The sequence below is a fragment of the Bacillus sp. 1NLA3E genome (genome assembly GCF_000242895.2).
GTDB lineage: Bacteria > Bacillota > Bacilli > Bacillales > Cytobacillaceae > Bacillus_BU.
This window is the reverse complement of record NC_021171.1, coordinates 346,029-403,699: the sequence shown is the minus strand read 5'-3', so window position 1 is coordinate 403,699 and position 57,671 is coordinate 346,029. Positions and strand designations below refer to the sequence as shown.

Below are 57,671 nucleotides of genomic sequence, written 5' to 3'. Positions count from 1 at the left end.
CAATTACAGATCCAAGCCCCATCATGACAAGGTGAAACACTGATATGCCCTTTTCCATGGCATTTCCCCCTATTTTTTATTTATTAATAGTATTTGTTTTTCTTTGGAAGTTTATGAGGACAAATTGGATTTCTGGAGAGATTACACGTTTTTTGAGGAATCGAGGGTTTGGCTTGGAATAGCATTATTTTAAAAAAATGTTACATCTTCGTTCATACTTTGTTCATTTTTATCATTTATGATGAGAACATGTTAAAAAAACCTCCCTGGTTTTTTTTCTTTTTATCCGGTCCTTGTGATCGGATTTTTTTTTTTTGCTGTGTTAAATTTGAATGTTGATTTCCGCTCCATTTTATATGTGAGTAAAATCAACATTGAGCTTTAACACAGCCTTATTTTAAAAAATAAATAAGCGAAAACCACCGCCTCCATTTACATCCCTCTATATAAATTTATAGAATTTTTACACTATTCAAGCCTTTACTTAATATTTATTTTCTATGATGTACATGTACTTGAATATGTAAAAAAACGGAGGTAATAAAATGCAAAAACGCAAAATAATGGCCCCATTGTTAAGTTTGGCAATTCTTGTCCCTACCGCGGTGAATGTTTATGCCCAAAAACCTGTTTCGGTAGAAAAGGTTGATTTTATCGGCATGGATACTCCTAAAACAGCGGATGAACTTTCAAAATTGTATAGTAAGGCATCTGCAGTCATTACATATAATAATGGAACGAAAAAAACAGTTCCGCTCGAATATAAGACATTGTTTCAACCCGGGGATGTTATTAATGGAAAAACCGCTGGGACCACCTATGATGCTAATGGGAATGAGATATTGGACCCTAAAACCGGAAAGCCTTTCGTCTCTACCGCACCAGATAGTAATAGTCTACTTAGCGTAAATGGAAAAAGTGGTAAGCTATATTTGTTAAACCATTATGAAAGTGTTCCTAGTTCAATCGGTAATTTGCCAAAAGCATTGATTTTAAATACGGTCGAACAGGATAAGAAAACGGGTGAGCTTAAAGTAACAGACATGAAGCCGGTTGATTTTTCAGCAGATGGTGGGATTTGGACGCCGTGTGCAGGAATATTATCACCTTGGAACACTCACCTTGGCAGTGAAGAATATGAGCCAGATGCAAAGGCACATGAACTTAATCCTGAGAATTCATCCGTTACTCAATTCGCCAGGAACTTTTACAAAGATCAAACTTTGATTGGAAATCCATATCTTTATGGGCATCTTCCAGAGGTTGAAGTTCATCCAAACGGTACAGCGACAGCAGTAAAACACTATAGCATGGGTCGTCTCTCGTTTGAGCGAACTGTCGTTATGCCAGATGAGCGAACAGTATATTACGGAGATGACGGTGCTTATACGATGATGTTTATGTATGTTGCCGACAAATCCAAAGATCTTTCTGCTGGAACCCTTTATGCGTCAAAATGGAACCAAACTGGCGACCAAAATGGAGGTTCAGCCAATTTAGAATGGATTAAGTTAGGTCATGGAACGGATAATGAAATCAAGAAAATGGCTCAATCTTTGAAATTCAGTGATATATTTGAAACAACAAACGATGATGTTTATGCTACTGCTAATGGTTTTAAGAAAATAAAGACAAATAGCAGCGGTGGAAAAACGGAATGGTTAAAGTTGAAGCCTGGAATGGAGAAAGCTGCCGCTTTCCTTGAATCTCGTCGTTATGGTGCGCTTATCGGGGCCACTTCCGAGTTTAATAAAATGGAAGCAGTTGAGGTAAATAAGCAAGATAATAAGTTGTATATGGTGATGTCTTACATCCAAAGTGGAATGCAAACGAATCCCACTGATCCTGCTGATGATATCCACGTTTCAAAGATCGCTGCTGGGGGAGTTTATGAGCTTCAGTTAGCAAAGGGGCAAAAGATACGAAGTGGAGAAGCAATAGGAAGTAATTATGTAGCTACAACAATGAACGGCCTTGTTACAGGCGAGGATCTTTCTGTTAAAGATGCCGCTGGAAACAAAGCAAATATTGATAAAATTGCCAACCCTGATAACATTGTTTTCTCTAAAGAAATGAGAACCTTGTTTATTGCCGAAGATAGCGACATGCACAAAAATAACTTCGCCTGGGCTTATAATATCGATACGAAAAAGCTTTCCCGCATTGCCTCTGTACCTGATGGTGGTGAAGCAACTGGGCTGCAAATGGTTAATAACTTAAACGGGCACAGTTATTTGATGCTAAGCTCACAAAACCCTGGAAATGTTGGATATTTGGATGGGCTCCCTGTACTAGAAGATAAAAGATAAGCTTATGAAAAATGTGGGTAAACGAATAAAGGACGACACTCATGATGTTTCATAGAAAAAAAGCGTAAACAAAAAGGTGACTTGCCCCAGGTGTGAATACCAGGGCAAGTCACCTCAAATTTTTTATACTAATTCTGCAACTGGTTGAAGCATAGATCCAGTTTTCTTATAACTTTCATGCCAAGAAAATGCTTTTTCTAAGACATGCGGAGTTTGTCCGCCTCTTGTAAGCGCCTCTTGGTAATATTCACGTAATTGGTCACGATACATTGGGTGTACACAATTTTCAATGATTAATCCAACACGTTCTCTTGGAGCTAATCCACGTAAATCTGCATATCCTTGCTCTGTAACAATGACGTCTACATCATGTTCAGTATGATCAACGTGTGATACAAAAGGAACGATACTCGAAATATTGCCGCCCTTTGCAATTGATTTTGTAACAAATATGCCTAGGCGAGCATTCCGTGCAAAGTCACCAGACCCACCGATTCCGTTCATCATATTTGTACCCATAACATGAGTTGAATTGACATTTCCATAAATATCAATTTCTAAAGCTGTATTAATAGAAATTAGACCCATACGGCGAATAAGTTCTGGATGATTAGAAATTTCTTGTGGTCTTAACACAAGACGATCACGGTATTTATCAAAATCGGTAAAGAGTGTGTCATTTCTTTTTTGTGATAAAGTAAACGAACAACCCGATGCAAACTTAATTTTTCCAGCATCCATCAAATCAAATACTGAATCTTGAAGGACTTCGGAATATACTTCCAAATCAGTAAATTCAGAGTCTAAGAAGCCATGGAATACAGCGTTTGCAATAGAGCCAACCCCTGATTGAAGTGGTGCTAATTTTTCTGTTAAACGTCCTTCTTCAATCTCATTACGTAGAAAGTCAATTAAATGGTCTGCCATCATTACTGTCTCATCATCTGGATCAACAATTGTGGATGGTGAATCCGCTTGATTTGTAAAGATAATTCCGGCTATTTTTTCTGGATCAACTTTAATTCCGATTGTTCCAATCCGGTCATCAACTTTAGTCAACGGAATTGGACCTCGTTCACCCTGTTTTTCTGGTGCATAACAATCATGTAGTCCTTCTAAAAACTCCGGCTGCGCTAAGTTAATCTCTACGATAATTTTTTTAGCATATTGAGCAAATATTAAATTGTTTCCAACAGATGTTGATGGAATAATCATCCCATCTTCTGTAATCGAAACCGCTTCCAAAATCGCAAAGTCAATTTCATCAATTGCACCTTGTCTAATCCATTCAGCTGTTTGAGATAAATGATTATCTACAAAATACATATCTCCAGAGTTAATCTTTTTTCGCATTGCTGGTTCTGCTTGAAATGGCAATCGCTTATTAATAATGCCAGCTTCTGCCATTAATTTATCAACATCTGAGCCTAAGGAAGCTCCTGTATACACATTAACTTTAAAATCTTCTGTTTCAGCACGTTTTACCAATGCATAAGGGACAGCTTTCGCATCTCCTGCTCTTGTAAATCCGCTTAATCCTAATGTCATTCCGTCCTCAATCCATGAAGCAGCTTCTTCTGCTGAAACAACACGATTTTGTAAACGAACGTCTTTTATCCGGCTGAAGTTGTTATCCACTCTTCCATCCCCCTATATTACTCTTTTGAATAATTTTATCAGGTGTAATATAACAGGATAGATTTTTTGAACGAAATTAGGCAAAATTGTGACAAAACAGTTAATTTTAATCACGAAACAGAAGTGTTTATTCAGAATACTAGTAATTTTCTAAAATAACTAGAATATGACTGACTAACTGGGATACGATCACCATTTTTCATCTGTAAGACAAATGTAGAGTGTGTATCAGGATAAATTTCTTTGATGTGATTTACATTGACAATGAAGGAGCGATGACAACGGATAAACGAATCCTTCGGTAGAAAATATTCAAATTCCTGTAAAGAGTATTTATGAGTTCCTGAAAATCCTTCTGTAAACACATGGGTTTTTCGCTCTTTTGCTTCTAAATAGGTTACCTGAGCAAATGGGACCGGAATCCACCCATCGTGAACTCTAACCGTTACGAATAACTTACCATCTGTCAATGCAGGAAAAACAGCTGTTACACATCCCTCTACCTGTCCCTCGTTTAAAAAAGGAACCGCCATGCCATAATAAGGAACACCAAACATTTCTCGATTAATAAATTCTGAGACTTTTTGCTTGGTGCTCATGGCTTTATATGTAATAGTACCTGCTCGCACTAAATCCCCAGCGCGAATTTTTAAGTCGATTCGTTTACTTGGACGATAATATATATATTCTTTGTTGTTTGAAACGGCAATAGAGGTCTCATCCGAAAATAGCTCACCTATAACATCTAAAAGTGCAGTTGCCGTTAATTGCTTCATCTTTTGACACCTTTCCCATACGCTAGTTTAGTAGATAGTATAATTTTACACTTTTACCATAAAAGTTTCCATCATTCAACTAGGTAATTTAACCCCATTATATTTAATAGAAGAAATTAATTTAACTAGATTGAACCTCCCTATTTTTAAATCACTTTTCAATGAAAAATGGATGGCATTTTTTATACTGTTTATCGTTAAATTGACACTACTCAAGCCGATTCATATAATGAAAAGGAATCCGATTATTCGTAATAACTAATGGATTTCAATTACATAAAAAAGAATTTCCTTTCTTATGATGAGCAATTCTAAAGTCCGTATTAAACCTAACTTTTTCACAAGAATGGACAACAAAAACCACATTACTTGGGTAATGAATTATTTCAAATATACAGGGAGGTGTCTATTCCCATTCACTGCAACGCATTAACGTATTGGGGGTCAGGCACCCTATTACACATTAAAGCGTTAACGCTATAAAGAATTGCTTTTTTGGGAGGGTTCTCTTTGAACAGGTTCGGACATTTCATTTTTCGCTTTAAAAAAACCATTATTATCATTTGGATTGCCGTCATTGCTGTTTTTGGATTTTTTGCACTGAAACTGCCTTCTGTTTTAAGTGGGAACGGCTTTGAATACAACGGTGAATATAAACAAACGCGCCAAACCCTTGATCAAGATTTTAAACAACCTAAATCAGCCATCATCGTGTTGTTTGAAAAAGAAAAGAATGGAAGCAAACAAAACTGGGAGAAATTTATTAACGATTCTCTTAAAAAGGCTGAAGACGTCCCTGCGGTTGAGGATGTTGTTTCTCCGTTTGAACAAACCGGTATGATAAAAGGAAATACAGCCTGCGCAATCCTAACATTTGAAAAAGAATCCGGCAGCCTTGGTAATACGATCAACCGCCTACGTTCAGTCCTAAAGGATCAGGATGGAATGAAGGTATTAATTACCGGAGAACAAGTTATTGTAAAAGATTTAAACCAAGCAAGCCAAGAGGATTTGGCTAAAGCAGAAATGATTGGATTACCGATCGCACTGGTTGTTCTCGTATTAGCTTTCGGAAGTTTAGTTGCAGCGAGCTTGCCAATTCTGGTCGGAATCATATCGATTACAACCACAATGGGGATTGTCTACTTCTTTAGTTACTCCTTCGACTTAACTATTTTTATTTTAAACATAGTCCCAATGATTGGTCTTGCCTTGAGCATTGATTTCGCTTTGTTATTGATTAATCGATTTAAAGAAGAAATCAGTCACTCTTCCGTTGAAGATGCCGTGGCAATGACTGTTGCTACAGCTGGCCGCTCGATCATATTTTCGGCTTCATGTGTTTTTATTGGATTACTTGGCTTAATGTTTATCAGAGTAGATATTTTCCGAAACGTAGGAATTGGCGGAATGACAGTCGTATTAGTGGCTGCCCTATCAGCCATTACGTTTCTGCCAGCACTCCTTTCGTTAATAGGGAACAGAATCCATTCCCTTAACATTTTAAAAGTAAAAGGTGATGGTCCTGGAATTTGGAGCAAGTTTGCCCATATAGTGATGAAACGCCCAGTCATTATGGCATCGTTGGCGCTGATTATTTTGGTCACAGCCCTCATCCCTGTAAAAAATATGGATGTGAAGGTTCCTGGAATCGATGCTTTACCTCCTTCATATGAATCAAGATTAGCATATGATAAATATGAAGATAAGTTTGTCGACAAGGCGATGAGCAATGAAAATAAAGTCATTATAGTCCTTGAAACAGATAATGCAATGTTGGATAAAAACAATCTTGAAAAAACACAATCGGTCATAAATTCGGTGACCCAAAATAAGGATGTCAATTCGGTCGAATCTGTCTTTTCCTTATCTGGTATGACAGATGCTAACCAGTTCATCATGGCTCTTTCCCAACCAAACAGCCCGCTCAAACCAGTGGCCGACCATTATATTTCTGACAATAAAATGCTGGTTAATGTTTATTTAAAAAATAAACTCACTACCAGTGAAAAGCGCGAATGGGTTAGGCAATGGACAGAGAAAGACTATGATGTAAAAGCCACTTTTGGTGGTAGTATCAAATTTGAACAAGAAATTTTTGATGAAATCTTCAAGCAAACCCCAAAGGGACTAGCCTTAATCCTTGTGTCAACTTTCTTGATTTTAATGATCGCCTTCCGGTCTTTGCTGATCCCAATTAAAGCGATCATTATGAATATCCTGAGTCTTAGTGCCACATTTGGTATCGTAGTTTGGGTGTTTCAAGAGGGACATCTCGGCATAGATCCCGTGAGTATTACTTTGATGCTACCTGTGTTTGTTTTTAGCCTTGTGTTCGGTCTTTCCATGGATTATGAAGTATTTTTGATTTCAAGAATTCATGAGATCTACCTTGAAACAAAGGATAATCATTTTGCAACACTGCATGGGTTAATATCAACTAGTAAAATTATTACCTCAGCAGCCGCGATTATGATCGTTGTTACAGGTGCCTTCGCCTTTACTGGAGTGACTCCTGTTAAACAAATGGGTGTTGGTATTGCCCTGGCCATCTTCATCGATGCCACCATCATCCGGATGATCTTAGTACCATCCTTAATGAAACTATTCGGTGATTGGAACTGGTGGCTATTTGGATTAAAACAAAAATAAACACAACACGTTAACGCGTTGATGCAAAAAGAGGTGCCTAAAAAGAGGCACCTCTTTTGATGGGACTAATGCCCACATAAATGTATGAACAATTGAATCTGACAGAGACCCAACCTAATTTCTGATTATCCCCAGTCAAATTCTTCCCTCCTCACCCAACTTTTCTATGTTGCTTCACGCGAGCATTAGCATCAGCAGTAAATTCCTCTTTATACTCTACGAGACCGATCTCGCATCCAACCCCAATATGAACTCTATTTCCTCTTACAACTTCAGCCCTCGTGTTTTCCAGGAAAATCTCATCCCCCTCAATTACACGAGCTTCAAGACTGCCGTCTCCTGTGAAAAAAGGAAAAAAACCCAACTTTCTTTTCACAATAATCTTTTCTCCACCAATTTCATCTGCATTACTTGTTCCAAAGCGTGGGTTTAGCTTAACAATTCCAGCGTTTAACAAGCCTGAGATTTCAAATGCACCAGTTGATTGGAAAATTTCAAATTCCGCGTCGCCTTTAACCGACAGTGATCCTTTAATATCTACTTCTTCACCAGAAAAACGATTCCCTAGATCAAGAGTTCCCCAGACCTTCGTTTTCCTAATTGCTCCAGTTCCTCCGACTGCTGCTGTTCCAAAAATTTTCATCTCGTCAACAACCAGGTTGCCCAGGATCTCCACTTCTCCATAAACATCAAACTTTCCTGCAGTTCCATTTTTTAAAATACTACTAGTTCCATATGTTTTAAATGCTTCACATTCAAAATCAGATGTAATCGTTCCTTCTCCCCTGATTTTGATTTTATTAAAAAAACCTCCACCATAACTTCCCGATCCATTTATGATAAGGTTGTGTTTTTCGGCCATCTTCACTACCTCATTTCTTGGTTATAATTGAATATGTTTCTTTACTTTCCCGTTTTTTTCCACATTAAACGATTGCTTATATTCAACCAAATCTATTTCACAGTTCTCACCTATGATTATATGACTACCTCGGACAATTTTTGCCTTAGTATTTTCCAGTTCAATATAATCTCCTTCAATTAAATCCGTTTCCAGTTTAACCGAATACACTACTTTTAGTAGCTCTAGAAATAGATTTGTCTTCTGTCTTACCCGAATTTTCTGGCCGCCTATCTCACCCGCTTTACAGTTACCAGCAGTATGAATATCAATATTTTCAGCACTCAGTAAACCACCTACTACAAAATGTCCCTCTGCTTTAAAGGTTTCAACTTCACAATCTCCTCCAACATAAAGACTGCCCTGTACCTTTAATTCTTCCCCTTTAATATTTCCGCCAACAGAACCTCTTCCCTGCACACCCATTTTGGTAATGAGGGCATCACCACTAACTGAAGCCCTTCCTTCAATAACGAAATCCTTGCTTGTTATATTTCCAGTTATTTTACCATTTCCACTAATTTTTGTTTTTTCACTTTTTAAATCTCCGTTAACAGTACCTGTTCCATTACATTTAAAATAACTACAATCCAGCTGCCCATTTACAGTCCCTTTTCCACTGATAACCGCTTGTTCGAACATGCCTCCATTTGACGTACCAAAACCATTTATGATTAAATCTCCTTGCTTTTCGATACTCATTTTTTCAGCCTCCGTCACACTAGCTTTGTTTTTAATTCATCTATATACGCATTGATCGATAATCGGACTAACACTTTTGTTCCCTCTTCGAACAAAACGCTTTCTGCATTTGAAACAATTAGACATGATGAAATTCCAAATTTACGAATGAGAATTAATTCAGTCTCTTTTTGTTTGGCCTTTTCTCCGTGATCATTCAAAAGTTGAATGATCATTTTTCCTTCTTCTAGATGAATTTCACCCGATTGAAGCAGGTTTTCGAGAATAAACAAGTGCAGGATCATCCCAAAAGAAAATTCTTGAACTTCTCCAACCTGCTCCTGGTATAAATTAATCGCAATGTTCGAAACAATGTTTCGTTCCACCAACACCTGTTTTGTTAAAAGTAAATCAGAAACGGAGGGTGAAAACATATCCGCCAGCTCATCAAGAGATAGGTTTTCCTTCATCATCTGAATTCGATCAATCCGTTCCAACATTTTCTCTTTTGGAAAAAATGTCTCCTGCCCAGTAAAAGTCGATTTTCTGATAAACCACTCTTCAGGTATTAGACTTTTACGCTTCCATCTATACAACTGTCCATATGATATGCCAGTCAAATCTAATAAATCTTTTTTAGAAATCAATTCATTACTCATAAGATTAACTCCCTCCTTCGAAAGTAGTGTAACATAACACTGTTACGTTGTAAAGGCGAAACAAACCTACTCCCTCTCTATTTTTTGTTGCGCCATTTTAATACGTTAACGCAAAAAGAGGTGCCTGACCCCCGGTGCGGTAAAGCTTTACCGAACTGGGGACAGGCACCTTTTTTTATTAAATTTTTACTATCTTCGCAAATGCTTCACTATGTTTACGGCGCTCTTTCCTCATATCTATTCTTTGTTTGGCCGTATTAAATAGCATAATTTCTTCCTCTGACTGCGGAACAACTTCAGGAACTCTCTTTGGTTTACCATTCTCGTCTAATGCGATAAACGTAATAAAGCAAGTGACAGCAAGACGGCGATCACCTGTTTTTAAATCCTCGGCCACAATCTTTACAAATACCTCTATGGAGGATTTCCCAACAGCCGATACGTAGGATTCCATACAAAAGGAATCTTGAGGGCGAATCGGCATTAAGAAATCCACAGAATCTGTTGAAGCTGTAACAACACTACACCTTGAATGCCTAGAAGCAGATATCGAAGCTATATCGTCAAGGTAACTCATTAGCTTGCCACCGTAAAGTGTATTGTTGTTATTCGTATCAATTGGAAATACACGACTCGTTTTGATGACAAGCGATTCTTTACAGTATTTTTGTTGTACTTCTTCCATTTGCTCTCTCCTCATAGCTGTTTATAGTTGAGTTAGTTTATTAGTTGCGCTGGATCTTAGACATCTCTAGGGATAGTTCAGACAGAGCTTGCAAGATAAATATATTAATTATATCCAAATATAATAAAAGTTCAATGGTATCGCAATGATCCCATCACCAAGAAGCCTTGGTGCTTTATCATAAAACTGAGTGCCAGCCCCCCTAGCATGGTACTGCACTGGAGGTTTGGCACTCAAGCCTTGGACCTAGATTTGGTCGAAAGAAAAAATGCTACTCCGAACTGAAGAAATACGCCAATAGGTTATCTATTTACCGCATAAAGTGGTAAGATTTTTAATTTACTTGCAAAATCTTGACTATGTTTACGGCTCTCTTTCCTTACAGCAATTCTTTGTTTTGCTGAATTAAATAACATTGTTTCTTCTTCTGTCTGTGGGACTACTTCAGGAACATGAATTGGCTTACCATTATCGTCTAAAGCCACAAACGTTAGAAAAGCAGTTGCTGCAAGGCGACGATCACCTGTTCTCAAATTCTCGGCAACAATCTTTACAAAAACCTCCATCGAAGATTTCCCAACAGAGGTAACATAGGATTCAAGACAAACGGAATCCTGTGGGCGAATCGGCATTAAGAAATCCACAGAATCTGTTGAAGCAGTGACCACTTCTGCTCTAGAATGCCTTGCAGCAGATATTGAAGCTACATCGTCAATATAGCTCATAAGCTTACCACCATAAAGGGTATTGTGGTTATTTGTATCTACTGGAAAAACGCGACTCGTTTTAATCACAAGAGATTCTTTACAATATTTTCGGTTAACTTCTTCCATTTTTCCCACTCCTTATATTCATTCTTATTTATTGAACGTTCATCTGTTGCACTGTTTATTACTTGTCGCTACTAGTCTAGACCATGGCGATAAAAGTATAAATATTATAATGTATTTTTATAATTATATCCCAATAACTTAAAGATTCAAATAATAACCTCTTCCACTTCTTAACCGCTTTAATGCGTTATCGTAAAATGAGGTGCCTGACCCCCAGTGCGTTAACACACTTTGGTCAGACACCCTATTTATTTACTATTTTTACGATAGAAGATGACAATAAGCCTTATATACTGAATTACAATAACAATCATGATTCCAAGTATGAAAAAATGATATGCATAAAGTTGGGTTCCAATATGTAAAAAGATAATACCCATTATATTCGCGAAAGTTGCTACTGAAAGGGATATAAATTTACCAAGCTCACTTCCCTTAGCTTTAACCATTAAAAGGATTAAACAAATGATGGCCCCTGCCAAGAAAATGAAGGTATCAATATTTAGCATCTCAGGTGTAAACAATGTGGTTTCAAACACTTGTTTTTTATAAACTAAATATCTCGCAACTCCCATTTTTTCTGACGAATAATATTCTAGTACAATGACGCAAATAATACTTAAAAATTGAATAATTGTAAGCATAGTTTGAAATAAGAAAACCCTTTTATTTTTCATGATTAATCGTTCTCCCATTATAGTTAGAAAAAAGACAATACTAACTTCGTATTGTCTTTTTTCTATCAATTATTTCTGGTTAGGTTCACCAGTTTCAACAGGATTGGAAGGGTCCATACTCCATTCATTCCAACCGCCATCGTATAAGGAAATATTTTTTAGGCCTAACACATCTGCATAAAATAATACTTCGGCTGCTCTCCAGCCTGTTCCACAATAGAAAGCAAGCTGATTATCTACATCTATTCCGTCTTTTGTCCACATTGCCTTAATCTCTGCACCATTTCTCATTGTGTTATCGATGTTTCTAAAATCTTCAAGATTACTATTATCAGAACCAGCATGTCCCCAAACAGCCCCAGCAGGACGTCCTTTTGGTTTTATATAATCATAACCTGAAGTTTTCCCGATAAATTCATCCCAGCTTCTAATATCAACTAATGTACTAGTTTTATTTTTATCAGCAAGAATCTTCTTTGCCTCAGGCAAATCGATGATATAATCTGGATTTGCAGGCACCTTTGCTCCAAATGAAGTAACAGTTTCCTTTTGGTTTTCCTTTGTCTCCACTTTATAACTTGAATTGGACCAAGCAGTAAATCCACCGTTTACAACTCTAACATCTTTAACACCCATATATTTCAAGATTACAGCTACACGGTAAGCCGGCATTGAGTCGCTTCCGTATAGGATTACGGTTGTGTCTGTTGTGATCCCATTTTTCAAAGCAAACTTTTCAAGTTCTTGGTCTTTTAGACGATTCCATACAGGTCCTTCTTCAACTTCATCTGTATTAATATGAACGGCGCCTGGAATGTGCCCCTTTTTATAATCCTTTGCTTCATCGCCCCAGCTAGCTTCAAAGATCTTGAATGATTTGCCATTGTTCTTATTGTCGATAACATCATTGACCCATGACACTGGAACAAGCATTTTGTAATTTGGATAGCTTTCCATTGCCAAATCTTTATTTGCTGCCCATTCTTTTACATCATATTGGTAAATATTTTTAAAGCCTTTTTTCTTTAATAATTCAGCCACTTGCTTTGAATCCTTTTTGTTTGCATCATAAAGAACAATATTTTTATCTTTAGTAATCTTTTTATTTTTCAATATCTCCGCTAACTTTGTATCGTTTTTATCTTTATCTACATTAAGCCAATCTGCAGAAAAATCAACGGCGCCTTTAATATGGCCACCTCTTTTAACACCATCTAATGCCCAACCATTAAACGCATCATTTGCTCTTGTATCAACGATAACCCAGTCAGCTTTTCCAATTTTCGTTTTCAAGTCGTCCGTACTAATACTTTTGATTTCTGATGAATTCTGTTTATCTGCCTTCTCATTATTACTAACCTTCTCATTGTTTGAACAAGCAGATAGTAAAAGGAAAATGCTTAGTAAAAAAGATAAAATGAATAGTCCTTTTTTATTAATCTTCATGTTGTTTTCCCCCTGAATTATTCTCTATTATAAGGCTAACTTTTTAATACTTTTTCAGTATAAGGAAACATCATCCTAATATAAATTCAATTTATCCATAGATGCGATTAATTACTATCTATTTTTCCGATGCAGATAGCTAAAAAATTTAAGAGAAGCCATTTTCTCCATGAACCAAGATATCCCAATACTCATATTGTATAGTGCTTCGGTTTTTGTTAAGAAAGGAGATCTGTGAAAATGCACGGTCACCCTTATTATTATTCACCCACATGCCTTCCTAACAACTATAGCTACGAAACCTATGTAAATTACCCTTATCAACGAGTATTTCCAACTGTTGATAAGAAAATATTTTCAAATTCTGTTCATTCTTTTCGATTTTTAATGGCGCAAGGAAGCATTTTATTGGATAAGTTGGCGAATTCGTCTTTTGAAACAAAAATTATGAATGCTGCCCAGCAAGGAAAACAAAGTTATGTCGATCATCTAATCAAATCAATCGGTCTAAAAGTACCTGTCACCACACAATATTCCCCATCTGGAGTGACATTCATATTACACTCTCAAACCAACTGCTGTTCCTTAACCTTCTCAATGAAATGGGGAAACTAACTTTTGGTTAGCTGCCCTTCATCACGTCAATACGGTAATGCAAATAAAGGTGCCTGACCCCCGCTGCGTTAAAGTAGTAACGCACTAGTGGCCAGGCACCTTTATTATTTTGCGATTTCATCTACCAGTTTTTCAGCAACACGTCTATACATATTGCTTATGTTTACAAGTGAAGCGATGAGTAAAACCTGTTCAAGATATTCAGGATTTTTATCATCTAATTTCACCACTTCTTCTTTAACTTCCTCAGCCCGAATGAATAAGTCCTCCTTAAAGTTCTTTGCATTTTGATTGCACAAGGTAAGATAGCTGCGGTAAAATGACTCCAATCCAAAATCCTCAAGGGATACTTTTTCATTGATACCATCTAAGGATAATTTTATGTCATTGATAGATAAGCCCGCTTTTAATTGATATATTAAGCTTATAAGAATGATATGTTCCTTTGAATATTTTTTATTTTTAATCGGGAAAAACAATTTTCCTTTAGCATAGTTGTTAATCATCGTTTTTGTTAAAATCTTTTCGTCTTCATTACGTTTCGAACTACTGAAAGTACTCTCGAAAAACTGAATAACCTGGTCCATGTACAAATCAATATTAGGGATGTCTTCTAATACGATATTCTTTTCAATACCCAACATTTCAACTATATTATTAAGGTTTTCCATAAAAGTACCTCTATCTTCTATTTATTAAGTTTATTATAGCGTATTTTAAAAATTAATTAAACATTGACTACATCATATAGTGAGTATATTATTATAAGTAGTAATAAAAACTACATGATGATATATAGGGGGAACCTTAATGAATACTTATATTCGGGAACCAATAAATGGTCTTACCCATTTTGCTGGTGCCATCTTATCATTTATTGGATTACTTGCAATGGTTATAAAAGCATCACTAACGACAGGTTCACCGCTTGCCATAGCAGCTGTAACCATTTTTGGAATGAGCATGATTCTGCTTTATTCAGCTTCTGCCACATACCACATGGTGATTGCCAAGGATAAGGTGATTGCATTCCTTAGACGTTTAGATCACTCGATGATTTTTATATTAATTGCCGGAACGTACACACCCTTTTGCTTAATCAGTTTAAAGGGTGTAACAGGATGGGTTTTATTTTCAATCATAGCTGCTACTGCAGTTTTCGGGATTATTTTTAAAATGGTTTGGTTTCATTGTCCAAGGTGGCTTTCCACAGCACTATATATCATTATGGGTTGGATGATTGTATTTGTCATCTCACCGCTTGCAGGAAGCATTGATTCGATGGGCGTTTTCCTCTTAGCCCTTGGTGGTGTACTGTACACTATAGGTGGAGTGATTTATGCTACTAAGCCGAAATTCCTACAATCGAAATTTATGGGATTCCATGAAATCTTCCATATTTTCATCATGCTCGGAACTATGGCACATTTTTTATCCGTATTCCTTTATGTAATTTAACTAATAGAAGAGGGTGACCGTCCCTAGCACATTAACACTTTAAAGTGCCGGGGGTCAGGCACCCTCTTTTTATTTACCGCGTCACCGTGCTGGGGGGGGGATGACTCCAAAGTGGTGATGTGGTACACATATTCACAAATCCTTCCTCTTTTCCCCTTTACAATCCATGTATCATTTACTATATTTAACATATAATTTTATAACTTATCGATTGATAAGGAACTCTTTTAGAAATGGAGGGTCCAAAATGAATCCTAGCACATCAATACGGGATGGAAAAAAAACTGTTACGGATTCTATTGATACCTATGCGACAATTGTCAGGACTTCACGGAAACTGTTTATGGAATTTGGCTACCGAGGGATTTCTACTAGACAGATTGCAGATGCTTGCGGGATTACGCAACCTGCTTTATACCACCATTTTAAAAATAAACAATCCCTTTACCTTGAAGTGATTCATCAGTCTCTTTTTCAAACAGAAGAGGCACTTACGCAAATAAGCAGGACGACCTTTAACCTTGAGGAAAGGCTTACCCAACTTTCGTGCTATATGATGGGAAATTTCCAAGAGGATATTACGCAAATGTTTCATGATATTTCCCATGAATTTAATCAAGAACAACAGCAACTGCTACACCAATTATGGCAAAAAAGCTTTTTGCTTCCGGTTGAAAAAATGATTGAAGACGGAGTTACTAGCGGGCAAATCAAGAATATGTGTGAACTTGATACAACAACAACTGATTTAGCCTATCTAATCCTAAATCTAATTAAAACAACTTTGCCCCCTTCCTATTTTAGGACTCAATCAATATCTGACCAACGTCAGATAGTTGTAAAAAAGGCGAAATTCATGGTTTCCATCCTTCTCAATGGAATTGGAGCATAAATCTATGCATTAAGCGATAGATTTTCTTTTTACACCTTGCTTATCACTTGATAAGACAATCGTATTGGAGCTGAAGTTGAATGAAAACACCTTTGTTTGAAAAATTCGGAGAGATGGTAAGTGGCAGAAAGGGGCGCTGGGTCACATTACTTGTCTGGGTCATTATTGCAATAGCATTGAATTTCTCCCTTCCCCAAGCAAGTACACAAAAAAATGATCGGGCAGAAAACCTAGAAAGCACAACACCGTCTCAGCAAGCTCAGCAGCTAACCGACAAAGAATTTTCCTCAGGAACGGGAACGCCTGCATTGTTAACTTGGCATAGAGCCACAGGATTAACCGATGGAGATTTAACGGACATACAAACGTTATCAAAGGAAATGTTTGAAAACCCTGTTAAGCACCAGGAAAGTGTAGCTCCTTTCCACAAGATACCATTACCCGTCCTAAAGAGTCAGGTCTCAAAAGACGGAACCACATTTATCTTACCCGTCACGTTTAAAGAAAATGCCGGATCTGATGAAATCGGGGTTGGATTAGATCAAATACAAGATAAGATTAAGGATATATTTTCAAATAATCCCTTAAAAACAAAAATAAACAACAAAACTAACCTTTCTGTTAGGATTACTGGTCCTGCTGGAATCGCTGTGGATTCAAAACATCTATTTAGTCAAGGGGACCTTTCTTTATTATTTGGAACAGTTGCGATTGTCCTTATTTTACTGCTCGTAATTTATCGATCCCCAATCTTAGCCATAATTCCTTTGGCAGGAGTGGGAATCGCCTACGGTGTTACTAGCCCACTCCTTGGTGCAATTGGAGAAAGCGGTTTGGCGGAGTTTGACTCCCAAGCATTATCAATCATGACAGTACTATTATTTGGAGCCGGAACGGACTATTGTCTCTTTTTAATTGCTCGCTATCGTAGCTTTCTTGAAAAAGAAAAAGATAAATTCGTTGCGATAAAACTTGCTTTAGGAGGTTCATTTGGGGCGATTGCCATGAGTGGATTAACCGTTGTTTTCTCGCTTTTCGTATTATTGTTAGCCAAATATGGAGCCGTCCATCGTTTTGCAGTCCCATTTAGCTTATCCATATTAATTATGATGGTCGCCAGTCTGACCCTGGTTCCAGCTCTATTAAGCATTCTAGGAAGAGCTTCTTTCTATCCGTTTATCCCAAGGACTGAAGAAATGAAAAAGGAACGAGCATTAAAAAAGGGAAAAGCTTTGCCAACTGAGAATTCCAAAGAAGGTTTTGGTTTAAAACTTGGTGGACTCATTATCAAGCGCCCTTGGCAGGTTATGATTATGACAATTGCCTTCTTAAGCGTTTTTGCCTTCTTTTCATCAAAAATTGTATATACGTACGACACTCTGTCTTCTTTCCCTAAAGATATGCCTTCCCGTGAAGGCTTTGCCTTGATTTCTGAACATTATAACCCTGGTGAATTGGCTCCAGTAAGAGTGATTGTTCAAACAGATGGAAAAGATCTTAAACTGGCAGAATCACTGAAAAATCTTCCATTTATAGAAGCCGTCTCCGAACCTCAACAAGGAGAAAAAGATAAAAATCTTGTTAGCTATCAGGTCCAATTGAATACAAATCCATATTCTAATAAAGCGATGGAGCGAATTCCGGATATACGCAAAGCTGTCGAAGGAACATTGAAAAATGAGGGAATTTCACAGCCTTCTGAAAAGGTATGGATCGGCGGATTAACAGCTGAACAATATGACACCAAAATGGTAACGGACAATGACAGCTCTATCATCATCCCTACCATTATCATACTGATTGGTCTTTTGCTGCTCGTATACCTTCGCTCGGTAACTGCAACGGCATATTTAATCGGAACCGTGCTATTATCGTACTTTAGCGCACTCGGTCTTGGTTGGGTAATTTTACATTATCTATTCGATGTCAATGCAATTCAAGGGTTCATCCCTCTTTATGCCTTTGTGTTCATTGTGGCATTAGGGGAGGATTACAATATCTTTATGGTTTCAACGATTTGGAAAAAGAGCAAGAAACTTTCACTTTCTCAAGCGGTAAAACAAGGTGTGGAAGAATCTGGATCTGTCATCACATCGGCAGGATTAATTTTAGCAGCAACATTTACTGTTTTAACAACAATGCCTATACAAGTCCTCGTTCACTTTGGAACCATTACAGCGATTGGCGTATTATTAGACACCTTTATTGTCCGTCCGTTTTTAGTACCAGCCATCACTGTTTTACTCGGAAAATGGGTCTTCTGGCCTTCCAAGCGAAATATAGCGCAACATAAAAGCGTCGAAAAATAAAAATATGCCTTCCTTCGGCGCGTTAATACGTTACTATAATTAATGGTGCCTGACCCCCGGTGCGATGAAGCGTTACTGCGCTTTGGGAGTCAGGCACTTAAAATTTTATGATTCTAAGTCGACTAGTTTATTGCTACTAATTTGTGCGATTTTCTTAATTGTAACGAAGATGGCACCAATCCATATCGCAGCAATAACTGCATATAAATATGGGTAACTTGAGGTATCCTCAACCCATGTATTTAAAAGCGTTCTTGCATTTACTAATATGATAAACCCTCCTACTAACACACCCATTAATTGCGGATGAACGATCCGAACTAACCAAGCTGCGATAGGAGCGGCAATTAAACCTCCAATCATTAATGCCCCAACCCAAAACCAATTTACATCCTGCCATCCAAGCGAAATGAAGAATCCTAGTGTAGCAGAAACAGCAATAGCAAATTCACTAGTATCAACAGTACCAACCACTTTTCTAGCAGTCATGCCGTTTTTTGATAACAGAATCGGGGTTGCAATCGGTCCCCAGCCTCCTCCACCTGTTGCATCGGCAAAACCAGCTATTAAACCAAGCGGAATTGATTGTTTCCTTGTTAATTTAGTTCCTTGCTTTCCTTCCCCAGACTGATAGATAAATAAAAATCTAAAAAGAACATAAGCCCCTAAGATCAATAGAAATATAGAGATGTAAGGCTTTACTAGATCACCTGGTAAATTGCTTAGAAAAGTTGCTCCCGCAAAAGCACCGATCGAACCAGGAATAATTAACCGATAAACTAGTCCCTTATCTACATTTCCAAATTTTATATGGGACACTCCAGATGCTGCAGTTGTCACTACCTCGGCAAGATGTACGGAAGCAGATGCTACAGCAGGTGCAATTCCAAACGCTAGTAGCATAGAAGTTGAAGTTAATCCGTAAGCCATCCCTAACGCTCCGTCAATCAACTGTGCTAAAAGGCCAATAATTGCAAATACAAGTAATTTTTTCATTGTTACACCCCGAATTATATTTTTATTATTCTTACATCTCAAAATTTTTAAAAATAAGGCACCTATCCCTTTTCCCTAGAGATAAGCACCTTCAGTTTGTCTGATCGGTCATATTCTATGAATTTCAGTTTTTTGAGCTTGTCCGCAATCTTCAAATGTATTTCGCTGTTATTCCAACTAAACACATATGATTAATTTTGTATAATAAATATATTAATACCTGCTTCACAAAAAATCAACAGAAAATTTAAAAAATAAAATCCCCCACCTTTTCCTCATAAACGCGTTAACGAAAAAAAAGGTGCCTGACCCCCGGTGTAGTAACGCTTTAACGCACTACCAAGGGGTCAAGCACCTTTTTAATCTATTTATCTACCAAGTCCAATTTGTAATAGATAGTAACATAAGTGCCGCAGCCGCTAATGCAATATTTTTCAAAAAATGAGCCTTCTCGCCCGCTTTTGCAGTCTGATCAGCAACACTCCAGAAATTATGCATCGTGAAAGCTGAAACGACTAGGAAAGCTGTTAATAGGTAAAGCCCCCACTCAATCCAGTAATTTGCGAGAATGCTCACACCCCCGCCTAAAAGTATCAACCCGGTAATAATTACTGACAGTCCTGCCACAGGGATACCCTTGTAAGACGCATACTCCTTCATACCTTGATACTGGATAAAGTGATTTAAACCTGAATAAGCAAAATAAAGACCAAATAGTGCACGACCAATAAGCCAAGGCCAATCCATAAAGCCATCATCCTTTCTAAGGTTAGTGACTTACGTATAATTAATATATTCTTATATTGTTACTATATTCCTATTATTTATGGATAATTTACCCGAGGCACTTTAGTCCTTTACCACCCGAAGCGGTGCCTGACCCCTGGTGCAGTAACGCTTTAACTCAATCAGGAACAGACAACACTAAAATAGCAGAATCCGATTGTATTTAAACAATCGGATTCTGCTATTTTTCAGGTAGGGATTCAGGTTCTAACCATGCTTGCGACCATTTTTCTAATGCTTTCATGAAAGGTTCTAATGACCGGCCTTTTTCAGTTAAGGAGTATTCTATTCGGACTGGTGTTTCGGAAAAAACTTCCCGTTTCACAATTCCTTCATTCTCCAAACTCTTCAACCGCTCTGACAGAAGCCTTCCACTTATTCCAATCGAAGTTTCGATTGAACAAAAACGTTGAGGACCTGAAAGTAGTTGGTAAATAATAAGTCCTGTCCATCGTTGACTCATGATATTTATAGCTTTTTCGAATCGGGGGCAAATTAGAGATTTGTTCATGATCCATCACTCCTACGCTATATTATATCTAATTATAAATTTAATTATATTATTTACTTACTAGATATAAGCCAATAACCAAAGTATAACCTACTTTCATAAAGTAACTAAATATAATGACCTAACTTTTAATATTGGCAATCCTAATAATATAAAAGGTGTATGCAGATTTTTGTTAATATATGAACAAAAGGAAAGCATACAGCGATTCCCCCACTGTATGCTTTCCTTTTTACTTAATCCTCGTCTTTAATGTCTAAATCCTCCGGAATCGGTTCATTCAAAATCTCTTCCACGAGTGTTTTGTACTTTTCTAATTGTTTAAGATGAGTATTGAATTGTTCCTTATAAATTAAATACTGCTCACCGTCATGGAGCGTGCGAATTTTTCTTTGCTGGATAAGACTTTCGACTTGAGCTTCTGCTATATTTAAATATTCTGCTGTTTCTTTTACGGTAAGGTACATGTTAATTGTCCTTTCTGATCAATCCTTTTAACAGTCATTCCAACTTCACTTTAATATAATTTTAGCTACGGCCTCGCAATGCATCGTTTGCGGGAACATGTCAACTGGCTGCACTTCAACCGTTTTGTAGCCACCATCCTCGAGAAAACGCAAGTCCCTTGCTAAAGTTGCTGGGTTACAAGAAACATAAACCACTTTCTTAGGCTTCATTTCAATAATCGTTCGCAATAAAGCTTCATCACAGCCTTTACGCGGTGGGTCGACTACCAGAACATCAGCCTGTACACCCGACTCGTACCACCGTGGAATCACCGTTTCTGCTTCACCTACCGCAAATTCTGCATTCACAATTCCGTTCAACTCCGCATTTCGCCTCGCATCTTCAATTGCCTCAGGAACAATTTCAACTCCGTAAACCTTTCGAGCCTTTTGCGCTAAAAATAACGAGATCGTCCCAATTCCGCAATAGGCATCGATCACCGTTTCTTCGCCACGTAAATCCGCATATTCCAGGGCTTTACCGTAAAGTACTTTCGTTTGGTCAGGATTTACTTGATAAAAAGAACGAGATGAAATCGCAAATTTAATTTCACCGATATAATCGTAGATGACTTCCTCACCCCACAGTACCTCGGATTCATCACCCATAATAACGTTTGTCTTCTTAGCATTCACGTTTAAAATCACAGACTTCAAGCCGCCAACCTTCTCGACTATTTCCATCACGATTTTGTTTTTATTTGGTAAATCGCTTGTTCTTGCAACGAGTACCACCATAACTTCCTTGGTAACAAGACCATAACGCACCATTATATGTCGCAGTGTACCTTTATGTTTTGCCTCATCATAAGCACGCACACCAAAACGATTGCAAACCTCTTTCACAATTTGGACGACTTCATCGTTTTTTTCCTGTTGTATCAGGCATGTCTTCATATCAATAATTTGATGGGTACGCTGCTGGTAAAATCCGCCTATCAATCCGCCTTCCTGATCACCAATTGGAACTTGAGCTTTATTGCGGTAGCGCCACGGCTCCTCCATGCCTAAAACAGGATGAACTTTTACATTTTCAAGCTTGCCGATACGAGTTAACACTTCACGAACTTGTTTTTCCTTCGCTACCATTTGTCCTTCATAGCTAAGGTGCTGAAGTTGGCATCCTCCGCATTCCTTATAAATGGGACAGGGGGCATCCACTCGGTATTGACTTTTTTCAATAACCTCTATTAATCGTCCAAATCCATAGCCTTTATTAACCTTGGTTACTTTTATTTTAGCCTTTTCACCTGGAAGTGCGTTTGCCACGAATAACGGGTAGCCATCCACCTTGGCGACACCGGCCCCGTCATGAGTTAGGTCAATGAAATCAACCTCTATATAATCGTTTTTTTGAACTGGTAGTGTTATACTCATCATTTTCTTCCTTTGCTCGTTCTTTTGACTAGCAAAATTGTATCACAAAGCAGTTTAGATTGCGAAATGCAGTAGGATTATTCCTGCAAATCTTGACACAAAAGGTAACTTGTTTCGAAAATTGTCTAATTGTTTTTCTTTTCAAACATTTCTAAAGTAGATATGATGAAAACAATCAATTTTCCATACCTCTTTCCATAGGAGTGAGTAACATTGAAGTTAAAGACTGGTCGTTTTCTACCATTTCTTTTACTAATTACTTTTCTCACGTTCTCACTCTTTCAACTTTATCACCCCACAGCATCGCATCGTATTCAAGAAAGTTATAAGTTCGTGATGACTGATAAGGCAAATGAAGCCCTTCTATTAAAGGATGAGGAGAAAAAGAAAACTCATCTATACACGGTACAAGCAATCAGCTTCAACATTTCAATAGTCCACTTCGTTCTCATCACCATGCTGTTATCCTGCTGGTTCATAAAGTTGATGATTTTTTCCCTGCCTGTTTTCTATCAATCGAATTACGTGATCGGCCTTCCTTGATTTTTTTCTTAAAAACAAAAATGAAGGAGGAGTCAATATGTTGGTCCGTTATATTATGATTGCTGCCTTTTCCTTTACTGCGACAAGCTTAGTTTGTTTTCAGGGAATCGAGATTTACCACGCATTCCTTGACTTCTTTAGAACAAAATAATCCCTATTAAAATTGGGCAACATGAAAAAGGCTGATTGGGAATCAAAGTCCCGCTCAGCCTTCTTCATTACTTTAAAAATCAAAACAATATTCAAGATTTCCCGGCGTTACTCAGGCTATTTTGAAATTATTGAAAACCTACTATTCTGAATCTGACATCGCATTTACCTTTTCACGAACCTCTTCTATATTACGAATCTTGTTATTCCAACATTTTTGGCTCAAATCCACTGGGTATTCCTCTGGATTCATTGGACGCTTATACTCATCCCAAAGCATTGCCAGGTTTTCCTTCAAATAACCTCGGGATTCCTCAAGATTAGGTATGTCATAGACAAGCTCTCCATTAACAAAAATATCCTGATGTAGTTCCTTTGTTGTAAAATTAGTGACATATTTACTGATATAAGTATGAGTTGGATGGAACATTTTTAACCGTTTTTCTGCTTGCGGGTCTTCTCCCTCCAAGGCGATATAGTCCCCTTCAGAGTGATGGTTAATTTTATTTATGATTCGATAAACCCTTTTAGGACCCGGTGTTGTCACTTTTTCAGGATTTGAAGAAACTTTGATTGTATCTGTCATGTTTCCATGTTCGTCTTCGATGGAGACAATTTTGTACACTGCACCAAGGGCTGCTTGATCAAAGGCTGTAATTAATTTGGTGCCGACACCCCAGCTATCTATTTTAGCCCCTTGTGCCTTCAAGTTCAAAATCGTATATTCGTCGAGATCGCTTGAGGCAAATATTTTTGTATCTTTAAAGCCTGCATCGTCCAGCATTTTCCGAGCTTCCTTTGAGAGAAAGGCAAGATCTCCACTGTCTAAGCGAATTGCTGCAAAATTAATTTGATCGCCTAGCTCTTTTGCCACCTTAATCGCATTTGGGACACCTAAACGGAGCGTATCATATGTATCCACTAAAAATACACAATCTTTATGCGAGCTAGCGTATTTATGAAAAGCAATGTACTCGTCCTTATAAGCCTGAACCATGGAGTGAGCGTGAGTACCTGCAACTGGTATACCAAACAGTTTTCCGGCTCGGACATTGCTGGTAGCATCAAATCCTGCTAAATAGGTTGCTCTCGTGCCCCAGATGGCTGCATCCATTTCTTGCGCTCGCCTTGTTCCAAACTCCATAGCAACCCCGTCACCAATGACCTGCTTTATCCGTGAAGCTTTTGTAGCGATCAAGGTTTGATAGTTGATGATATTTAACAGAGCTGTTTCGAGCAGTTGTGCCTCAGCAAGCGGTGCTTCCACACGAAGAATCGGCTCATTTCCAAACACTAATTCCCCTTCACGCATCGCCCGAATCGTACCCGTGAAACGGAGATTTTTCAAGTATTCAAGAAAATCAACTTCATAGCCTACTTCATTCTCCAAATAATCGATATCGCTATCAGTAAAACGAAAGCTTTGCAAATATTGTATCGCCCGATCAAGGCCAGCAAAAACGCCATAACCGTTTCCAAACGGCAGCTTTCGAAAATATAAATCAAATATCGCTTTACGATTGTGAAACCCATCCCGCCAATAAGTTTCAACCATATTTATCTGATAAAGGTCGGTATGGATGGTAAAGCTATCATCCTTATAACTGTGTTTCATTACATTTCCCCCTGAACGGACTCTTTTCAACAGTATTACCCACGATAAAACTGGCTAGTCCTATAAAGTACCCAAACTTATTATGCATATAATTTATGAAGAAAATAATCTAATGGGCTTTCAACGTAAAAAAGGCCGCTCAAATACAAGAGCGAACCCACTTATTCAGCCTTAATGGTACTTACCCAATGATCAGGTCGGTCTTCAGGGCGAATTTCATCAATTGGAACAAATACCTCTAAATGGCGATATAAATTTGTAAATTCGGCAGGTGATAATCCCCCAAATTCACCATCTAGATTTAACTGTACCACTCCACTTGAATTGACCTTGATGTGGTTTGCTTGGGTGTAAATCACACTTGGGTCATTTACATGTTCTCCTCGAACAGCTAATGTCGCAATTCGAATAAAATCGGCAAGATTTGCCTTTTTCAATATTAATAAAGAGAACAAACCATCATTGATGGAAGCATCTGGGGCTAACTTTTCAAAACCGCCAACGGAGTTCGTTAGTCCTACTAAAAAGAGCATAACCTCTCCTTCAAACAGCTTTCCATCATATTCAATGCTGACCTCAGAGGATCGAATTGAAGGAAGCATTTCCATTCCCTTTAAATAATATGCAAGCTGTCCAAGTACTGTTTTCAACCTACTTGGGACCTCATAGGTAAGCTCCGTAATTCGGCCTCCCCCGGCAATGTTGATAAAATACCGATCATTCATTTTCCCGATATCGACCGGAATCGTATCACCTTTTACAATGATATCTGTAGCTCCCATTACATCACGGGAAATATGAAGTGCCCTAGCAAAATCATTCGTTGTACCAACCGGAATGATTCCCAGCCTTGGTCTGAACTCCTGCTCTGCTAGCCCATTAACAACCTCATTAATCGTCCCGTCACCACCTGCTGCAATAACTAAATCATATTTACGCTCTACTGCAATACGGGCTGCATCCGTTGCATCACCGGCACCAGTTGTGGCGTGGCAAGAGGTTTCATAGCCTGCATTCTCAAGTTTCCTTAATACTTCCGCAAGATGCTTTTTGAAAAGTTCTCGGCCAGAAGTAGGATTATAAATGATTCTAGCTCGTTTCATATCCATCATCCTATTTTAAAATAATTCACTATCTAGAATAGCACAAATGGAAACCAAATACCCAATTTCTACTTATCCATGATCAAATATTTTAATAAATCGTGATTCCTCGCACTCGCGACTCTCCACTTTCTTTACCATTATTCTACCAGGTAAAAAATAGCAAAGCACAAAATCCTTATGAGAAGGAATAATCAGCTGAACTCCTTAGCCTAACTTGAGAGGTAATTGGATAGTGAATTTTGTCCCTTTGCCCATTTCACTTTGAACAGAAACCTTTCCATTCATCGCCTTGATATTGCTGTAGACGACCATCATGCCCAGCCCGGTCCCCTTTTCCTTTGTAGAAAAAAATGGTTCTCCCAATCGTCGGATTTGCTCTTCGGACATGCCTATCCCAGAATCTTCGATCGTAATGTAAAAAGCTGAATTAATAATATAAGTATTGATGTGGATGATTCCCCCGTTAGGCATTGCCTCAATACTGTTTTTTATCATATTAACTATACTTTGTTTAAATTTTTGTTTCTCTCCTACAACTGAAGATTCGGGAGTTAGGCTATAGGTGAACTGAATTGATTTCATATTTGCATACGGGGACATCATTTCGAGAATACTGCCTAGTTCACTTGCAGCCAATAATGTTTCCTGTTTCTCTAAAGATGGTTTTGCAAAGGTTAAGTAGTCAGAAATGATATCGACCGCTCGATCAATTTCCTTAATAGATATGTTTATATACTCTATCTGTTTCTTTTCAGATATACCCCGCTCACTTAAAAGCTGCAAAAATCCCCGTGTTACAGTTAGTGGATTCCTAATTTCATGAGAAACTGAGGCAGCCAAATGACTGACAATCTCCATTTTCTCAGCTTGATAAAGCTTTTCCCTCATCTTTCGATTCCATAACATGACTTCGATAAAATAAACTGATAAACAGAGAACTCCCGTTTGGATTATATATATGATCAGTTGTATAACCGATAATTGATAAAAATGATTCATTCCTGTCAGGATCATAAATATTAACGCTGACAGAATAAAACTAATCAGAGATAAAGTTACGATATAACCATATTTTCTTTTCCTCAATGAAGTTGAATATTGTTTGTAAATATAAAAGAGCAATAGCAGAATAATGGTATTCTCTAGTAGTGCCCCTACTGCCCCAATGCCTCCCATCAAAAAACGAGTGGTTACAAGCAGTATATACACACCCATTCCGACAGTTGGTCCCCCGTACAAAAAGCCGATAATCATGGGTATTTGCCTGAGATCAAAATGATATTCTGAACCCAATTTTATTGGAGTAATAATACATAGGACAACGACAACCGCAGACAGAAAAAAGACGATAAGCTTTTTTTCCTTTCTAGATAAGGGCTTCTCAATTACAAACAGTTGATAGAGTAACAGGCTAATTACGACATAAAAAATATTATTTAGAATGATGGATATTATATTCACACTAATCATTTAGGGACCCCGTTCATGGTGTTAAGGTTAATTTATGTTATTCTAGAATATTAACATAAAGGTATAGTTTTTTCCTAGAAGTCCAGTTAAAAAGAGCTATTTCAGTGCCGGTGAGCCGAAAAAAAAGAACTGATGGGAATACCATCAGCTCGGTTAAATTAACGCTTATTCATTTCCTCAACCAATAGCTTATTGACCATTTGTGGATTGGCCTGTCCTTTTGTCGCTTTCATGATTTGTCCAACTAAGAAGCCAACTGCCTTCTGTTTACCATTTTGAAAATCATCAATTGATTGCGGATTTGCATCCAAAATTTCCGAAATGATTTTTAGAAGTGCACCCTCATCTGAAATCTGGACAAGTCCTTTATCTTTAACGATTTGCTCTGCATTTCCACCGTTTTCGATTAGCTCTTTGAAAACTGTTTTTGCGATTTTGGAAGAAATCGTACCATCAACAATTAGCTTAATCATTCCGGCAAGTCCTTCAGGAGTTAAGGCAACTTCATGAAGTTCCTTCCCTTCCGCTTTTAAAAATGCAGAAACCTCACCCATGATCCAGTTAGATGCCTGTTTCGCATCAGCACCTGCGCTAACAGTCGCGTCAAAGAAATCAGACATTTCCTTTGTCACAGTAAGAACGGCTGCATCATAAACAGGTAATCCTAATTCCTCAATATATCGTTTTTGGCGCTGATCTGGAAGCTCAGGGATTTCTGCACGAATCCGGGCTTTCCAGTCTTCATCAATATAAATGTCTGGTAGATCTGGTTCAGGAAAATAACGATAATCATCCGATCCTTCTTTTACACGCATGAGTAAGGTGGCACTAGTCGCTTCATCAAAACGGCGTGTTTCCTGCTCAATTACACCACCAGCACGAACGACTTCTCGTTGCCGCTTTTCTTCATATTCAAGCCCTTTACGGACGAAGTTAAAAGAGTTTAAGTTTTTCAACTCAGTTTTGGTTCCAAACTCTTCTTGTCCAAACGGGCGAATTGAAATATTGGCGTCACAGCGAAGCGAGCCTTCTTCCATTTTACAATCAGAAACACCTGTATATTGAATGATCGATTTTAATTTTTCTAGATAGGCATAGGCCTCATTCGCCGTACGAATATCCGGTTCAGAAACGATTTCAATTAACGGAGTTCCTTGACGATTGTAATCACACAGTGAATAACCGTTACCGTGATTTAGTTTACCAGCATCCTCTTCTAAATGAACCCGGGTAATCCCAATTCTTTTCTTATAACCATCCACTTCAATATCAATCCAACCATGCTCACCAATCGGTTTATCAAATTGCGAGATTTGATAGGCTTTTGGATTATCCGGATAAAAATAGTTCTTACGGTCAAATTTTGTTTCTGTGGCAATTTCACAGTTCAATGCCATTGACGCTTTCATGCCGTAGTCAACAACTTTTCTGTTCAATACAGGTAAAACACCCGGGTAACCGAGATCAATTACACTCGTATTCATATTTGGACCAGCCCCGAAATGGTTCGGACTGCTTGAGAATATTTTCGAATCTGTTTTTAATTCTACGTGTACTTCTAAACCTATAACCGTTTCAAATTCCATTTTTTCTCACCCCTTACAATTCCGGTTTTTGTTTATGAAAATCGGTTGCTTGTTCAAACGCATGCGCAACACGATAGACTGTTTTTTCATCATAATGTTTGCCAATAATTTGTAATCCTAAAGGCAGACCATTAGAGAAGCCACATGGCACAGAAATCCCTGGGACACCAGCAAGATTCACAGGAATGGTCAAAATATCGTTGGCATACATTGTTAATGGATCAGCCGTTTTTTCACCAATTTTAAATGCTGGCGTTGGTGTAGTTGGGCCAACAATCACGTCATATTTTTCAAAGACATTTTCGAAATCTTGTTTGATTAATGTCCGTACTTTTTGGGCCTTTTTATAATAGGCATCATAGTAACCAGAGCTTAATGCAAATGTGCCAAGCATGATCCTACGTTTTACTTCGTCACCAAAGCCCTCGGCACGAGTATTCTTGTACATTTGTATTAATGTTTCGGCATTGTCCGTTCGATATCCATAGCGAACTCCATCAAAACGAGACAAGTTAGCCGACGCTTCTGATGAAGATAGTAGATAATAAGTAGCCAACGCGTATTTTGAATGCGGAAGCGATACTTCTTCCCATGTTGCACCCATCTTTTCAAGAACCTTTAGAGAAGCTAAGACAGATTGGCGAACCTCTTCTTGAACGCCTTCACCAAGATATTCTTTTGGCACGGCAATTTTCAAGCCTCTAACATCACCCGTTAATGCTTCGGCGAAGTTTGGCACGGCAAGATTTGCTGACGTTGAATCCATTGGATCATATCCAGAAATTGCTTGGAGTAAATAGGCATTATCTTCGACCGTTCTTGTAACAGGACCTATTTGGTCAAGGGAAGACGCAAAGGCAACAAGTCCAAAGCGGGACACACGGCCATATGTTGGTTTTAACCCAACAACACCACAATAGGCTGCCGGCTGACGGATTGAGCCTCCTGTGTCGGATCCTAAAGAAAACAGCACTTCACCTGCCGCAACAGATGCCGCTGATCCACCAGAAGATCCACCTGGTACCGTTTCAAGATTCCATGGGTTTCTCGTTTTTTGAAAACCTGAGTTTTCCGTTGAGGAACCCATCGCGAATTCATCCATGTTCAATTTCCCAATTGTAATCGTTTCTGCTTGCTGTAGCTTTTGCGTTACAGTTGCATCATAGATTGGGTCAAAGTTTTCAAGAATTTTACTTGCACAAGTAGTACGCAAGTTTTTTGTTACGATATTATCCTTGATCCCAATTGGCATCCCGAATAATAAACCCTTTGATTCGTCCGTACCAAGCTTGTTGTCCAAATTTTTGGCGATTTCCAACGCCTTTTCTTCATTTAACGTTAAAAAGGCTTGAACTTTATTATCTACTTCATTGATGCGTTTGAAAGATTGCTCTACTAGATCAGAGACAGTTATTTCTTTTTTATGTAAAAGACTATGCAGTTCTGCTACGCTTTGATCAAATAAACTCATCGTTTTCCCCTCCTTACTCTATAATAGCTGGCACCTTAATTTGGCCATCTCGATGTTCAGGTGCATTTTTTAATACTTCTTCCCGTGGCAACCCTTGTTGCGGAATATCTTCGCGTAACACATTTTTTAATTCTAAAACGTGAGAGGTCGGCTCGACGTTGTCCGTATCTAGCTCATTTAATTGCTCAGCGAAGCTGATAATCGCGTCTAATTGCTTTGTGAATTTTTCAGCCTCGTCCTCGGTTATTGCCAATCTTGCCAAATGAGCAACATGCTTCACTTGTTCAACAGAAATTCTTGACATATTTTTTTCACCTCCAAATTTATTCGAACAGTCACACAATAATAAAATGATAACAAACTTTTCCACACTAAAGCAACAATGTTTACCAATCTACCCTGCATTGTCCTTTGCCTATTTTACCATGAAAAATGGGCGGATTCCTTGCAAAAGGGCAAAATTAATTTGCTTTTGTCTATTGTGGATGCTCTTAATCAAATGTTTGATTGAATACGCCCTATGTCTTGGGGCACTTAGTCCGGAGTCAGCCAATCAATCGTTTGATTAGTGGTTAGCGTTCGCTTTTTAAAACTTATCGGTCAATGTTACTTTCATCGCTCCGCTTTTCAGAAACAAAAATACAGACCTCCTTCTTTGCCCGGGGTCTGTATTCGATGAGGCTCATTTTTCAAATAGCCAAAAATCACCTTTCTAAAAACCATGACTTCCTACTTTTTAAAGATATTTTGAAAGATTGACATGAAACCCTTCTCTTCCGGTTTTGTTGGCAGAACAGGTTCCGTTTCAGTTTCCTTTCCAATAAAGATCTCCTCTTTGTCGATTGCAAACTCTTGCGCCAGTACTAAACCAAGATCAGAATTGTAATCCTTATTGGTGACAATCGTGTATTCCAAATTCAAACTTTTGGCGATTGAAATATATTTACTAAGATTTGAATAGTCCAAATTGCCATTTAAAAACAAATGAGCGCTACCATTCTCCTTCATCAATATCTCAACTTTCGGATAGACTCCCTTTTCCATAACTTGCTCCCCGGTTAAAGCTACCACGACCCTTTCACGGATGGTGGTTAAAAACCTTCGTCTTTCATCGGGCTTTGTTTCCTTTGCCCCATGAATTCCCTGCAGCAAGTAATCATCCATTTCCGACTTTGACAAATTGAAACCTCCCCATCGTACAGACTAATACTATGTATGTAGCATTCCAAAAAAAGGTGCGTAAAATCCCTCCCACCTGAACACTTACGTTTTAACGCACCACCGCACCGGGGGTCAGGCACCACTTTTCACTTTAATGCACTACCGTCCCCCCAGTCCCCACTTTCTCTACCCCCTAAAAAACAAGGCTGTGTTAAAGCTCAATGTTGATGTTTTGCACAATGTTGATTGGAGTGGAGGGCGCGAAGACTCCTGCGGGAGCAGCGGGACAGGTGAGACCCCGCAGGTGCTTTAGCGCCGAGGAGGCTCACCGCCCGCCCCGCGGAAAGCGAAGCGCCTGGAACGGAAATCAACATTCTAGTTTAGCAGAGCAAAAAACAAAAAAATCCTTCTCTTCTTATATAGAAGAGAAGGAGAAAATAGGAGAAATATAGGAGTAAAAATCACAAGTAAAATAATTCTTACGGATTACTTAGATGCAGTGAATTGTTCTTCTTCAGTTGAGCCCTTTAGAGCTGTAGTTGAAGAAGTACCACCAGAAATAATCATGGAAACTTGGTCGAAGTAACCAGTTCCAACTTCACGTTGGTGTCTTGTTGCAGTGTAACCGTCTTTCTCACTAGCAAACTCAGCTTGTTGAAGTTCGGAGTAAGCAGCCATACCACGAGTTTTGTAGCCTTTTGCTAAATTAAACATGCTGTGGTTTAAAGCATGGAAACCTGCAAGTGTAACGAATTGGAATTTATAGCCCATTTTACCAAGTTCAACTTGGAATTTAGCAATTGTTTCATCATCAAGTTTTGCTTTCCAGTTAAATGAAGGAGAGCAGTTGTAAGCAAGTAATTTACCAGGGAATTTTGCATGAATAGCTTCAGCAAATTGTCTAGCTTCATCAATATTAGGTTCAGAAGTTTCACACCAGATCAAGTCCGCATATGGTGCATAAGCTAAACCGCGGGAAATGGCTTGTTCAATTCCAGCTTTTACTCGGAAGAAACCTTCAGGTGTACGGTTTCCTGTAATGAACGGAGCATCATATTGATCAATATCACTTGTAATTAAATCAGCCGCATTTGCATCTGTACGGGCAACAAGAACAGTTGGTACACCCATTACGTCAGCAGCAAGACGAGCCGCAATCAAGTTTTTAACAGCTGTTTGAGTTGGTAATAATACTTTACCACCTAAGTGACCGCATTTTTTCTCAGAAGATAATTGATCTTCAAAATGAACGCCTGAAGCACCAGCTTCTATCATGCCCTTCATTAATTCGAAACAGTTTAATTGTCCGCCAAAACCAGCTTCTGCATCAGCAACAATTGGAGCAAACCAATCAATTGAGTTGTCGCCTTCGCCATGTGTTATTTGATCAGCACGTTGTAGTGCTTGGTTAATACGTTTAACAACTGCAGGAACACTATTTGCTGGGTATAAGCTTTGGTCAGGATACATATTTCCAGACAAGTTAGCATCTGCAGCAACTTGCCATCCGCTTAAGTAGATTGCCTTAAGACCAGCTTTAACTTGTTGTACAGCTTGGTTACCAGTTAATGCTCCAAGTGCATTAACGAAATCTTCTTCATTTACTAGCTTCCAAAGCTTCTCAGATCCCCGTTGTGCCAAAGTGTATTCAATATCAATTGAGCCGCGTAATTTTAGAACATCTTCTGCTGTATATGGTCTTTCTACACCTTTCCAACGTGCGTCTAATTCCCAGCTTTCTTGTAATTGTTTTGCTCTTTCATTTGACATAGATAATTCCTCCTTTGTTTTTATTAACCCCTTTGTTACCCCTAGTAAACTGTGTATCTATAAAATTTCATATCCTAATAGAGTTATGAAATTTTAATAAACATTTCTTAGCCATGAGTGACTGAACAGCTGTTGATCTTCAAAAATCAATCATTCAACATATTGAGCATCCGCTCAATTATTTTCCAATCATCAGCAAGCATCTTACAATTTACTAGTTTAATAACTTGCAAAAGCTATCACTCATTAGAAACTTTTTCAATGTTATAACACAGTGTTTAGTGAATCTTTTTGTATTATATAACAGATTTTCTGGAATTGAAACCCCTATTTTTAGATTTTTCTGAAATTAAATTCGACAAAGCTTTTTATCTTCAAAAAAAATAGCCCTATCTCCTTTAAAGAGATAGAGCCAAGCCAATTTAATTAATATAACTCTGAAGAGGTTTTCGCCTGCATATGGAGCAGCAAATAATCAGGTCCACCTGCTTTAGAGTCTGTTCCCGACATGTTAAAACCACCGAATGGCTGGTAACCAACAATAGCACCTGTACAGCCACGGTTTATATAAAGATTACCAACATGGAAATCTTCTCGTGCTTTTTCAATATGGTCACGATTTTTCGAAATGACTGCACCTGTTAAACCGTATTCCGTATTATTAGCAATCTCTAAAGCTTGCTCAAAATCCTTTGCCTTTGTGAATCCGACAACAGGTCCAAAGATTTCTTCCTGCATTAGACGTGCTTTTGGTGCTAAATCCGCAATCACTGTTGGCTGGATGAAGTATCCTTTCGAATTGTCTCCGATACCACCAGCAACCAATCTGCCTTCCTGTTTGCCGATTTCAATATAGTCGATGACCTTGTTAAAAGCACTTTGATCAATGACTGGACCAGTGAATACAGTTTGATCTTCAGGATTACCAACAGATAATTGGTTTGTTAACTCTACTACCCTGCTTAATACTTGATCATACACGTCCTCAACAACGATTGCTCGGGAGCATGCTGAACATTTTTGCCCTGAGAAGCCAAACGATGAAGCTACAATTGATTGTGCTGCTAGTTCTAGGTCTGCATCTTTATCAACAACAATCGTGTCTTTTCCGCCCATTTCAGCAATGACACGTTTTAACCAAATTTGGCCTTTTGATAATTTCGAAGCCCGCTCGTAAATACGTAAACCGACATCACGGGAGCCGGTAAAGCTGATAAATCGCGTATCTTTATGATCAACTAAATAGTCCCCTACCTCAGCTCCACTGCCTGGAACAAAGTTTACTACTCCTTTTGGAAGACCAGCTTGTTCTAATATCTCAACAAATTTAGCAGCCACGATTGGAGTTGTGGATGCTGGTTTTAACAAAACGGTGTTTCCGGCAACAATCGCTGCAACCGTTGTGCCAGCCATAATGGCTAACGGGAAATTCCAAGGGGGGATAATAATCCCTACTCCTAAAGGAATATAGTCATAACGGTTATGTTCGTTCGGACGACTTTGGACAGGAACGCCCTCTTTAATGCGCAACATTTGGCGCGCGTAAAATTCTAGAAAATCAATAGCTTCAGCTGTATCGGCATCTGCTTCACGCCAAGGTTTCCCTGCCTCCTTGGTCATTAGGGCAGAGAATTCATGTTTCCGCCGTCGTAAAATGGCTGCAGCCTTAAATAACACATCAGCACGCATCTCCGGTTTTGCCTTCCGCCATGTTTTAAAAGCGTCAACAGCCGCTTGCATTGCTTTTTCAGCAAGCTCACGGTTAGCCTTTGACACTCTCCCGATTACCTCTTGATTATTTGCTGGATTATAGGATACGATTTTTTCATCGGTGGAAACTCGCTCTCCCCCAATGATTAAATCGTAATCTTGTGCTAAATAGCTTTCAACGATCTGTAAGCCCTGTAGGTATGCTTTTCGGTTTTCCTCAACTGTAAAGTCTGTTAAAGACTCATGTTTGTAAGGTTGTACCATTATACCGCCTCCTATGTTTAGCTAAAATCCTATCCCTATTTTATCATTACTCTAATAATCTCTCAAATATTGCTACAATTTTTTATATTCTAATATAATTTCACTAAATGCAAAAAAAGAAGGCAAACATAAAGTCTGCCTTCCGCTTTTCTATTCATACACGTGCACAAAGGGTTCGCTTTGGTTCGCCTTACGGACGATAAGTGCTTCTGGACCATTTACAGACGAAATATTCACTTCCACCGTTACATATTCAGGAAAATGCTCCATAACAAGTCCAGTGACATATTGGGTAAAACCAATGCCTTCAGCCTTTCCGTAAAATTGAATCGGCAAGTCAATCGATATTTCTTGAAGCTGATTCTCTACATAAAACGCCTTCCCAATCACACCATTAAAGTTTGGAAAATAGGATTCCACATCTTGCTTGAAATTTTGGAAAAACGTAATATCATCTCGGTGATCACTTGTTGCCTGTGTTGAAGGAAAAAGATAATACTTCTCATTAACATCTTCCCATCCACCAAGGCTATTACTGCCTTTTGAAACGTTGGAATAGGCGAAGAAGTTTCCTGGTACGACTGCCGATTTACTCGCTTGTTCAAAAAGAGCAATTGTAACCGGTACATCCTTAAGACCGTCAACACCACGAATTCTTTTAGCCACTTCTTCAGCAATCTTTTTGCCTTCCCGTTCAAGATCAGCATGAGGGATTTTCTTCTCAAAAGTTGCCCCGTATTGAACCGTCTGGTAATAATAAACGGAATTCATTGCAAGACCAATCACTACGCCACCAAGACGAACCTTGCCGTCATTATCTTTTATTAAATAGTCATGCTCTAAAATATGTGCCAAATAAATTGGACTCTTTTCATTTCTTGTTTTTAAATCACCCACCCCATCATCGAGCGGATTCAAACCAACATTTTCTGTGTCCTTTAACTTTTCAGCATCTAATTGTTCCTTAGTAAATTTGCGGTTGAGCCACATTTGTACTGTTTTTTTCTTCAAATATTGACCTTCCTGGAACAAATACTTATCAGGGTCAAAGCTTTTTAAGGCCACTCTCATTAATCCCGTTTCAAACTCATTGATATCATATCTTGTGTTCAAATTATTTACGACTAAACCCCTTGCCTCTCCAGGCTTGAATGGTAAAATCGTTCGGTAATACTGATCAGAGATTTGATATTTTGGTATAATAGCTTTCTCTTTTGAATTATCCTTTGTGCTTTGAACTACTTCATCTTTTTTTTGAAAGTTAGGAGCACATGCTGTTAATAAAAGGACAAGAGCTAAAGCAACCAGCGCTAATTTCTTCATGGGTTCCCCCTCTTACTTATTTAGTTCCTCAATCATTTTCACTTCATCCCAAATTTCTATTCCCAATTCCTCTGCCTTTGTAAGCTTAGATCCCGCATCTGCCCCAGCAATGACAAGATTCGTTTTTTTGCTAACACTCCCAGCAACATTACCTCCGAGTGCCTCTATTTTTTCTTTTGCCTCATTCCTATTTAGGTGCTCCAACTTACCTGTTAAGACCACGGTTTTACCGTTAAAGAAGGAATTCGAATCCTCTGCTAAAACACGTTTAGGACCCTTATAGACCATGTTAACTGACGCCAATTTTAATTCTTGAATCAGCTCGTTTACTTCATCTTTGGCAAAATAGGTGACAATCGAACTGGCCATCTTTTCGCCTATCTCATTAACAGCTGTTAACTCAACCTCTGTCGCTTCCGCCAAGCAATCGATCGTTTCAAAATGTTGGGCAAGCGTTTTGGCCGCTTTTGCACCAACGTGACGAATTCCAAGTCCAAACAAAAGCTTTTCAAGTGAATTTTCTTTAGATCCATCGATAGCAGCTAGTAGGTTTTGAATCGACTTTTCTCCCATCCGTTCAAGCCCAATCAGCTGTTCCCGAGTAAGTTTATAAATATCAGCCACATCATGAATTAAGCTTTCTGAAAATAATTGACTGATGACCTTCTCCCCTAGCCCCTCGATGTTCATTGCATTACGGGACACAAAATGAATCAGACCCTCGCGAATTTGGGCAGGACATTTTGGATTAATACAGCGGAGGGCCACTTCTTCTTCAAGACGAACAAGCTCACTTTCACACTCTGGGCAAGATGTCGGCATTTGAAATACCTTTTCCTCGCCAGTCCGTCTCTCAACAAGAACATTTACTACCTCAGGAATAATATCTCCAGCTTTTTTCACAACAACCTGGTCACCAAGTCGAATATCCTTTTCACGAATGAGGTCTTCATTATGCAACGATGCCCGCCCAACAGTAGACCCTGCAACACGAACCGGCTCTAAAATAGCTGTTGGGGTAATCACTCCTGTCCGCCCTACATTGAGTTCAATATCGATTAAAGTTGTGACGACCTCCTCAGCTGGAAATTTATAAGCAATTGCCCACCTGGGACTTTTTGCGGTTGTGCCCAATATTTCTTGTTGCCTTAGAGAATCTACTTTTATTACAATCCCGTCAATTTCATATGGCAAATTAGGCCTTTTTTCAACCCAGCTCTCAACAAATTGAATGACACTGTCGATGTCAGCACAATTTTGTCTTTCTTTATTCGTTTTAAATCCTAACGAGTCGAGCCAACTAAGCCCTTCACTATGCGAAGTAATATTTGCATTTTCTGCACCGGCTATCCCGTATAAAAAGATATCTAGTGCTCTCGACGAGGCAATTTTCGGATCTAGCTGCCGTAACGATCCAGCTGCAGCATTACGCGGATTAGCAAATGGCTCTTCACCTTTTTCATTTTTCACCTTATTTAAAGCTTCAAACGAACGTTTTGGCATAAATGCCTCTCCACGTACCTCAATGGCAATTTCCTCAGATAGACGCAACGGCATCGAACCAATCGTTTTTAAGTTAGCAGTGATGTCCTCACCAACAGTTCCGTCTCCTCTTGTTGCCCCTTGGATAAAAACACCATTATCATAACGAAGAGATACCGCTAACCCATCAATTTTCAACTCACAAATATACGAAAAATCATCGCCAACAACCTGCCGAATTCTCCGGTCAAAGTCGCGTAAATCTTGTGGGCCAAAGGCATTTCCTAGGCTTAACATCGGAACCCGATGCTCAACCTTCTCAAATACATCTAACACTTCTCCGCCCACTCTTTGTGAAGGAGAATCCGCCGTTTTAAGATCTGGATATTGGGTTTCAATCCCAATCAATTCCTTAATAAGTCGGTCGTATTCGGCATCCGGTACACTTGGATGATCTAGAACATAATATTCGTAATTATATTGATTAAGTAATTCATGCAATTCCCTTACACGATTTTTTTGAGTTTGAAGGTCCATACATGCAGCCCTTTCATGTGAGATAAGTCTAAGCTTTTTTGATTGGAGCAAACTTCGCGAGCAACCGTTTGATCCCAACCGGACTTGGAAAAGCGATATCTAACTCGATTCCTTCCCCTTCTCCTTTTACACTTACAACGGTACCAGTTCCCCATTTACCATGTTCTGCTTTTTCGCCCACTCTCCAACCAATTTCAGCACCGCCAGTTGGTGAAGCGATATTGGGACGAACGACTGGTTTCCTTTGCGACTGCTTAGCGAAAGTTGGAAACGACGCAACAGCTTTTTTAACTGGTTCGATTCCCTCAAGCAGATCTGCTGGTATTTCTTTAATGAACCTTGATGGTGCATTCGAAGTCGTACGACCATACAATGTCCGCATTTGCGCATTGCTGATGAATAACTGTTGTTCAGCCCTCGTAATACCAACATAAGCAAGACGACGTTCTTCTTCCATCTCCGCTTCTTCCTGAAGCGATCGACTGTGCGGGAATACCCCTTCCTCTAAACCCATCAGGAACACCACAGGGAATTCCAACCCTTTGGCGGAGTGAAGCGTCATTAATACAACCGTATCATCTTTCTTTTGCCCTTCGTCGTCCAGACTGTCAATATCAGCAACTAAGGCCAGATCAGTTAAAAAGGCGATCAGACTTTTATCTTCATTAGCTTCTTCAAAATTTTTCGTCACAGACAGTAACTCGTCCAAGTTTTCCAGTCTACTTTGTGATTCTAATGATTTTTCAGCCTTAAGCATATCGCGATAACCAGATTTATCTAGTAGCTCTTCAACCATCTCTGTTACCGATAAAAACTCTTGCATTCGGGTGTAACCGTTGATTAGGTCACGGAACTCAGCTGCAGCCTTTGTCACCTTAGGACTTAAGCCGATTAACTCCACCGATTCCAATGCCTGAAACAAAGACATATCATGTGTTAGGGCAAATTCAACGATTTTATCGTAAGAGCTTGAACCAATTCCTCTTTTTGGAACGTTGATGACCCTTTGTAAGGCAATCTCATCATCTGGATTGGCAATCAGCTTTAAGTAACTAATGATATCTTTAATTTCTTTTCGCTCATAGAACTTGATTCCGCCAACAATCGAGTAATCAATATTAGATTTTAACAGCACTTCCTCAATGACCCGGGATTGAGCATTGGTTCGATACAAAATAGCGATATTAGCCTGTTTATACTTACCGCTTCCGACGAGTTCTTTTATTTTTCCAGCAACAAATTGCGCCTCTCCCTTTTCGCTGTCGGCCCGGAAATAATTAATCTTATTCCCTGCCTGATTTTCAGTCCAAAGGTTTTTCGCTTTTCTGTTTAGGTTATTAGAAATAACTTCGTTTGCTGCTAAAAGAATTCGTTTTGAGGACCGATAATTCTGTTCAAGCAAGATTACTTTTGCATTTGGATAATCTTTTTCAAATGATAAGATATTGGCGATGTCAGCACCGCGCCAACGATAAATTGATTGGTCAGAATCCCCAACAACGCAAAGATTTTTAAACCTAGCTGCCAATAGCTTGACCAGCATGTATTGTGCTCTATTCGTATCTTGATACTCATCAACATGAATATACTGAAATTTGCGTTGATAGTATTCGAGGACCTCAGGTACCCGTTGAAATAATTGGATCGTCAACATAATTAAATCATCAAAATCCAAAGCACTATTTTTGCGCAGACGGCTTTGATACTCTTCGTATACTTCAGCTACCTTTTTTTCAAAATAACCACCGGCAGTTTTTGAATAAGTGCCCGTATCAATTAGTTCATTCTTTGCGCTACTAATGGCTCCAAGCATCGCTCGAGGGTCAAACTGTTTCGGATCTATATTTTTAGCTTTTAAAATTCCTTTAATCACCGATTGCTGGTCGGTTGTGTCTAGAATCGTAAAATTCCTGCTAAAACCAATTCGATCAATGTCGCGGCGAAGAATTCTCACGCACATGGAATGAAAGGTCGAAATCCAGACTTCATCTGCCGCTCCGCCCATTATACTTTGAATCCGTTCTTTCATTTCTCTTGCGGCCTTATTTGTAAATGTAATCGCTAAAATATTATAAGGATTGACACTTTTTTCTACCATTAGGTAAGCAATACGGTGCGTCAACACTCTCGTTTTGCCACTTCCTGCTCCAGCCATGATCAATAGCGGACCATTCGTTGCTGTTACTGCCTTTTGCTGCTCAGGATTTAAACCATTTAATAACTTATCAGTTAAAAACTGCATCTATGTCACCACTTTAATTTGTTTTATTAATCAACCGTTTGATTGAATTACACCCTTGCCTTGATACCAACATTACGATTGGATTTCATCAATCGTTTGATTAAGACTGAATTCCCTTAACTGTAGCCAGTGCTGTATTCAAATCTTTATAGATAACATTCCCCACTACGATAACATCGGCATAAGCACTCATTTCCTTTGCCTGTTGGACTGTCTCAATTCCACCACCGTAAAAGAATGTCGCATGATCTAAATGCCGCTTTACTTCCTTTACAATCATTGGGTCCCCATAAGTACCGCTATATTCTAAATAGAATATTGGTAAATGAAACATTTTTTCTGCCATCATCGCATAGGAAACTACGTCTGACAAGGAGAGTGCTGTATCAGCACTTGTTAATTGAGCAGCTTTGCATTCACCATTCATAATGCAGTATCCTTCAACAAGGATCTCATCCCAATTCATAAGCTCACTGAATTCCTTAAGCGCATGATGATGCAGGCCAGTGATCCACTTTGTATCGCAGCTGTTTAAAACCGTCGGGATAAAATACAAATCAAATCCGGGAGTAACTGTATCGATGCTAGAAACTTCTAATACACATGGCACTGTATACTTACGAATGCGCACCATCAAATCTAGGACCTTATCCAGAGTAACCCCATCTGTGCCACCTACGATGATTGCATCTGTTCCTGATTCACAAATCATTTCAAGTGCATCATCGGATATTTCTTTATCTGGATCGAGTTTAAATACATGGCGCCACTCGCGAACATCGTACATACCAAAAAGCCCCCATTCTAGTTTCCATTTCACCATTATATCACTTGTTCACATGATAAAAAACCAAAAAACCGAAGGGGCTATCCCTTCGGCATTTAATGTTAATCATTCATTTTACTTGTCAAAAACTACTCTGCACTTGTTTCTTCTTTTTGAACTTTGACACGGTCTAAAGCCATTTCGTATGCATCGTTCCCATAATTTAAACACCGTTTCACGCGTGAAATGGTCGCAGTGCTGGCACCTGTTTCAGTTTCAATTTTATGATAGGTATTACCTTCACGAAGCATGCGAGCAACCTCTAAACGTTGAGCTAATGATTGAATTTCATTAACTGTACATAAATCATCGAAAAAACGATAGCACTCTTCTAAATTTTCTAAAGACAAAATGGCTTTAAATAGTTGATCAAGCTCTTTACCTCGTAATTTTTCAATCTGCATTATATGGACCCCTTTAAAAATCTAGTTAATTTGCTTCGACCTTAACTTCACTTGTTAATCCTGGATTAGATGGGACAATATTGATCCATGTTTTCCCTGGTACAAATCCTACAATAGCGCCATTTATTACTGGCACAATCCGTCCATCCTGACTTTTCCATTCAACTTGCCTTAAGAAGCCTTTTTGTAACAGATAGGCTTTACCACCTGAGGTTAAGTCAATCTTTCTACGACCGGCACCATCATTTAATGTTTGGTGTTCCGTTTCAACGATAAAGACATTATCTAATAAAACGGGGGCATCTGTTTCATAATTAACGGTCTGCTCTCCAGCAGAAAAACGTTTATATTTACCGATTGTCTCGTCATACTCATAAGTTGCAGTAAATGTTGGATTATTTAAGTAAGCAACAGAAACTTTTTTCCCAGGTTGACCCTCAAGTTTCTTGATTTCATCTTTTGTTAAAAACGTCAATGGCTCAGGTGCATTCTTCATCGAAAAGCTGTTCTTTTCAGCACCTTCGAGAATTTTTTCATAAGTAATATAGGAATTATGCGGCGCTACTCTGTCAGTTGATCGCTTAAAAAGAGTCCCGTCATATTGCATTCCATTTAAATTATCAATGTACCCGTTATCAAGCATTTCCTTTGCATCAGGGCTGTACCCATGGGCAATGTAGAGGCTATCATATGCTTTTGCCAGTTTTATGTAGTACTCTCTGGCACTACGAACAGGACCAATTTTCTCGGGCTTTTCGCTTTGGAAAATAGCCAAGAACCTCGTCACGTTTCCTTCAGCTAGCAATTCATAGACAATGTCTGCTTTATCTAAGCCTGTTTGTGGCCTTGCTTTTGGATGATTGTTGACCATGACTGCAACCGCTCTTCCGCCAACTTCCTCTTTCGTGCCAATTCCGGTTAATGGAAAATAATTAGGGAATTCTGCTGTTTCTTTTTGAACATTTTCTATTGCCTTTTCTTTATGTTCTTTTACGTTTGCTTCCTTGGTTCCACTACATCCTGTTAGCAGAAGGAATATTGCCGCAGATACGACGATATATCTCCTTACCATCCATATCACCTCCACCTTCAAAAATGATGTGTCTGCAAATTGTTGGTCTTTATTACTTTTCCATTTTAACGCATTATAGTTGGAAAGAGTACCATTTTATTCATCACATCATACATTCCTTGCTGGGTAATTCGGATATATGGCAAATGAGTCGAAGAAAAAAACAACATGGAATAGATTGGATCGGCAAATTTGTACCCACATTCCTTAAGATAATCAAGAAGCTGATTTTCTTCTATAATAAGCTCATCCACTTTTTTATCAGACATAATCCCCATTAATTGCAATGGGATTTCCTGCATAATTTCTCCATTTTCACAACAAACAATTCCGCCACCAATTTCCTTCATTCGATTAAATGCTGTGAACATATCCTTTTTATTTTTTCCGATTAAAATAATATCCCCAGTATTAGAGAATGAACTAACTAGTCCTGATAGGCTATTCGCAAAGCCTTTTAATAATGTATTGATACGCCATTTACCTTTTCGATCAATCAACATAAAAAAGCACTCATCATGATCATGCGATAGTTCTTCAGTCGAGACCTCAATGTTGATGGAATAGGGTTTTGTGATCACAGAATTCTCCATTTGAATCCCAAACGGCATCGAGAACTGCATATCATCCCAATTTAAGTCCCAATCAATTGATAAAGGTTTCATCCCCGATTGCTTCCAATGGAAATTCTGGTCAATTTCCACTTCTTCTCCGTCTCGTTTTACCCATTTCCCTTTTGCTAATACAGAAATCGGTGTAGGATTATTTTCATCAGTTAAGAAGTTTATATTAGCCACTCTACCCGTGGCAATACTACCGTGTAAGTAATCAATATTATAATAGCGGGCAACGTTAATCGTCGCCATGTTGTACGCATCCACTGTCGGTACACCATGATCAATCGCAATCCGAATCATTTCATCAATAATACCTTTTTCATAAAAACTAGCAGACGCACCATCTGTTGTAAAAATAAACCGGTCGTAGAAATCAATACCTAGTTCATGAATTTCAGTCAATAATTTGGCAAGATCCGGTCGAATGGATGAATTTCTTAATGAGACCATATAACCTTGCATAAGCCTTTGATATACATCCTCACCAGTCATCGATTCATGATCACAATCAGCACCTAGAAGCTTCATCTTTGCCAAAGTCTTTTCAGAAGCGCCAGGGAAATGTCCTTCTATTTGCTTTCTCATTCTTTTCGCTTCTTGGATCCAATGCAAAAGCAAGTCGTCTCCATCCAGCAACTTCGGCCAGCCAGTAAGCTCTCCCCCTTGCAAAACGCAATCATGCTCAAGCCATGCTTTGATGTTGGCATTTGAAAATACGCTATTTTGGTCTAAAATCTCAGTCTGGGCATCGAATCTGCACCACCAGTACATCGAAACAGGAGATGCTTTCATATCATTTAAAAAGGTAAAAGCATCCTTAATTTCTAAATTAACAGCTAACATCATATTATCGTTAATCAATGTTGTTGTACCAAATTGGCTTGCATAGTTTGCAAGTGATTGGGGATTATATAAGAGAAATGGATGGGCATGTGGCTCAATATAACCCGGGACCAATATTTGGTCAGTACAATCGATGATTTCACAACCAGTTACATTATCTGGTAATGCGTCACCAACATACACAATTCGATCATCATAAATCCAAATATTCCCCGTCATCCACTTTCGAAAGACCTGATTTAGATAAGTTGCGTTTATTAATAATATAGTGGGTGAGCATTTTCCATCTAAGACTGAAACATGCTCACGTAAATGTTTAGTTTTCCAACGATACCGTTGTTCCATCACTGCATTACCCCTCCTTAAATCTAGGGAATAATCATTTAAAATGTAAACCCTTTCATTGTTATAATACTAACATATTTCGCATTTTAAAGCATTAAAGAATGCTGAATATATTTGTAAAAATTTGATAAAGGATGTGTCAAATCAATGAAAGCAAATACAAATATTGGGATTTTGAATGCGTTAATTCGCATTACCATAGGATTTACCATTCTTTCTTGGGCAACAGCGAAGTTAGTCAAAAAGCCATGGCGCGACTCGTATATTTTCGTTGCCATGATAGCTGCAATGAAAATTGCAGAGGGCATTGTACGATATTGCCCAATGACTGCTCTATTTGAGGAGTGGCAAAAAGGGGATTGCTGTCAACAAAATGACCAATCTGAACAAAACGACGAAACTTCCCTTCTTCCATATAATCCGACTTAATTAATGACAAAAAAAGGCTGTCTGGTAACCGGTTTTTTTCCGATTACCAGACAGCCCCTAACAGGAGTTGATAAATAATGATTTATGAATATATATCTGATATGTCTTTTGTACTCATTACTCTAATAGGTAGTATTGTTGCATTGCTTTACGTGTTCATCCCAAAACGTATCAAAAAGCGCTTGCGATAGCCCTCGCCCCGATATCTTTACGGTAAAACACACCGTCACTACCTAGGTTCTCTAATTCTTGGTAAACTTTATCCTGAGCACTTTTCAAATCCTTTGCTTTGGCACCAGCTAAAAGTACTCTACCACCGTTAGTCACAAAGCGGCCATCCGAATCTTTTTTCGTTCCGGCGTGAAATAGGTAAATTTCATCACTAATATCTGACAGACCTTCTATAACAGCACCCTTTCGATAATTGTCAGGGTACCCTTCAGATGCAATGACTACGCCAATAACAAAGTTATCTTCCCATAAAAGTTCTGGAGTTTCTCCATTAAGAAGAGCTAAGATGACTTCGACCAGATCTGATTGTAATCTTGGTAAAATAACTTGAGTTTCTGGATCACCGAAACGAGCATTAAATTCGATAACCTTAGGACCTTGTTTTGTTAAAATCAAGCCAGCATACAGAACCCCACAAAAACTTCTTCCTTCTTGAATCATAGCTTTTGCAGCAGGATATAAAACCGTTTCAATCGCCGTTTGAACAGCCTCAGCTTTTATTTGCGGAACTGGAGAATAAGCCCCCATTCCACCTGTGTTAGGTCCTTGATCCCCATCATAGGCCCGTTTATGGTCTTGAGCAATTTCGAGCGGAATGACAATTTCGCCATTTACGAGCGCCATTAGGGAGAATTCTTCACCTTCTAAAAACTCTTCAATTACCACAGTGGAGGATGCATCTCCAAATTTCTCATCAAGTAGCATTTCCTGAAGACTAGTTAGAGCTTCTTCCATCGTTAAAGCAACAGTAACACCTTTTCCAGCAGCCAATCCATCTGCCTTAATAACAATAGGAGCGCCAAGTTTTTCCACATATTTCTTCGCTTCTTCATAGTCACTAAACACAGCATACTCTGCAGTAGGAATGTCATACTTTTCCATTAATTCTTTCGCAAAAGATTTACTTCCTTCTATTAAAGCAGCCGATTGCTGTGGCCCAAATACCTTTAGCCCCGCTTCCTGAAATTTATCAACAATTCCTTCTAGAAGCGGAGTTTCAGGACCAACGATCGTTAAGCCAATCTGATTCTCCTTGGCAAATCTCACAAGCTCAGCTTGATTACTTTCTTCAATGGAAACGAGGTCGGCAACGTCCGTCATTCCATCATTACCAGGAGCTACAAAAACATGCTCCACTTTTGGGCTTTCATTCAGTTTTCGGCAAATCGCATGCTCTCTGCCGCCCCGTCCAATGACTAAAACGTTCATTTTATTGCCCCCTCTTAATGTTTAAAATGGCGGATGCCTGTAAATACCATGGCAATTCCGTACTCATCAGCTTTCTTAATTGAATCTTGATCACGAACCGAACCACCAGTTTGAATAATCGCTGTAATCCCAGCTTTTGCGGCAGCTTCAACAGTATCATCCATTGGGAAGAAAGCATCTGACGCAAGAGCTGCTCCTTTAGCTTTTTCTCCCGCTTGTTCAAGGGCAATTTTTGCTGATCCAACACGATTCATTTGACCTGCGCCAACCCCAAGTGTTTGATCTTTATTAGTCACAACAATCGCATTTGATTTAACATGCTTTACAACCTTCCAGCCGAGTTTTAAAGATTCCCACTCACTTTCAGTTGGCTGCCTTTTTGTTGGGATCGTGATTGTTGCATTCTCAAGTGTATAGCTGTCTTGGTCCTGAACAAGTAATCCCCCCTCTATTGAAGTAAGATTTCGTTCTGCTTTTTGTTTTTCTCCAAATGGTATCGTTAGGAGACGGAGATTCTTTTTCCCCGTCAACACAGTAATGGCTTCAGCTGAAAACGATGGTGCAATAATAATTTCTAAAAAGATTTCATAAAGCTTTTCGGCAGTGGCTTTGTCCACTTCCCGATTAAGAGCAATGATTCCGCCAAAAATTGAAATAGGATCCGATTCAAACGCCCTTGTAAACGCATCAAAAACATTATCCCCAATTCCAACACCACAAGGATTCATATGTTTTACTGCTACAGCGGCAGGCTCAGTAAATTCTTTGACAATTTGTAATGCTGCATTGGCATCATTTATATTGTTATAAGATAATTCTTTCCCATGTAATTGTGTTGCATTTGCAATTGAAAAATTTGATCCAAGTGGCTTTTTGTAAAATGCCGCTTCTTGATGTGGATTTTCTCCATAACGAAGAGACTGCTTAAGCTCATATGTCACTGTTAATGTTTCTGGATTCTCCTCACCAGATAATTCAGTCATATATTCCGCAATCACTGCATCATAGGAAGCTGTGTGACGGAACACCTTTGCAGCCAACTTGCGTCGTGTTCCAGGCTGAACCTGACCAGCCAAATTAAGTTCAGTAAGAACCAGTGGATAATCAGCCGGATCTACCACAACAGTTACATACTCATGGTTTTTGGCCGCAGAACGAAGCATCGTTGGACCACCAATATCGATATTTTCGATTGCATCATCAACAGTTACATCTGGTTTTGCAATAGTCTGTTGAAAAGGATATAAGTTTACGATAACTAGCTCAATCGGAGAAATACCATGCTCTTCCATCTGTCTTTTGTGATCCTCTTGATCAAACTTCCCTAATAAACCTCCATGAATCAAGGGGTTTAAAGTTTTAACACGACCTTCTAAAATCTCTGGAAATCCGGTAACATCGTTAACGCCGATCACGGGAATTCCCGCCTCTTGAAGAGCCTTCTTTGTTCCTCCAGTTGAAATAAGTTCAAAACCTAAATCACTTAACCCTTTGGCAAATTCCGCTATACCCTGTTTATCAGAAACGCTGATAAGCGCACGTTTTTTTGTCATTTTACATTCCTCCTTGAACTAGACAATAACATTTGTAGAACTGCTGGATAGAGTTGATGCTCGACTTGATGAATCTTCTCTTGATATGTTTCAGCTGATTCAGTGCCGTCAAGTTCGACTGTCTCTTGTGCAATAATCGGTCCAGTATCCATCCCCTCGTCAACGAAATGAACCGTCACTCCACTAACCTTCACCCTGGCAGCTAACGCCTGTCCAATGGCATCCTTTCCTGGAAAAGATGGTAGTAAAGAAGGATGAATATTTACGATTTGACCTTCAAACTGGGAAAGTAAGGTCGTTCCAATTATTCTCATATAACCGGCAAGAACGACTAACTCGACCTCACATTCTTTTAATCTAGCTAAAATTTCCTGTTCATACGCTTGTTTATTGGCAAAATCCTTACTACTAAATTCAAATATATTAATTCCTGCCGCTCTAGCTCTATCTAACACATAGGCTCCAGGCTGATCACAAACAAGTAGCTTGATGTCCGCATCCAACTTTTGATTTGTAACGGCATCCAGAATCGCTTGAAAATTGCTTCCGTTTCCGGAGGCAAAGACGGCGATGTTTTTCATTCATATCCCCCTAAATGATCGAAATTCCTTCGCTTTCAGTTACGACCCCAATAACAGAAGCGGTCTCTCCACAGCCTTGCAAATGTTCAACAAGTGCCGTAGCATGTTGTTTATCCACTACAACAGTCATCCCGATACCCATATTAAAAATATTGTACATTTCTTCATGCTTCACTTCGCCCAGCTTTTCGAGTAGTGAAAATACAGCTGGAATATTCCAACTTCCTAGCTTTACTTCAGCTCCCAATCCTTCAGGAAAGATTCTTGGCATGTTCTCATGAAATCCTCCGCCAGTAATGTGAGCCATCCCTTTAATTGGGAATTCTTTCAGTGCGGATAAAATAGACTTAACATAGATTCTAGTTGGCTTTAATAATTCTTCTCCCAACGTACAACCAAGTTCTTCAACATATTCGTCCAATGATAATTTTGCTTTTTCAAGAAACACTTTTCTCACAAGAGAAAATCCATTACTGTGAATTCCGCTTGATGCTAATCCGATTAGAACATCTCCAGCTTGAATGGTCTTACCGGTAATCAAGTTTGCTTTCTCACAAGCTCCAACAGCAAAGCCAGCAATATCATATTCTTCTTGATCGTACATACCTGGCATCTCTGCAGTTTCACCACCGATTAAGGCACATCCCGCTTGTTCGCAACCATCTGCTACCCCTTTTACAATCTCTTCAATTCTTGACGGGTCTGCTTGACCACAGCCGATATAGTCAAGGAAATATAGTGGCTCTGCTCCTTGAACAACAATGTCATTTACACACATTGCTACTGCGTCAATTCCTATAGTGTCATGGCGGTTAGCCATAAATGCAAGAATCAGCTTCGTTCCGACACCATCTGTTCCGGAAACTAATACCGGTTCCTTAAGGTTTAGTGCTGAGAGATCAAACATCGCTCCAAAGCCACCAAGGCCACCCATGACACCTAATCTTTCCGTCCTTTTAACATGCGACTTCATTCTCTCGACCGCTTGATATCCCGCTTCGATATTGACACCAGCTTCTCTATAAGCATTCGCCATTTCCAAATCTCCTTTGTTTAAAAAAAGTTAAAAACTATGAAAGTAGAAAGTGTCTAGCATCAGCGCCTAGGAACGCTTTTTGCATTTCGTCTTTCCAAAGGGAAAAGCGACATTGTCTGCCGCTTATTTTTGATAGTAATATTGCAGTGATTCTGGATAAAGCTCTGTTGGATATTCACCGGTGAAACACGCAACACATTGACCACAATTTTTGTCAGTGTCGATTCTGCCAATTGCTTCTAGCATTCCTTCTGTACTAATAAAGGTCAGTGAATCAGCACCAATAAGCTCTCGTATTTCCTCAACAGAATTAGAGGAGGCAATAAGCTCTTCTTTAGTAGAAGTGTCAATTCCATAAAAACAAGGATTCTTAATCGGTGGAGAACTAATCACTACATGAACCTCAAGTGCCCCTGCATCTTTTAACATTGTGACAATTCTCCGACTCGTCGTACCACGTACAATCGAATCATCAACCATGATCACTCGTTTCCCCTCAACAACACCACGGACAGGGGAAAGCTTCATTTTCACGCCTTGCTCCCTTAATGATTGCGAAGGCTGTATAAACGTACGACCAACATAACGATTTTTCACTAAGCCCATTTCATACGGAATTCCAGACGCTTCCGCATAACCGATTGCTGCAGAAATACTTGAATCTGGGACACCAGTTACCACATCTGCAACAATTGGTGCTTCTATAGCCAGTTTTTTCCCAAGTCTTTTTCTAGCAGAATGAACATTGATCCCATGAATATTACTATCTGGTCTGGAAAAATAAATATATTCCATCGCGCAAATTGCACTTGGTTTGTTTTCAGAAAAGAATTCTGATTTAATTCCCTCATCATTGATAATTAACAATTCACCAGGTAATACATCACGAATAAATTCTGCGCCAACTACATCAAATGCACAGGTTTCGGAAGCGACCATATAGGCATCTCCTAACCGTGCTAACGAAAGCGGTCTAAGACCATGCGGGTCAAGAGCTACCATCATTTCGTTTTCCGTCATGATTACGTAGGCAAATGCCCCTTCAATCTGTTTCAAGGCACTTTTTACTTGTTCTTTAATTCTACGTTCCCCGCTGCGACGAATTAAATGAGCTAGTACCTCAGTATCTGAGCTAGTTTGAAAAATGCTTCCTTGCTGCTCAAGAATTGATTTAATTAATTTTGCGTTCACCAAATTCCCATTATGAGCAAGAGCCAAACTACCGGATTCCGAATTGAACAACAGCGGCTGAACATTTTCATAACCACTGCCTCCTGCGGTTGCATAACGAACATGACCGATCGCGGACTTGCCGGATAACTTAGACATTACCTCCGAGGTAAAAACTTCTGTGACAAGACCCTCACCTTTGAAGATATCCAATTTTGTTCCATCAGTGACAACGATTCCTGTCCCTTCCTGACCTCGATGCTGAAGGCTATGGAGGGCATAATAGGTAATGCTAGCTGCATCTTGATGTCCCCAAACGCCGAAGATTCCGCACTCTTCATTTAGGCCCTTTAATTCAGCAAGCATGGAATAGCTCCTTTCCAAGCCTTTTCTAAACTTTCAACTTGCTCTGAAATAATAGTTACACTATCTTGAGTAATATTTAAAACTGGTTCAGCTGTAACTTCACCAATTAAAGTTGCACCTACTAATTTTTCGAATTCTTGTTGGTTTTCTTTTTTAACGGTCAATAAGAAACGAGATTGTGATTCACTGAATAGTGCTGAAACTGGATTTCCTGAAACCTTAATATCCGCTCCAAGTCCATTAGAACCAATTGCACTTTCAGCTATCGCTACAGCAAGCCCGCCTTCTGCTAAGTCATGCGCTGACGCAACTAAACCTGCGCGAATGGCAGCTAACACGTTTTGTTGATATTCACTTTCAACTGCTAAATCTATAGACGGAGATTTTCCGTAAATTTTTCCGTTTTGCATTTTTTGAAGCTCACTACCGCCAAATTCATCCTTTGTTTCACCTAATAGATAAACAATGTCCCCGGCTTCCTTAAAGGATTGAGTAGTTATATGTTTAAGATTAGTAACTAACCCCACCATTCCGATAACAGGTGTTGGGTAGATAGCTTCTCCATTTGTTTCGTTGTACATAGATACATTTCCGCCGATTACTGGCGTATTTAGCTTGCGACAAGCTTCAGAAATCCCATCTGCTGATTTCTCAATTTGCCAAAAGATTTCTGGTTTTTCTGGATTACCAAAATTCAGGTTATCTGTAACAGCAAGTGGTTCCGCACCTGAGCAAATGATGTTTCTAGCTGCTTCAGCTACGGCAATTTTTCCGCCTGTTTCTGGATCTAAATATAGGTAGCGAGAATTACAGTCAGTTGTCATTGCTAACGCTTTTTCGGTTCCTCTTATACGAAGAACTGCTGCATCAGAGCCTGGTGCTACAACTGTGTTTGTCCGAACCATATAATCATATTGATCATAAATCCATTCCTTAGAAGCGATAGTAGGCTGTTGTAATAATTGAAGCAAAGTTTCACCATAATTCTCTACCTCAGGTACTTCATTTTCCATAGCTTGATTATCACGGAAAGACTGTGGTTCAGCAGATGGCATTTGATATACAGGTGCATCCTCTGCTAATGCATCTACAGGCACATTGGCTACAACTTTCCCTTGATGAATCAAGCGGTACATTTTATCATCCGTTACTACACCAACAGACACTGCTTCAAGATCATATTTTGAGAAAATATCAACGATTTCTTGCTCCCTGCCTTTTTGCACAACAATGAGCATCCGCTCTTGAGATTCAGAAAGCATCATTTCATATGGAGTCATTCCAGTTTCACGCTGTGGAACAAAATCTAGATTCAATTCCATTCCTGATCCGGCTTTACTTGCCATTTCAGAACTTGAACTTGTTAATCCAGCTGCTCCCATATCTTGTATACCAACAAGTGCATCACAATGAATTAATTCTAAACATGCTTCTAATAACAGCTTCTCCATAAATGGGTCTCCCACTTGAACTGCTGGGCGATCTTCACTTGAAGCATCAGTCAACTCTTCAGAAGCGAATGTTGCACCATGGATTCCATCACGACCTGTTTTGGCCCCAACATACATGACTGTATTTCCAACCCCATGGGCTTGACCTTTCTTAATATCCTTATGGTCGATTAAACCAACACACATTGCATTCACTAATGGATTGCCATCATAGGAAGGGTCGAATTGAACCTCACCGCCTACGGTTGGGATTCCCATGCAGTTTCCATACCCAGCAATACCGGCAACTACTTCCTTAAATAGGTAACGAACACGAGCAGAGTCTGAAAGTTCTCCAAATCGTAAAGAGTTCAACATCGCAATCGGTCTAGCGCCCATTGAAAAGACATCACGGATAATACCGCCAACACCTGTGGCAGCTCCTTGATAAGGCTCGATTGCCGATGGGTGGTTATGACTTTCTATTTTAAAAACAACTGCTTGATTATCACCGATATCAACAATTCCAGCGCCCTCTCCTGGTCCTTGAAGTACCTTTTCACCAGTAATCGGGAACTTTCTTAAAACAGGCTTTGAAGTTTTATAACTGCAGTGCTCAGACCACATTACTGAAAATAGTCCTGTTTCTGTGTAATTAGGCGTACGGCCGAGAATTTTTTCAACCATAGCAAATTCTTTATCGGACATACCCATTCCAGCATAAATTCTTTCAGATTTAATTTGCTCGGGAGTTGGTTCAAGCTTTAACGACATATGATTCCCTCCATTGTTTTACGATCGATTTAAATACCTTAAGACCATCTGCTCCTCCAAGAAGCTCATCGACCGCTCTTTCAGGATGTGGCATCATTCCTAATACATTTCCGCGCTCATTTATGATACCAGCAATATTTTCAAGACTTCCATTTGGATTGTCTACATAAGTAAAGACGATTTGGTTATTTTCTTGCATCTTTTTCAACGTTTCTTCGTCACAATAATAGTTTCCTTCACCATGTGCTACGGGAACAGAAATGATTTCGCCTTGTTCGTATTCATTTGAAAATAACGTATTATTGTTTTCAACTTTAAGATCAACTGGTCTACAAATGAATTTAAGACTTTCATTCCGTCTTAATGCACCTGGCAATAGTCCTGCTTCAAGTAAAATTTGAAATCCATTACAAACACCCAAAACTGGTTTTCCTGCTTCAGCCGCTTTCTTAATTTCATTCATGATATTACTGAAACGGGCAATCGCACCACATCTTAAATAATCTCCATAAGAAAATCCACCTGGTAAAAGAATCGCGTCAAAACGATCTAAATCTTTCTCTGCATGCCAAACGTATTCAACATCAGATCCTAGTTCATCTTTAATCGCAGAATACATATCAACGTCACAATTCGAACCAGGAAAAACGATTACCGCAAATTTCATTGGGAGACACTCTCCTCTATTTCATAGCGGAAATCCTCAATAACCGGATTAGCTAACAGCTTATCACAAGCTTCTTTTACAACTGTATCTACATCACGGCCTGTAGTATCAACGAAAAGTTCCATATATTTACCAATGCGCACGTCTTTGATTTCTTCATATCCTAAAGAATGTAAGGCATGATTTACTGCCTTTCCTTGTGGATCTAAAACACTTTCTCTTAATGTGACAAAAACTTTAACTTTAACCATGCTGAGGGCCCCCTAGTCTAGCCAAAATATTTTCATAAGCATCAGTAAGATTACCTAAATCACGACGAAATACATCCTTATCGAGCTTTTCATTTGTTTTTGCATCCCATAATCTACAAGTATCAGGGGAAATTTCATCCGCTAACACAATTTTTCCGGTATGATCTTTCCCAAATTCTAATTTAAAATCAATTAAACGAATTCCTAATTCTGCAAAAAAGCTTGATAAAATCGCATTAATATTTAGTGCCTTTTCTTTTAATGTTTCAAGTTCATCAACTGTAGCAATCTTAAGTTCTAGAACATGATCCACGTTAACGAGAGGATCCCCTAAATCGTCATCCTTATAATAAAACTCCACGATTGGCTTTGATAATGCTTGACCTTCGTCCATTCCTAATCGTTTGGCAAGACTTCCAGCTGCTACATTTCGAGTAACAACCTCTAATGGAATAATGCTTACTTTTTTAACAAGCTGCTCTGTTTCAGAAAGCTGTTTGATAAAGTGAGTCTCGATACCCTGTTCATGAAGCTTTAGAAATAGCAAACTAGTAATTTCGTTATTCAAACGGCCTTTACCTGTGATATTTGCCTTCTTTTCCCCATTAAATGCTGTAGCAGAATCCTTATATTCTACTAAAACAATATTCTCATCATCAGTACTATAAATTCTCTTTGCCTTACCTTCATAAAGTAGTTCTTTCATCTAATTCGGGCGGATTCTGCGACTTAGGATCAAGACGGAAGAATGTGCCCTTCTCTCCCTTCAGCTAATGCAAATATTAGGAATGTTCAGTACAAGTGGGGTGTAAAAAGGTAAAGGATGAACCTTTACCTTGTATTAAATATGATTATTTATAGCCCAAGACGATCAAAAATGGTATCCACATGCTGTAAATGGTAGCTGTAATCAAAACAATCAGCGATTTCAGCACTGGAAAGATGAGCCGTAATTTTTTCATCGGCTTCGATTAGGTCACGGAACTGTACTTGCTTATCCCAAGCTTCCGCCGTTCTCGGCTGAACCGTATCATATGCCTCTTCACGGGAAAGTCCTTTGTCAATTAGTGCAAGTAGAACGCGTTGAGAGTAAATAAGACCAAAAGTTCTGCCCATATTTCGCTTCATATTTTCTGGGAAAACCGTTAAGTTTTTAATAATATTGCCAAAGCGATTGAGCATATAATTTAATGCAATCGTTGCATCTGGAATAATAATTCGTTCAGCAGAAGAATGGGAAATATCCCGTTCATGCCAAAGTGGTACATTCTCATAAGCTGTCAACATATAGCCCCGAATTACTCTCGCTAATCCGGCCATGTTTTCAGAACCAATTGGATTACGTTTATGCGGCATAGCCGAAGAACCTTTTTGACCTTTTGCGAAAAATTCCTCAACCTCTCGAGTTTCGCTCTTTTGCAATCCTCTAACTTCCACGGCAAATTTTTCAATAGATGTCGCGATTAGAGCCAATGTTGACATATAATGAGCATGGCGGTCGCGTTGAAGAGTTTGTGTTGAATTTGGTGCCGCCTGTAAGCCTAAATTTTCACAAACATATTTTTCCACAAATGGGTCGATGTTTGCATATGTACCAACCGCCCCAGAAATCTTACCAAATTCAATTCCATTTGCTGCCTGTTTGAACCTCTCAAGATTTCTCTTCATTTCTTCATACCAAAGAGCAAGCTTTAAACCAAAGGTTGTTGGTTCAGCATGTACCCCATGAGTACGGCCCATCATAACCGTATATTTATGCTCTACTGCTTTATTTTTTAAAATCTCAACAAAATTTTCAATATCTTTAAATAAAATTTGATTTGCTTGTCTAATAAGGTAAGACAAAGCTGTATCAACGACATCCGTGGAGGTCAATCCGTAATGAACCCATTTACGTTCTTCACCTAAGGTCTCAGATACTGCACGAGTAAACGCAACAACATCATGTCTTGTTTGTTCTTCAATTTCTTTAATTCTGTTAATATCAAAAGTTGCATTTTCTCGTAACTTTTTCACATCTTCTTTTGGAATATCACCAAGCTCAGCCCACGCCTCACAAGCTAAAATCTCAACTTCCAACCATGCCTGAAACCTGTTCTCTTCTGTCCAAATCGCACCCATTTCAGGGCGAGTATAACGTTCAATCATGTTTTATCCTCCGATCAATATGACACTATCCCAAATTTGGCTATCATCTGCTTCTAGAACTGCCTCTTCAACTGTTTCCCTTAAAAGAGTGACATGACCCATTTTCCGGCCTGTTTTAGCTTCCTTTTTTCCATACAAATGAATCTTCCAATTAGACAGTGTTGGTATTTTTTCTAATAATTTTGCTTGGTGTTGCCCTAATATATTGACCATCACCACAGGCTTCAATAGGTTTGTACTCCCTAACGGCCAGTTGCAAATGGCTCTAATATGCTGCTCAAACTGTGAAGTTTCGCAGGCATCAATTGAATAATGCCCAGAGTTATGTGGTCTAGGGGCTAATTCATTAATATAGATCGTCTCGTCAGCCATCACAAACATTTCGACAGCAAGAGTCCCTACCATCCCCAATGATTCGACAAGTCGAAGCGCTGCTTGAATAGCACCATTTTGTGCCGCTTCACTTATTCTCGCAGGCACGATTGTCTGGTGCAGAATATTATTTACATGGATATTCTCAGCAACAGGGAAAACTGCTGTATCTCCTTTTTCATTTCTAGACACAATCACCGAAATCTCTTT

The 57,671-nt window shown here is 38.9% G+C and carries 52 protein-coding genes (2 of these 52 cut by a window edge); 9 read left to right on the top strand and 43 right to left on the bottom strand.

The features are described 5' to 3' along the window. On the bottom strand, positions 1 to 58 hold the start of the coding sequence (locus B1NLA3E_RS02105; RefSeq protein ID WP_015592208.1) for an amino acid permease. 1,379 nt of this gene lie to the left of the window's left edge; only the first 58 of its 1,437 coding nucleotides appear in the window; its start codon is at positions 56 to 58; the stop codon falls past the left edge of the window. Between the two features lie 487 nt (positions 59 to 545). Here B1NLA3E_RS02105 and B1NLA3E_RS02100 point away from each other — a divergent pair, with 487 nt between their 5' ends. Beyond that, complete coding sequence (locus B1NLA3E_RS02100; protein WP_015592207.1) at positions 546 to 2,309, top strand: PhoX family protein; 1,764 nt, start codon at positions 546 to 548, stop codon at positions 2,307 to 2,309. A gap of 123 nt (positions 2,310 to 2,432) precedes the next feature. Here B1NLA3E_RS02100 and B1NLA3E_RS02095 read toward each other — a convergent pair whose 3' ends face one another. Next, complete coding sequence (locus B1NLA3E_RS02095; protein ID WP_015592206.1) at positions 2,433 to 3,947, bottom strand: acetyl-CoA hydrolase/transferase family protein; 1,515 nt, start codon at positions 3,945 to 3,947, stop codon at positions 2,433 to 2,435. Positions 3,948 to 4,078: 131 nt separating this feature from the next. Further along, positions 4,079 to 4,723 (bottom strand): LytTR family DNA-binding domain-containing protein, encoded by a 645-nt coding sequence (locus B1NLA3E_RS02090; protein ID WP_015592205.1) that lies wholly within the window; start codon positions 4,721 to 4,723, stop codon positions 4,079 to 4,081. A 510-nt stretch (positions 4,724 to 5,233) separates the two neighbouring features. On the opposite strand from B1NLA3E_RS02090, the gene B1NLA3E_RS02085 reads away from it, so the two are divergent. Continuing rightward, entirely contained in the window at positions 5,234 to 7,375 is a 2,142-nt protein-coding gene (locus B1NLA3E_RS02085; RefSeq protein ID WP_015592204.1) for an MMPL family transporter, read from the top strand. Positions 7,376 to 7,526: 151 nt separating this feature from the next. On the opposite strand, the gene B1NLA3E_RS02080 is transcribed toward B1NLA3E_RS02085, so the two are convergent. The 7 genes from B1NLA3E_RS02080 to B1NLA3E_RS02050 form a co-directional block, all read right to left on the bottom strand. After that, positions 7,527 to 8,237: a hypothetical protein gene (locus B1NLA3E_RS02080; protein WP_015592203.1), complete on the bottom strand. Its 711-nt coding sequence runs from the start codon at positions 8,235 to 8,237 to the stop codon at positions 7,527 to 7,529. Positions 8,238 to 8,258: 21 nt separating this feature from the next. Beyond that, positions 8,259 to 8,978: a polymer-forming cytoskeletal protein gene (locus B1NLA3E_RS02075; protein ID WP_015592202.1), complete on the bottom strand. Its 720-nt coding sequence runs from the start codon at positions 8,976 to 8,978 to the stop codon at positions 8,259 to 8,261. 14 nt (positions 8,979 to 8,992) lie between these two features. After that, complete coding sequence (locus B1NLA3E_RS02070; protein WP_015592201.1) at positions 8,993 to 9,616, bottom strand: YhbD family protein; 624 nt, start codon at positions 9,614 to 9,616, stop codon at positions 8,993 to 8,995. A gap of 178 nt (positions 9,617 to 9,794) precedes the next feature. Next, entirely contained in the window at positions 9,795 to 10,301 is a 507-nt protein-coding gene (locus B1NLA3E_RS02065; protein ID WP_015592200.1) for an acyl-CoA thioesterase, read from the bottom strand. A 302-nt stretch (positions 10,302 to 10,603) separates the two neighbouring features. Continuing rightward, complete coding sequence (locus B1NLA3E_RS02060; RefSeq protein ID WP_015592199.1) at positions 10,604 to 11,134, bottom strand: acyl-CoA thioesterase; 531 nt, start codon at positions 11,132 to 11,134, stop codon at positions 10,604 to 10,606. Positions 11,135 to 11,382: 248 nt separating this feature from the next. Then, on the bottom strand, positions 11,383 to 11,811 hold the full coding sequence (locus B1NLA3E_RS02055; RefSeq protein WP_051120114.1) for a hypothetical protein: 429 nt from the start codon (positions 11,809 to 11,811) through the stop codon (positions 11,383 to 11,385). Between the two features lie 69 nt (positions 11,812 to 11,880). After that, the gene (locus tag B1NLA3E_RS02050; RefSeq protein ID WP_015592197.1) at positions 11,881 to 13,257 is read right to left on the bottom strand and encodes a sulfurtransferase; all 1,377 of its coding nucleotides are present in this window, start codon (positions 13,255 to 13,257) and stop codon (positions 11,881 to 11,883) included. A 240-nt stretch (positions 13,258 to 13,497) separates the two neighbouring features. Here B1NLA3E_RS02050 and B1NLA3E_RS23150 point away from each other — a divergent pair, with 240 nt between their 5' ends. After that, positions 13,498 to 13,872: a hypothetical protein gene (locus tag B1NLA3E_RS23150; RefSeq protein ID WP_051120113.1), complete on the top strand. Its 375-nt coding sequence runs from the start codon at positions 13,498 to 13,500 to the stop codon at positions 13,870 to 13,872. A gap of 104 nt (positions 13,873 to 13,976) precedes the next feature. Here B1NLA3E_RS23150 and B1NLA3E_RS02040 read toward each other — a convergent pair whose 3' ends face one another. Further along, positions 13,977 to 14,543, bottom strand: a complete 567-nt coding sequence (locus tag B1NLA3E_RS02040) for a DUF1836 domain-containing protein (protein WP_015592196.1) — start codon at positions 14,541 to 14,543, stop codon at positions 13,977 to 13,979. A 139-nt stretch (positions 14,544 to 14,682) separates the two neighbouring features. On the opposite strand from B1NLA3E_RS02040, the gene trhA reads away from it, so the two are divergent. The 3 genes from trhA (at position 14,683) to B1NLA3E_RS02025 (ending at position 18,531) form a co-directional block, all read left to right on the top strand. Continuing rightward, positions 14,683 to 15,330 carry a PAQR family membrane homeostasis protein TrhA gene (trhA, locus tag B1NLA3E_RS02035; protein ID WP_015592195.1) on the top strand — a complete coding sequence of 216 codons (648 nt, stop codon included), beginning with the start codon at positions 14,683 to 14,685 and terminating at the stop codon, positions 15,328 to 15,330. 247 nt (positions 15,331 to 15,577) lie between these two features. Continuing rightward, positions 15,578 to 16,222 (top strand): TetR/AcrR family transcriptional regulator, encoded by a 645-nt coding sequence (locus B1NLA3E_RS02030; protein WP_015592194.1) that lies wholly within the window; start codon positions 15,578 to 15,580, stop codon positions 16,220 to 16,222. Between the two features lie 80 nt (positions 16,223 to 16,302). Further along, on the top strand, positions 16,303 to 18,531 hold the full coding sequence (locus tag B1NLA3E_RS02025) for an MMPL family transporter (protein ID WP_015592193.1): 2,229 nt from the start codon (positions 16,303 to 16,305) through the stop codon (positions 18,529 to 18,531). 105 nt (positions 18,532 to 18,636) lie between these two features. Here the strand turns inward: B1NLA3E_RS02025 and B1NLA3E_RS02020 are convergent, their stop codons facing one another. The 5 genes from B1NLA3E_RS02020 to rlmD form a co-directional block, all read right to left on the bottom strand. After that, positions 18,637 to 19,527, bottom strand: coding sequence for a sulfite exporter TauE/SafE family protein (locus tag B1NLA3E_RS02020; RefSeq protein ID WP_015592192.1), 891 nt, complete (start codon positions 19,525 to 19,527; stop codon positions 18,637 to 18,639). A gap of 372 nt (positions 19,528 to 19,899) precedes the next feature. Continuing rightward, complete coding sequence (locus B1NLA3E_RS02015; protein ID WP_015592191.1) at positions 19,900 to 20,274, bottom strand: DoxX family protein; 375 nt, start codon at positions 20,272 to 20,274, stop codon at positions 19,900 to 19,902. A gap of 220 nt (positions 20,275 to 20,494) precedes the next feature. Further along, positions 20,495 to 20,824: a winged helix-turn-helix transcriptional regulator gene (locus tag B1NLA3E_RS02010; protein ID WP_015592190.1), complete on the bottom strand. Its 330-nt coding sequence runs from the start codon at positions 20,822 to 20,824 to the stop codon at positions 20,495 to 20,497. Between the two features lie 236 nt (positions 20,825 to 21,060). Then, complete coding sequence (locus tag B1NLA3E_RS02005) at positions 21,061 to 21,291, bottom strand: excisionase family DNA-binding protein (RefSeq protein ID WP_015592189.1); 231 nt, start codon at positions 21,289 to 21,291, stop codon at positions 21,061 to 21,063. Positions 21,292 to 21,336: 45 nt separating this feature from the next. Further along, complete coding sequence (gene rlmD / locus B1NLA3E_RS02000) at positions 21,337 to 22,707, bottom strand: 23S rRNA (uracil(1939)-C(5))-methyltransferase RlmD (protein ID WP_015592188.1); 1,371 nt, start codon at positions 22,705 to 22,707, stop codon at positions 21,337 to 21,339. A 213-nt stretch (positions 22,708 to 22,920) separates the two neighbouring features. Between rlmD and B1NLA3E_RS01995 the strand changes: the two genes are divergently transcribed. Further along, the gene (locus B1NLA3E_RS01995) at positions 22,921 to 23,250 is read left to right on the top strand and encodes a hypothetical protein (RefSeq protein WP_015592187.1); all 330 of its coding nucleotides are present in this window, start codon (positions 22,921 to 22,923) and stop codon (positions 23,248 to 23,250) included. A gap of 292 nt (positions 23,251 to 23,542) precedes the next feature. Here the strand turns inward: B1NLA3E_RS01995 and B1NLA3E_RS01990 are convergent, their stop codons facing one another. The 16 genes from B1NLA3E_RS01990 to B1NLA3E_RS01910 form a co-directional block, all read right to left on the bottom strand. Continuing rightward, on the bottom strand, positions 23,543 to 25,015 hold the full coding sequence (locus B1NLA3E_RS01990; RefSeq protein WP_015592186.1) for a nicotinate phosphoribosyltransferase: 1,473 nt from the start codon (positions 25,013 to 25,015) through the stop codon (positions 23,543 to 23,545). A gap of 161 nt (positions 25,016 to 25,176) precedes the next feature. Then, positions 25,177 to 26,118 (bottom strand): diacylglycerol kinase, encoded by a 942-nt coding sequence (locus B1NLA3E_RS01985; RefSeq protein ID WP_041580226.1) that lies wholly within the window; start codon positions 26,116 to 26,118, stop codon positions 25,177 to 25,179. Positions 26,119 to 26,325: 207 nt separating this feature from the next. Next, on the bottom strand, positions 26,326 to 27,591 hold the full coding sequence (locus B1NLA3E_RS01980; protein WP_015592184.1) for an ATP-binding protein: 1,266 nt from the start codon (positions 27,589 to 27,591) through the stop codon (positions 26,326 to 26,328). 158 nt (positions 27,592 to 27,749) lie between these two features. Next, positions 27,750 to 29,177: an Asp-tRNA(Asn)/Glu-tRNA(Gln) amidotransferase subunit GatB gene (gene gatB, locus B1NLA3E_RS01975; RefSeq protein WP_015592183.1), complete on the bottom strand. Its 1,428-nt coding sequence runs from the start codon at positions 29,175 to 29,177 to the stop codon at positions 27,750 to 27,752. 13 nt (positions 29,178 to 29,190) lie between these two features. Beyond that, positions 29,191 to 30,648 (bottom strand): Asp-tRNA(Asn)/Glu-tRNA(Gln) amidotransferase subunit GatA, encoded by a 1,458-nt coding sequence (gene gatA, locus B1NLA3E_RS01970; protein WP_015592182.1) that lies wholly within the window; start codon positions 30,646 to 30,648, stop codon positions 29,191 to 29,193. A gap of 13 nt (positions 30,649 to 30,661) precedes the next feature. Next, positions 30,662 to 30,952: an Asp-tRNA(Asn)/Glu-tRNA(Gln) amidotransferase subunit GatC gene (gatC, locus tag B1NLA3E_RS01965; protein ID WP_015592181.1), complete on the bottom strand. Its 291-nt coding sequence runs from the start codon at positions 30,950 to 30,952 to the stop codon at positions 30,662 to 30,664. Positions 30,953 to 31,377: 425 nt separating this feature from the next. Beyond that, positions 31,378 to 31,812: a YueI family protein gene (locus B1NLA3E_RS01960; RefSeq protein ID WP_015592180.1), complete on the bottom strand. Its 435-nt coding sequence runs from the start codon at positions 31,810 to 31,812 to the stop codon at positions 31,378 to 31,380. 483 nt (positions 31,813 to 32,295) lie between these two features. Next, positions 32,296 to 33,579, bottom strand: coding sequence for an isocitrate lyase (aceA, locus tag B1NLA3E_RS01950; protein ID WP_015592178.1), 1,284 nt, complete (start codon positions 33,577 to 33,579; stop codon positions 32,296 to 32,298). A 426-nt stretch (positions 33,580 to 34,005) separates the two neighbouring features. Beyond that, positions 34,006 to 35,553, bottom strand: a complete 1,548-nt coding sequence (gene pruA / locus B1NLA3E_RS01945) for an L-glutamate gamma-semialdehyde dehydrogenase (RefSeq protein ID WP_015592177.1) — start codon at positions 35,551 to 35,553, stop codon at positions 34,006 to 34,008. A 150-nt stretch (positions 35,554 to 35,703) separates the two neighbouring features. Beyond that, entirely contained in the window at positions 35,704 to 36,876 is a 1,173-nt protein-coding gene (locus B1NLA3E_RS01940; protein WP_015592176.1) for a CamS family sex pheromone protein, read from the bottom strand. Between the two features lie 12 nt (positions 36,877 to 36,888). Next, the gene (gene ligA / locus B1NLA3E_RS01935; protein WP_015592175.1) at positions 36,889 to 38,895 is read right to left on the bottom strand and encodes an NAD-dependent DNA ligase LigA; all 2,007 of its coding nucleotides are present in this window, start codon (positions 38,893 to 38,895) and stop codon (positions 36,889 to 36,891) included. Positions 38,896 to 38,923: 28 nt separating this feature from the next. Continuing rightward, positions 38,924 to 41,137 carry a DNA helicase PcrA gene (gene pcrA / locus B1NLA3E_RS01930; protein ID WP_015592174.1) on the bottom strand — a complete coding sequence of 738 codons (2,214 nt, stop codon included), beginning with the start codon at positions 41,135 to 41,137 and terminating at the stop codon, positions 38,924 to 38,926. A 100-nt stretch (positions 41,138 to 41,237) separates the two neighbouring features. Further along, on the bottom strand, positions 41,238 to 41,924 hold the full coding sequence (locus tag B1NLA3E_RS01925; RefSeq protein ID WP_015592173.1) for a heptaprenylglyceryl phosphate synthase: 687 nt from the start codon (positions 41,922 to 41,924) through the stop codon (positions 41,238 to 41,240). A gap of 128 nt (positions 41,925 to 42,052) precedes the next feature. Continuing rightward, positions 42,053 to 42,367: a YerC/YecD family TrpR-related protein gene (locus tag B1NLA3E_RS01920; protein WP_015592172.1), complete on the bottom strand. Its 315-nt coding sequence runs from the start codon at positions 42,365 to 42,367 to the stop codon at positions 42,053 to 42,055. A gap of 25 nt (positions 42,368 to 42,392) precedes the next feature. Continuing rightward, positions 42,393 to 43,439: a DUF3048 domain-containing protein gene (locus B1NLA3E_RS01915; RefSeq protein WP_041580224.1), complete on the bottom strand. Its 1,047-nt coding sequence runs from the start codon at positions 43,437 to 43,439 to the stop codon at positions 42,393 to 42,395. A 65-nt stretch (positions 43,440 to 43,504) separates the two neighbouring features. Continuing rightward, positions 43,505 to 45,247 carry an adenine deaminase C-terminal domain-containing protein gene (locus B1NLA3E_RS01910; RefSeq protein ID WP_187292141.1) on the bottom strand — a complete coding sequence of 581 codons (1,743 nt, stop codon included), beginning with the start codon at positions 45,245 to 45,247 and terminating at the stop codon, positions 43,505 to 43,507. A 144-nt stretch (positions 45,248 to 45,391) separates the two neighbouring features. Between B1NLA3E_RS01910 and B1NLA3E_RS01905 the strand changes: the two genes are divergently transcribed. Then, entirely contained in the window at positions 45,392 to 45,673 is a 282-nt protein-coding gene (locus B1NLA3E_RS01905; protein ID WP_015592169.1) for a YgaP family membrane protein, read from the top strand. 77 nt (positions 45,674 to 45,750) lie between these two features. Beyond that, a complete protein-coding gene (locus B1NLA3E_RS25875; protein WP_328285121.1) occupies positions 45,751 to 45,864 on the top strand; it encodes an EYxxD motif small membrane protein in 114 nt (37 codons plus the stop codon). Here the strand turns inward: B1NLA3E_RS25875 and purD are convergent. The 11 genes from purD to purK all read right to left on the bottom strand — a co-directional run. Beyond that, positions 45,845 to 47,113, bottom strand: a complete 1,269-nt coding sequence (gene purD, locus B1NLA3E_RS01900) for a phosphoribosylamine--glycine ligase (RefSeq protein WP_015592168.1) — start codon at positions 47,111 to 47,113, stop codon at positions 45,845 to 45,847. The genes B1NLA3E_RS25875 and purD overlap by 20 nt on opposite strands. 14 nt (positions 47,114 to 47,127) lie before the next feature. Next, positions 47,128 to 48,666 carry a bifunctional phosphoribosylaminoimidazolecarboxamide formyltransferase/IMP cyclohydrolase gene (purH, locus tag B1NLA3E_RS01895; protein WP_015592167.1) on the bottom strand — a complete coding sequence of 513 codons (1,539 nt, stop codon included), beginning with the start codon at positions 48,664 to 48,666 and terminating at the stop codon, positions 47,128 to 47,130. Beyond that, positions 48,663 to 49,247 carry a phosphoribosylglycinamide formyltransferase gene (gene purN, locus B1NLA3E_RS01890; RefSeq protein ID WP_015592166.1) on the bottom strand — a complete coding sequence of 195 codons (585 nt, stop codon included), beginning with the start codon at positions 49,245 to 49,247 and terminating at the stop codon, positions 48,663 to 48,665. The genes purH and purN overlap by 4 nt, the downstream gene beginning before the upstream one ends. 10 nt (positions 49,248 to 49,257) lie before the next feature. Continuing rightward, positions 49,258 to 50,283 (bottom strand): phosphoribosylformylglycinamidine cyclo-ligase, encoded by a 1,026-nt coding sequence (gene purM, locus B1NLA3E_RS01885; protein ID WP_015592165.1) that lies wholly within the window; start codon positions 50,281 to 50,283, stop codon positions 49,258 to 49,260. 123 nt (positions 50,284 to 50,406) lie between these two features. Beyond that, a complete protein-coding gene (gene purF, locus B1NLA3E_RS01880; protein WP_015592164.1) occupies positions 50,407 to 51,819 on the bottom strand; it encodes an amidophosphoribosyltransferase in 1,413 nt (470 codons plus the stop codon). Further along, the gene (purL, locus tag B1NLA3E_RS01875) at positions 51,804 to 54,023 is read right to left on the bottom strand and encodes a phosphoribosylformylglycinamidine synthase subunit PurL (protein WP_015592163.1); all 2,220 of its coding nucleotides are present in this window, start codon (positions 54,021 to 54,023) and stop codon (positions 51,804 to 51,806) included. The genes purF and purL overlap by 16 nt, the downstream gene beginning before the upstream one ends. Next, positions 54,007 to 54,690, bottom strand: coding sequence for a phosphoribosylformylglycinamidine synthase subunit PurQ (gene purQ, locus B1NLA3E_RS01870; RefSeq protein WP_015592162.1), 684 nt, complete (start codon positions 54,688 to 54,690; stop codon positions 54,007 to 54,009). Before purQ ends, purL begins: the two co-directional genes overlap by 17 nt. After that, entirely contained in the window at positions 54,687 to 54,941 is a 255-nt protein-coding gene (gene purS / locus B1NLA3E_RS01865) for a phosphoribosylformylglycinamidine synthase subunit PurS (protein ID WP_015592161.1), read from the bottom strand. The genes purQ and purS overlap by 4 nt, the downstream gene beginning before the upstream one ends. Further along, entirely contained in the window at positions 54,934 to 55,647 is a 714-nt protein-coding gene (purC, locus tag B1NLA3E_RS01860) for a phosphoribosylaminoimidazolesuccinocarboxamide synthase (RefSeq protein ID WP_015592160.1), read from the bottom strand. The genes purS and purC overlap by 8 nt, the downstream gene beginning before the upstream one ends. Positions 55,648 to 55,796: 149 nt before the next feature. Next, a complete protein-coding gene (gene purB / locus B1NLA3E_RS01855) occupies positions 55,797 to 57,089 on the bottom strand; it encodes an adenylosuccinate lyase (protein ID WP_015592159.1) in 1,293 nt (430 codons plus the stop codon). 3 nt (positions 57,090 to 57,092) lie between these two features. Continuing rightward, positions 57,093 to 57,671 carry the 3' portion of a 5-(carboxyamino)imidazole ribonucleotide synthase gene (purK, locus tag B1NLA3E_RS01850; RefSeq protein ID WP_015592158.1) on the bottom strand. The gene runs 573 nt beyond the window's last position, so only the last 579 of its 1,152 coding nucleotides appear in the window; the start codon falls outside the window, past its right edge — the gene reads right to left on this strand; the stop codon is at positions 57,093 to 57,095.

Coding starts and splice junctions, on each gene's coding strand:
- B1NLA3E_RS02100 (WP_015592207.1), top strand. CDS start 546: ATGCAAAAACGCAAAATAATGGCCCCATTGTTAAGTTTGGCAATTCTT.
- B1NLA3E_RS02090 (WP_015592205.1), bottom strand. CDS start 4,723: ATGAAGCAATTAACGGCAACTGCACTTTTAGATGTTATAGGTGAGCTA.
- B1NLA3E_RS02080 (WP_015592203.1), bottom strand. CDS start 8,237: ATGGCCGAAAAACACAACCTTATCATAAATGGATCGGGAAGTTATGGT.
- B1NLA3E_RS02075 (WP_015592202.1), bottom strand. CDS start 8,978: ATGAGTATCGAAAAGCAAGGAGATTTAATCATAAATGGTTTTGGTACG.
- B1NLA3E_RS02070 (WP_015592201.1), bottom strand. CDS start 9,616: ATGAGTAATGAATTGATTTCTAAAAAAGATTTATTAGATTTGACTGGC.
- B1NLA3E_RS02065 (WP_015592200.1), bottom strand. CDS start 10,301: ATGGAAGAAGTACAACAAAAATACTGTAAAGAATCGCTTGTCATCAAA.
- B1NLA3E_RS02060 (WP_015592199.1), bottom strand. CDS start 11,134: ATGGAAGAAGTTAACCGAAAATATTGTAAAGAATCTCTTGTGATTAAA.
- B1NLA3E_RS02055 (WP_051120114.1), bottom strand. CDS start 11,811: ATGAAAAATAAAAGGGTTTTCTTATTTCAAACTATGCTTACAATTATT.
- B1NLA3E_RS02050 (WP_015592197.1), bottom strand. CDS start 13,257: ATGAAGATTAATAAAAAAGGACTATTCATTTTATCTTTTTTACTAAGC.
- B1NLA3E_RS23150 (WP_051120113.1), top strand. CDS start 13,498: ATGCACGGTCACCCTTATTATTATTCACCCACATGCCTTCCTAACAAC.
- B1NLA3E_RS02040 (WP_015592196.1), bottom strand. CDS start 14,543: ATGGAAAACCTTAATAATATAGTTGAAATGTTGGGTATTGAAAAGAAT.
- trhA (WP_015592195.1), top strand. CDS start 14,683: ATGAATACTTATATTCGGGAACCAATAAATGGTCTTACCCATTTTGCT.
- B1NLA3E_RS02030 (WP_015592194.1), top strand. CDS start 15,578: ATGAATCCTAGCACATCAATACGGGATGGAAAAAAAACTGTTACGGAT.
- B1NLA3E_RS02025 (WP_015592193.1), top strand. CDS start 16,303: ATGAAAACACCTTTGTTTGAAAAATTCGGAGAGATGGTAAGTGGCAGA.
- B1NLA3E_RS02020 (WP_015592192.1), bottom strand. CDS start 19,527: ATGAAAAAATTACTTGTATTTGCAATTATTGGCCTTTTAGCACAGTTG.
- B1NLA3E_RS02015 (WP_015592191.1), bottom strand. CDS start 20,274: ATGGATTGGCCTTGGCTTATTGGTCGTGCACTATTTGGTCTTTATTTT.
- B1NLA3E_RS02010 (WP_015592190.1), bottom strand. CDS start 20,824: ATGAACAAATCTCTAATTTGCCCCCGATTCGAAAAAGCTATAAATATC.
- B1NLA3E_RS02005 (WP_015592189.1), bottom strand. CDS start 21,291: ATGTACCTTACCGTAAAAGAAACAGCAGAATATTTAAATATAGCAGAA.
- rlmD (WP_015592188.1), bottom strand. CDS start 22,707: ATGAGTATAACACTACCAGTTCAAAAAAACGATTATATAGAGGTTGAT.
- B1NLA3E_RS01990 (WP_015592186.1), bottom strand. CDS start 25,015: ATGAAACACAGTTATAAGGATGATAGCTTTACCATCCATACCGACCTT.
- B1NLA3E_RS01985 (WP_041580226.1), bottom strand. CDS start 26,118: ATGAAACGAGCTAGAATCATTTATAATCCTACTTCTGGCCGAGAACTT.
- B1NLA3E_RS01980 (WP_015592184.1), bottom strand. CDS start 27,591: ATGATTAGTGTGAATATAATATCCATCATTCTAAATAATATTTTTTAT.
- gatB (WP_015592183.1), bottom strand. CDS start 29,177: ATGGAATTTGAAACGGTTATAGGTTTAGAAGTACACGTAGAATTAAAA.
- gatA (WP_015592182.1), bottom strand. CDS start 30,648: ATGAGTTTATTTGATCAAAGCGTAGCAGAACTGCATAGTCTTTTACAT.
- gatC (WP_015592181.1), bottom strand. CDS start 30,952: ATGTCAAGAATTTCTGTTGAACAAGTGAAGCATGTTGCTCATTTGGCA.
- B1NLA3E_RS01960 (WP_015592180.1), bottom strand. CDS start 31,812: ATGGATGATTACTTGCTGCAGGGAATTCATGGGGCAAAGGAAACAAAG.
- aceA (WP_015592178.1), bottom strand. CDS start 33,579: ATGTCAAATGAAAGAGCAAAACAATTACAAGAAAGCTGGGAATTAGAC.
- pruA (WP_015592177.1), bottom strand. CDS start 35,553: ATGGTACAACCTTACAAACATGAGTCTTTAACAGACTTTACAGTTGAG.
- B1NLA3E_RS01940 (WP_015592176.1), bottom strand. CDS start 36,876: ATGAAGAAATTAGCGCTGGTTGCTTTAGCTCTTGTCCTTTTATTAACA.
- ligA (WP_015592175.1), bottom strand. CDS start 38,895: ATGGACCTTCAAACTCAAAAAAATCGTGTAAGGGAATTGCATGAATTA.
- pcrA (WP_015592174.1), bottom strand. CDS start 41,137: ATGCAGTTTTTAACTGATAAGTTATTAAATGGTTTAAATCCTGAGCAG.
- B1NLA3E_RS01925 (WP_015592173.1), bottom strand. CDS start 41,924: ATGTACGATGTTCGCGAGTGGCGCCATGTATTTAAACTCGATCCAGAT.
- B1NLA3E_RS01920 (WP_015592172.1), bottom strand. CDS start 42,367: ATGCAGATTGAAAAATTACGAGGTAAAGAGCTTGATCAACTATTTAAA.
- B1NLA3E_RS01915 (WP_041580224.1), bottom strand. CDS start 43,439: ATGGTAAGGAGATATATCGTCGTATCTGCGGCAATATTCCTTCTGCTA.
- B1NLA3E_RS01905 (WP_015592169.1), top strand. CDS start 45,392: ATGAAAGCAAATACAAATATTGGGATTTTGAATGCGTTAATTCGCATT.
- B1NLA3E_RS25875 (WP_328285121.1), top strand. CDS start 45,751: ATGATTTATGAATATATATCTGATATGTCTTTTGTACTCATTACTCTA.
- purD (WP_015592168.1), bottom strand. CDS start 47,113: ATGAACGTTTTAGTCATTGGACGGGGCGGCAGAGAGCATGCGATTTGC.
- purH (WP_015592167.1), bottom strand. CDS start 48,666: ATGACAAAAAAACGTGCGCTTATCAGCGTTTCTGATAAACAGGGTATA.
- purN (WP_015592166.1), bottom strand. CDS start 49,247: ATGAAAAACATCGCCGTCTTTGCCTCCGGAAACGGAAGCAATTTTCAA.
- purM (WP_015592165.1), bottom strand. CDS start 50,283: ATGGCGAATGCTTATAGAGAAGCTGGTGTCAATATCGAAGCGGGATAT.
- purF (WP_015592164.1), bottom strand. CDS start 51,819: ATGCTTGCTGAATTAAAGGGCCTAAATGAAGAGTGCGGAATCTTCGGC.
- purL (WP_015592163.1), bottom strand. CDS start 54,023: ATGTCGTTAAAGCTTGAACCAACTCCCGAGCAAATTAAATCTGAAAGA.
- purQ (WP_015592162.1), bottom strand. CDS start 54,690: ATGAAATTTGCGGTAATCGTTTTTCCTGGTTCGAATTGTGACGTTGAT.
- purS (WP_015592161.1), bottom strand. CDS start 54,941: ATGGTTAAAGTTAAAGTTTTTGTCACATTAAGAGAAAGTGTTTTAGAT.
- purC (WP_015592160.1), bottom strand. CDS start 55,647: ATGAAAGAACTACTTTATGAAGGTAAGGCAAAGAGAATTTATAGTACT.
- purB (WP_015592159.1), bottom strand. CDS start 57,089: ATGATTGAACGTTATACTCGCCCTGAAATGGGTGCGATTTGGACAGAA.